A 46799-nucleotide genomic window follows, 5' to 3' on the forward strand; every position below is an offset into this window, starting at 1 on the left:
CTACACCGTCGCCGACCCGCAGGCGCCGCTCGCGAACGCGGGCACGGCGCAGACGGGCAAGGTCGCGGGCGCGGTCGTCACGCTCGACGGTTCGGGATCGAGTGACCCGAACGGGCCGCCGGCGTTGCCGCTCACGTACACCTGGTCGCAGACGGGTGGCCCGACGGTCGCGCTCTCCGACGTGCACGCGCAGAAGCCGACGTTCACGGTGCTGCCCGTCGACAACCCGTCGGGCAACAGCTACCAGTTCAGCCTGACCGTCGACAACGGCTACCTCACGAGCTCGGCGAACACGAGCGTGGGCGCGGTCGCGAGCACGCCGACCGTCGCCGCGCCGACCAAGGCGCGGCCCGGTGGCGGGACCTTCGTCGAGGGTGACGTCGCCACGCTGAGCGTGGCGATCACCAACCCCGACGGCACGGCCGAGGGCGACTACAGCTACCTCTGGACGCAGTCCAGCGGTGTGACGGCCGCGCTGTCGTCGACCACCGCGGCGCACCCGACGTTCGTCATCCCGACGCAGACCAACGGGACCACTGCCTGCACGAGCGGCACCACGGTCACGGGCTGCCCCGAGTACAAGGTGACGGTCACGAAGACCAACACCAACAAGTCGTCGGCGCTGTCGGCGACGCTCGCGAACTACACCGCGGCGTTGCCGACCACGCCGGTCGCGAACGCCGGGCCCGCGCAGACCCTCCCGAACAACGGTGGGCTCGCGACGCTCGACGGCTCCGGGTCGACGCAGGCGAACGGTCACGCGATCAGCTACGCGTGGACCCAGACCGGCGGTCCGAGCGTGACGCTCTCCGACGCGACCGCGCAGAAGCCGACGTTCACGGCGACGTCCGGTAGCAGCTCGGCGACGACGTACACGTTCTCGCTGGTCGTGAAGGACACGCAGAACACGGTGGCGACGGGCGGCAACACCAACACGTCGCTCGCCAAGACCACGACGGTCACGGTGGTGCCGGATCACGTGGTCGCGAGCGCGACCGCGAACCCGCTGACGGGTGTGGCCGGAACTGCGGTCACCCTCGACGGCTCGGGATCGACGGATCCGAACCAGGCTGCGCTCACCTACACGTGGACGCAGGTCAGCAACGGCGCACCGACGGTCACCCTGTCGGACGCGAACGCGCAGAAGCCGACGTTCTCGGCCCCGGCCGCAGCGGCACCGGCGGGCTACACCGCGCAGTTCAACCTGTCGGTCACGAACGGCGGGCCGAACCCGGCCGACAGTGACACGACCACGACGCCGGTGAGCATCGCGATCGCGGCGAGCACACCGACGGTCGCGGCGCCGACCAAGGTCCGCGACGGCGGCGGCGCCACGTTCTTCACCGGTGACAAGGTCACCCTGAGCGTGGCGATCACCAACCCCGACGGCACGGCCGAGGGTGACTACAGCTACCTGTGGGTGCAGTCCACCGGCGTGACGGCCGCGCTGTCGTCGACCACGGCGGCGCACCCGACGTACATCATCCCCACGCAGACCAACGGGACCACGGCCTGCGTCAGCGGCACCGGGGCCACGGGCTGCCCCGAGTACAAGGTGACGGTCACGAAGACCAACACCGGCAAGGCGTCGGCGCAGTCGGCCACGCTCGCGAACTACGCGAGCACCCTGGCGACGCGTCCGGTTGCCAACGCGGGTAGCGCACAGGGTGTGAAGGTCGCCGCTCCGGTGACCCTCGACGGCTCGGCCTCGACGCAGGCCCAGGGCCACCCGATCAGCTACGCGTGGAGCCAGACCGGCGGACCTGCGGTGTCGCTGTCGTCGACGACGGCACAGCAGCCGACGTTCACGGCGCAGAGCTCACCGACGAGCTACACGTTCTCGCTGACCGTCACGGACACGCAGAACGGCGTCGCCGGCTCCGGCACCAGCGGCAAGACGTCGACCGCGAGCACGGTGATCATCACGGTCAGCGACTACGCGTCGCCGGCGGTCAATGCGGGCTCGCCGCAGAGCGTGCACGTGCTCGACCCGGTGCAGCTCAGCGGGTCCGCTTCGCAGGGCGACGGTCACACGCTCGTGAACACCTGGTCGCAGGTCAACGGCGCCCCGGTGACGTTGTCCAGCACCCACGCGTTGAACCCGACGTTCACTGCGCCCGCGTCGCCGTCGAGCTTGCAGTTCCAGCTCTCGTCGACCGACACGCAGAACCCGAACTCGGCGGCCGCGACGACGACGTCGACGGTCACGATCACGGTGGCGGCGTTCGATCCCCCGAACGCGAACGCGGGGCCCGACCAGGCCGGCGTCCGCTCGTCGGGTCACGTGACGCTGAACGGGTCCGGCTCGTCCGACCCGGACGGCTTCCCGCTCACGTACTCGTGGCTGCAGACGTCCGGTCCGACGGTCACGCTGTCGAACGCCCATGCTGCGAAGCCGACGTTCGTCGCACCGGTCAACCCGTCGACGCTCAGCTTCCAGCTGACGGTCGACAACGGGTTCTTCTCCGGCACGGCGAGCGACTCGGTGAGCATCAGCGTCGCCGGAACGCCCGGGCTCGACTTCGCGGCGACCACGACGCTCAAGCGCAAGAACGGGGTGCAGGGCCAGTTGGCGTCGGACGCCATCCAGGTGAACGTCACCAACCCCGGTCAGTTCACCGAGACCCTCACCACGGGCATGGTCTCCGCGACCGTCACCGTGAACGGCGTGGACAAGTCGAGCGACGTGGTGATCAAGTCCCGCCCGTCGGTCGTCCTTCCGCCCGGCCAGAGTGCGCTGTACACGCTCACCTGGACCCACGGCGACACGTTGAACATCGGGGACGCGGTCGTGATCTCCGGATGCGTGGCGTACCCGGGTGACGGAGCCCCCGGCAACAACTGCTCGGTGGTCCAGCAGCCCGCGGTGCCGATCGACGTCGCCGTCTCGAAGGTGACGCTGCCGAAGATCCGGCAGGCCGGAACGTCGACGGCGATCACCGTGGCGGTCAAGAACAACGGCAGCGAGGAAGTGTCGCCGCTCCGACCCGGCCAGGTCGTGGTGACGGTCACCGTGGGCAGTGGCGCCCCGGTCACGCTCTCGACGCCGGGTGGCGAGAAGCTCGTCGATGCCGGCAAGACCACGAACTACAAGTTCACGTGGAACCACGGCTCGATTCCCGTCGGCACGAACGTGTCGGTGACGGCGACGGTGAACATCACCGGGAACACGTCGGCATCGAGCACGAACGGCGCGAGCGGCGTCTCCGTCCTGTAGCCGCTCCTCACACTTGGATTCGGGCCCGGTCGCAAGACCGGGCCCGAATCGCGTGTGGAGTCAGCCGACCGCGACCGTCAAGACGGTGCGCCGAAGTCCTGCGTCCAGTACGCGACGTGTGAGCGGCTGTACGCGCAGCCCACGCCGATCTGGCTGTAGTGCGGGCTCAGGATGTTCTCGCGGTGGCCGGTGCTGTTCATCCAGCCGGTCATCACCGCGTCGGGTGTCGTGAAGCCCACCGCGACGTTCTCGCCCCACCAGCCGGCGGGGTAGCCGGACTGTTGGATGACGGTCGTCCAACCGTCGTGGCTCATGAGGTTGCTCGTCGCCTGGATCGCGCTGCGCCGGCTGGCGGCCCACATCAGCTGGCTCGAGACCGAGAGCGATCCGAGGCCGTGCGCGTTGCGCTGCGCGTTCACGCTCGCCACGATCGCGCCGAGGTACGACGACGGGCACGGGCTGCTCGGGCACGAGCTCGGCTGCGACTGCGACGCCGCGCTCTGCGCGGTCATCTGGCGCAGCGAGCCGTCGGAGCCGGCGATGATGTAGCCGTTGGTCGTCGGGATGATGCCGACGACACCGATGCACGATCCCGCGGTCGAGCCGTAGAAGTGGGCGTCACCGAAGGCGAAGATGCCGCCGTCGGATGCGACGAGCCAGTAGCCGTGACCGTCGTGCGTCGCCGCCATCGCGCGCACGGGCTGCGCGAGGTGGATGCCGCCGGTCGAGCCGGCGAAGCGCGCCTGTCCGAACGTGAAGATGCCGCCGTCCGCGGCGACGAGCCAGTAGCCCGCGACCGAGGGCTGGGTGGCCATGCCGACGATCGGCTGGTTCAGATGGATGTTGCCGGTCGACCCGTAGAAGTGCGCGTCGCCGAAGGCGAAGATGCCGCCGTCCCGGGCGACGAGCCAGTAGCCGTGACCCGTCTTCGTCGCGGCGATGCCGACGATCGGCTGATTCAGGCGGATCGCGCCGGTCGAGCCGTAGAAGCGCGCGCCGCCGAAGCTGAAGACACCGCCGTCGGCACCGAGCAGCCAATAGCCGTTGCCGGCCGGGAGCGCGGCGATGCCGACGATCGGAGAGTGCAGCGCGAAGCCGGACAGCCCGCCGTAGTTGTGCGCGCTGCCCGTGGTCGACACCTGGCCACCGGCCGTCACGGTCCAGCCTGCGGTGCCGCTCGCGTTCGAGGTTGCCGCGACCACTGGTCCGCTGCCCCCACTCCCCGAGACCTCCGCTCCCAAGGGCATATTGGCGCCACCAAAGGTCGCGACCATGCCCCCGACGAGCAGACATGCAATGGCGACGCGCTTCATGGGGACCTCCTCCAGCCTTCCAACTGCCTCACTTAGTTCGGCCGGTTGCGGGGTCACCTTGACGACGGAGCGTGGCAATTCGAGCAACAGTTGACGTCGAAGTAGGTAAGTATTAACTTACGGTAAGTGACAACGAACCAAGTTCTCGACGCCCTCGGCGACCCGACCCGGCGGGCGGTCTGCGAGCGGCTGGCCGCCGGACCGCTGCCCGTCGGAGAGCTCGCGGCGGCGCTGCCGGTCAGCCGGCCCGCGGTGTCCCAGCACCTCAAGGTGCTGAAGGACGCGGGGCTCGTCGTCGACCGGGCCGTCGGGAACCGACGGCTCTACGCGTTGAATCCGAGCGGGGTCGCCGTGCTGCAGCAGTGGCTGGATCGCATCTGGAGCGACGCGCTCGCGGCGTTCAAACAGGCCGTCGAACAACCCGAAGAACCCACACAGGAGGGGTCATGATCACGTCTGAGGAGACGTCCGTCTCGAAGTCGATCGTCGTCCAGGCGCCCATCGAGCGCGCCTTTCGCGTCTTCACCGAGGACTTCGACTCGTGGTGGCCGCGCACGCACCACATCGCCACGGCCGAGATGGCGAAGGCGTTGCTCGAGCCGCGCGTCGGGGGCCGCTGGTACGAGCAGGGCGTCGATGGGTCGGAGTGCGACTGGGGACGCGTGCTCGCATGGGACCCGCCGCGTCACGTCGCGTTCTCCTGGCACCTCAACGGCGCGTTCCAGTACGAGGCCGATCCCTCGCACGCGAGTCGGGTCGACGTTCGCTTCACCGACGAGGGCGACGGCGCGACGCGCGTCGAGCTCATCCACTCCGAGCTCGATCGGCACGGCGACGGCTGGACCGATCTGCGCGACGGCGTCTCCGGTCAGGGCGGATGGCCCGAGCTGATGAGCCGCTACGGGCAGCGGGTCGCCGCGGCTTAATCGAGGACTTCGTACTCGGAGAGGTCGGGAGCGAGCGTGCGCTGCCAGTACTCGAGCAGCGTGAACGGCCAGTTCTGCGCGACGTGGCCGTGCTCGTTCTTGTACCAACTGTTGACGGTCGAGCATCCCCAGGCCATCAGCGCGTTCTCGGCGTCGACGCGTTCGTTGAACTCGTCGAACACGGGCCGGCGCACGTCGAGGGCGCGGTGATGGCCGCGCAGGAGCTCACCGATGCAGCCGAGGACGTAGCGGACGCCGCATTCCGAGAAGTAGATGATCGACCCGTTGATCACGATATTCGTGTTCGGGCCGTAGAGGCAGAACAGGTTGGGGAACTCGGGGACCGTGATGCCGAGGTAGGCGCGCGCGTCGCCGTGCCACTGCTCGTGCAGGTCGACGCCTTCGCGCCCGAACACCTTCATCGGTGTGAGGAACTTCGACGCCTCGAAGCCGGTGCCGTAGATGACGACATCGACGATGTGTTCCTCGCCGTCGGCGGTCACGACACCGTTCGGCGTGATCTCGCGGATCGACTCGGTCACGAGGCGCACGTTGTCGCGCGTCAGCGCGCCGGCCCACACGCCGTTGTCGCGCAGCAGTCGCTTCGCGCCCGGAGGATACGTAGGGATGACGTGCGGAAGGAGATCGGGACGTGCCGCGAACTGCGTCTCGAGGTACTGCGTCAGCATCATCCGGAGGAAGTCGTTCATCACGCTGACCGACGCGTCCTTCGGCTCCCACGCGGGGTCGACGCGCACGCCCTGGAGCACGCCGTCGCCCATCTTCCAGAAGATCCAGAAGCGGTTCCACTCGCTGTACGACGGCACGTGTGAGTAGAGCCACTGCAATCCCGACTCGACGGCGGCGTGATAGTCGCCGGTCTCGCCGAGCCATGGCGGCGTGCGCTGGAACACGAGCAGCTCGCCGACGACGGGCGCGATCTCGGGGATGAACTGCACCGCGCTCGCGCCGGTGCCGACGACCGCCACGCGTTTGCCGCGCAGGTCGACGCTCGCGTCCCAGCGCGCGGAGTGGAACGCGGGGCCCGCGAACGAGTCGCGCCCCGTGATCGGAGGCAGTGACGGTCGATTCAGCTGCCCGACCGCGCTGATGACCGCGTTCGCGGTGATCGTGTCCTCGCGACCATCGTGATCGCGGGTCTGCACCGTCCACGCGCGCTCCGCGTCGGACCATGTCGCCGAGGTCACCTCGGTGCCGAACCGAATGTGCGCGCCTAAACCGAACTCTTTCGCGCAGCGTCGGAAGTAATCGAGCAACACGTCCTGGGTCGAGAAGTGGAAAGGCCAGTCGTGTCGTTGCGCGAAGGAGTAGCTGTAGTTGTGGTTCGGGTTGTCGACGCGGCAGCCGGGATACGTGTTCTCGAGCCACGTGCCGCCGACGTCGTCGTCCTTCTCGACGACGACGAACGGCACGCCCGCCTGTTGCAGCCGGTGCGCGGCGAGCAGTCCCGACATGCCCGCGCCGATGACGACGACGGAGAAGTCGGTGTCGGGCGCGAGCTGCGACTTGTGCCACGCCGGCGCGCGCCGGTCCTCGCCGCGGAACGCGAGCTCCTCCTCGAGCAGCGGCAGGTACGGCGCCATGTCGCTCACGCCGACCGCGAACTCCATGATGCGCAGCAGGTCCGCGTCGCTCGGCGGTGGCACGACGCGACCGCCGCCGTCGCGGAAGCGCGCGAGCACGTCGAGCGCGATCGCGCGCACCTCGGCCTGTTGCTCGTCGGTGAGCCCGCCCTGCGGGAGCGCGGTTGCGAGCAGCGGGTCGGGTCGCAGGTGATCGCGCAACAACGACAGATCGCCGGTGAGGTACGCGAGCGCGGGCAGCAACGGCGGGATCTCGGCGTCGGCGAGGAAGGCGCGGATCTCGTCGTCGGTCTCGGTGATCGGCGCGATCTCACCGACGAACGGGCTCGACGTGAAGGCCGTGTCACTCACCGCGCCATCTTGCTCGATTGGCGCACTCGCCGCGCCCGACGCGCTCAGCCGCCGACACCGGCGGGCCGCTCCGCGACCGCCGGTTCTGGCCGGAACCCCCACGTAGCCTGACCATGACGACGGGGGTGGTCATGGCACCGATGGTCGAACGATTCGACGCCAGGAGCGGAGAGCCCGACGCCGACGCGGTCCACGCCGCGTTCGAACGCGACGGCGTCGTGATCGTGGAGCACCTGCTCCCGATGGACGTCGTGCAGCGGGTCAATGACGACGTGGAGGCGGCCGTCGCGGCGGCCGATCCCGACGAAGAGATGCTCAACCCGGTCATGAAAGTGTTCCACGGGCCGTTCACGAAACAGGTCGCGGGGATGCCGGGTCTGTCGCCGACGTTCGCGGTCGACGTGATGTGCCATCCGTTGCTGCTCGCGCTGTGCGATCGCGTCCTCTTGCCGTCGTGCGCGCGCTATCAGCTCAACCTCGGGCACCTGTTGCAGCGCGGTCCCGGTTCCGACGAGCAGTGGTTGCACCGCGACGAGCTGGTGTGGGCCGACGTGCCGTGGCCGCACCCCGAGCTCCAGCTCGCGACCGTGATCGCGTTCGTCGACTTCACGCGCGAGAACGGCGCGACGCGTGTCGTGCCGGGAAGCCATCGATGGGAGGACCGCACGCGGCCCGCGATGGAGCAGGTGCTCGCGCCGCCGCCGCTCGAGGCCGCCGCCTACGCGGAGATGCCCGCGGGCTCGGCGGTCATCTACTCCGGCGGCACGATCCACGGCGGCGGCGCGAACACGACCGACGTCGCGCGCCGCGGCGCGCACCTGAGCTACTGCCTCGGATGGCTGCGCACCGAGGAGAACAACTACCTGTCGACGCCGCCCGAGCTCGCGGCGCGCCTGCCGCGGCGCGCGCAGGAAGTGCTCGGCTATTCGGTGCACGACAGCATCGAGCGTGGCGGCGGCTATCTCGGCATGGTGCGGATGCAGGATCCGGTCGAGCTCCTCGCGCGCGGAGAGCTGACCTGAGGGCGAAGGGGTGAAGCGATGGTGGGGCGACGGATCACGGTCGGGCTGGTGATTGTGGGGCTCGTCGGCGCGTGCGCGGCCCAAGCGGACGCGTCGACGAGCAGCCAGTCGGTGGCGGGCGAAGCGACGGGGTCGCATTTCCTGACGTTCACGCCGGAGAACACGCACGAGGAGGTCGGCAACTACCACTCGCTCGGCCAGCTCGGCAACGGGTCGTACGACATCACGACGACCGAGGCGACCGTGTGCTCACACGGCGACGCGTCGCAGTCGCTCACCGGCACCGCGACGCTGCAACGCGACGATGGCGCGCAGCTGCGAGGCACCGTCGTCGGAACCCAGTCGTGCTTCGCCGACGCAGATGGCACCTCGGCGGTGACGTTCACGCTCATCCTCACGAGCGGAACGCGTGACCTCGTCGGCGCGCGCGTGCAGTTCACGGGCCGGTTCGGCAACGTCGTCGCCATTCCGGACGGCGACCGCGGCGACGAGACGCTGACGATCGCGGGGTCGCTGTCGACCACGAAGCGCCTCGGCTGGTGGACGCTCGGTCAGTCGGGGAGCGTCTACGCGTTCGGTGGCGCGCCCTACCTCGGCCGCGCGACCACACCGACCGCGCCCGCGACCGCGCTCGCCGCGACACGCGACGGCGGTGGCTACTGGGTCGTCAACTCGCTCGGTCAGGTGTACGCATTCGGCGACGCGCGTTGGTCCGGCAATGCGGACCGTTCGGGTTGGTCCGCGTCCGAGCGCGCGGTGAGCATCGTGTCGACCGCCTCGGGAGCCGGGTACTGGTTGTTCACGAACGCCGGTCGCGTCGTGCCGTTCGGTGACGCGCCCAACCTCGGCGAGTTCTTCCCGCTCCCGCTGAACCGGCCGATCGTCGCCGCGATCGCGACGCCGTCACATCACGGCTACTTGCTCGTCGCCTCCGACGGCGGTGTGTTCGCGTACGGCGACGCGCAGTTCCGCGGCTCGACCGGCGCGTTGAAGCTCAATCGCCCGATCGTCGCGGCGGCCGCGCCGTGCCCGTGGGCGATCGACGGGTGTCAGAGCCCCGGCGGCGCGGGCTACTGGCTGATCGCGTCGGACGGCGGCGTGTTCGCGTTCGGTGGCGCGCCGTTCCGGGGCTCGCTCGGCGGCCGCGCGCTCACGGCGCCGATCGTCGGCGCTTCGACGTACGGGAGCTTCAGTGAGGGCTACGTGCTGACGAGCAGCACCGGCGACGCCTTCGACTTCTCGTCGAACCCGTTCTTCGGTTGGTCCGACACGAACGCGCTCACCTCGCCACCGATCGCCGGGATCACGGCGACCGGCTGATCATCCCTGCGCGGCCAGGTGCTCGGCCGCGCGCCACGCCAGCGCGAGGATCGTCAGCACCGGGTTGGCGCCGCCGTTCGTGACGTGCACGCTGCCGTCGGCGACGACGATGCGTTCGGTGCCCCAGACCCTTCCCCACGGATCGGTCGCGCCGTCACGGGGCGACGCGGCCATGCGCGCAGTGCCGGCCTGGTGCTGACCGCCGGACAGCACCCGCCGTGTGGGTGCCGCGGTCCACGTGTCGCGCGCGCCGGCCGCGACGAGCCACTCTTGCGCACGCTCGGCGACGAACGCGGCCACGCGCAGATCGGCCTCGTGTTGCTCGCCTTCGAATCGCGCGACGGCGACGCCGTACTGGTCGGTCACGTGATCCGCGAGTCGGACGCGTGCGGCGCGCGTCGGGATCTCCTGCACCGGTCCCATCACGTGGCCGGTGCGCAGGTAGCCCTCGGTCATCGCGGCGCGGACCGAGTCGTCGTCGCGCGCGATGTTCGGAGGCAGGGCCCATACGAGATGCAGCGCGGGCAGCTTCACGAACTCGTTCGCGAGCAGTCCGCCACCGACGATGCCGTCGTTGCCGTGCGAGAAGTCGCGCGTCGCGATCGCCGGCCCCGGACCGAGCCCGTCGATCACGACGTCGTCGAACCGTCCGTACGCGCCCGCGTAGGTGTGGCCCTGCAGGCAGTGGCCGACCCAGTCGTTGCCGAGCCCGCTCACGAGCAGCAGACGCGCGCTCTCGACCGCGCCACCCGCGAGCACGACGCGCCCACCGCGTACAACTCGCTCGCCGTTTGCCGCGCGCAACGTCACGTTGCCGTCGTCGTCGACGCGCACGGCCTGCGTCTCGCCGATCAACGTCGCACCCGCCGCGATCGCGCGCGCGAGCACCGTGGTCGCCGTGCCGTTCTTCGCGTCGACCGGACACGCGAAGCCGACGCAGAAGCCGCAGCGCACGCACGCGGCGCGGCCGCCGAACGGGATCGAGTTCGCGAGCAACGGAACCGGCGCGGTCGACCAGCCCAGCTCGCGCGCGGCGGCGTCGAGCCGGCGCGCCTCGGGCGAAGGTGAGAACGGGGGCATCGGGTAGCCGCGAGTACGTGGGGCTTCGAGCCGGTGACCGGTCGCGCCGGCCACGCCGAGCTCCCATTCGACCCGGTCGTAATAGGGCGCGAGGTCGTCGTAGGTGATGGGCCAGTCGGCGAGCGCGGATCCTTCGGGTACGCCGTAGCGCGTCGCCATGCGGAAGTCGTCGGGCAGGAAGCGCCACGCCTGCGCGCCGAACACGCGCGTTCCACCGCCCGCGGTGATCGCGTTGTGGTGGTAGCCGTCGTCGGTCGGCCCGAGCGCGACCTCGACGCCCGCGTCGTCGACAGTCGCGCGCGGATGGCCGGTCGGACTCACGCCGTCGCCGCGCGCGGGGAAGCGGTGGTTGCGCAGATGGTCGCGAGGTACGTCGTCGCGATCGAGCCAGCGACCGCGCTCGACGACGAGCACCGATGCACCCGCCTCCGCGAGCACACACGCGCTCACGCCCCCGCCGGCGCCACTGCCGACGACGATCACGTCGTATCGCGCGCGCAGGTCGCGCAGATGAATGTTCGGTGGCGCGGCGATGTGCGGCGGCGGATCAGGCACGCCGAGCGGGAACGGCTCGTAGCCGATCTCGCTCCATGCGCCCGACTCGGGATCCGCGTAGAACGCGACGAGATCGCGAGCGTTCACCGCGTGGGTGAATCAGGCGAAGTGGGGAAGCGCCGCAGGGAGAGCCGCTAGTAGCTGTTGCGCTTGGCGGCCTTCTTGGCCTGCTTGTCGGCCCGCTTCTCCTTCAGGGACTTGCCGGCCTTCTTGCCGTCGTTCTTCTGCGGAACCTTGTTCGGCATGACGCGTACTCCCTCGTCCGGCGAGTCGGCCCGGGCAACGTACCGCACGACCGATTCCGGCGCCGTGCGAATATGACCTCGTGACTGCGGAATCCCCTCGCCGCATCGAGCTCGACGGTCCCGCGAACTTCCGGGACCTCGGCGGCTATCCGACGGCGGCCGGCCGGCTGCGCCGCGGCCGGGTGTTCCGCAGCGACTCGCTCTCGCGGCTGAGTGCCGAGGATGTCCGCCACCTGGTCGAGGTGCTCGGGCTCGTGACCGTCGTCGACCTGCGCGCGGGTCACGAGGTCGAGACCTATGGGCACGGCCCGCTCGGGGCGCACGGCGTGGTCGTCCATCATCTGCCGATCGCCGACGAGACGCGCGCCGAGCACGTCGAGCGTCCGCCCGACGCGCCCGATCCCGCGACGATGACGCTCGACGAGATCTACGTGTTGATGCTCGATCGCTACGCCGACCGGTTCGTGCGCGTGCTGCGCGCGCTCGCCGACGAGGGCGCGCACCCGATCGTCTTCCACTGCGCGGCCGGTAAGGACCGCACCGGAATCGTCGCCGCGCTGCTGCTGTCGGTGCTCGGTGTCGACGACGAGGTGATCGCCGCCGACTACGCGCTCACGGCGGAGCACATCGGCGAGCTGCTCGAACGCCACCGCGCGCAGGCCGAGGCGGCTCGTGCTCCCGTCGAGGTGAGCGATCCCTTCTACGCCGCAGAGATCGACGTGATGCGACGCACACTACGCGAGCTGCGGGAACGCCACGGAGGCGCGGAGCACTACCTCGAGACACACGGCCTGGAAGCGGACGCGCTCGTGACGCTGCGGCGCGCATTGGTCGAGCCGGCCGCGCGCTGAGGGCGCGCCGGAGCGGGTAGACAGTCGCCGTCCGACCCACTGAGCTCGAGGGGACAGTCGATGGTGCAACAGATCTCGCTCGCGACGGCCGACGGTGACATGCCCACCGCGCTCGCGACTCCCGACGGCGACGCGCGCGGCGGCGTCGTCGTGGTGCAGGAGGCCTTCGGTGTCACCACGCACATCGAGAGCATCTGCGATCGTCTCGCCGCCGCGGGCTACACCGCGATCGCGCCCGCGTTCTTCCACCGCTCGGGCTCGCCGGTGCTCGACTACGGCGACTTCGAGCAGGTGCGCCCGGCGATGATGTCGCTCACCGCCGGCGGCATCGAGACCGACCTCGACGCCGCGTTCGCGGAGCTGAGCTCGCGAGGCTTCTCCGATTCGGCGACGGGCATCGTCGGCTTCTGCATGGGCGGGTCGGTGACGCTGTTCGCGGCGACGCAGTGGACGCTGGGCGCGGCCGTCACCTTCTACGGCGGCGGGCTCGCGGAGGGCCGCTTCGGCTTCCCGTCGGGGCTCGACATCGCGCCCGGACTCCAGACGCCGTGGCTCGGCCTCTACGGCGATCTCGACCAGGGCATTCCGATCGACGAGGTCGAGGCGCTCCGGCGGGTCGTCGCCGAGGCGCCCGTCGACGCCGAGGTCGTGCGCTATCCGGACGCGGGTCACGGCTTCAACTGCAACGATCGGCCCGACGCCTATCACGAGCCGTCGGCGAAGGACGCGTGGCAGCGCACGCTCGACTGGTTCGGCGCGCATCTCGCGTAGCGAGCGCGCGTGAGCCGCCGTGGGTGAAGATGTCGGGGTGCTGAGCGGAGAACGAGTCCTCGTCACGGGCGCGACCGGCCAGGTCGCGCTGCCGATCACCCGAGCGCTGGCGCGCGACAACCAGGTCACCGCGCTCGCGCGGTTCCGCGATGCGAACGCGCGCGCCGAGCTCGAGGGCGTCGGCGTGCGCTGCCTCGCGGTCGACATCGCGCGTGACGACCTCGCCGCCGTTCCCGACGAGTTCGACGTCGTGCTGAACCTCGCGGTCGTGAAGTCGGGCCGGTTCGACCTCGACATCACCGCGAACGCAGAAGCCGCCGGTCTGTTGATGGCGCGCTGCCGGGGCGCGCGGGCCTTCCTTCATTGCTCGTCGACGGGCGTGTACGCGCCCGCCGGGCATCACAAGCTGCGCGAGGTCGATCCGCTCGGTGACAACCACCGGGCGATCATGCCGACCTACAGCATCGCCAAGATCGCGGCGGAGGCCGTCGTGCGCACCGCCGCGCGGCAGTGGGACCTGCCGACGACCATCGCGCGCCTGAACGTGCCCTACGGCGACAACGGCGGCTGGCCCGCGTTCCACCTCGCGCAGATCCTGAACGGCGACCCGGTCGCGCTGCATCCCGAGCGACCGAACCAGTTCAATCCGATCCACGAAGACGATCTCGTCGCGATGATCCCGGCGCTGCTCTCGCGCGCGTCGGTACCCGCGACGATCGTGAACTGGGCGGGCGACGAGACGGTGTCGATCGAGGAGTGGTGTCAGTACATGGCCGGGCTCGTCGGCAAGGACGCGAGCTTCGTCGTGACCGACCGCACGATCGCGAGCGTCACCACCGACAACACGCGCATGCACGAGCTCGTCGGCCCGACCACCGTTCCCTGGCGCGACGGCTTCGCCCGCATGGTGAACGCAAGCACGTAGCACGCCGCGCGTGCAGTCACAGGACGACTCGCTCCCACGCGGCCGAAGGCGCGGGCAGAGCGAGCGCAGAAGGACAGCTGTCGAGTCATTGCGCGCCGCAGGCCGGTGGCGTCAGTCCTTGTCGACGGGGTCGATCCGGCCACCGGAGCGCCAGTACTCGCCGTGGTCGCGCGAGAGGAAGCCGTCGTCGACGAGGTAGCGGCGCAGCGCGGCGGTGTCGGGGTGTACCTGCGCGAGCGAGAGGTTCACCAACGTCTCCGAATAGCGACGCCCCGGTTCGAACCGCTGCGCGAGCCACTCGAGCACGATTCGACGCTTGCCCCACGAGCTCGGGATCGAAGTGAGCCGGCCGTCGCGCACGAACGCGCGCAGCACCTTCGCCTCGTCGGGCGGCGAGTCGCCGTGCTCCTCGACGCGCGGCCGGTTCGCGGCGTCGGCACGCGCCGCGAGCGCGAAGGCGCGTTCGAGCAGCACGTGATCGTCGCCGGCGCCGCTCACGACCAGCCCCGCGGTCTCGAGCCGGTTCAGCGCCCGCACCACTTCGCGCAGCCCGAGCCCACCGGCGTCGGCGATCTCCGGCGTCGTCGACGCGCCGAGCACCATCGCGGCGACGACCTTGCGGCGGTCGTCGTCGGCGAGCAGACCGATGAGCTCGCTGCCCTCCAGGAGCGGCGGCTCGGGCTCAGCGGGACGGCGACCGGGCATGCGGTCGAACTTATTCGCTCGCTCCCTCGCCGGCTCCCTTCCGCCGGCGCCGACTCACGCGCTCGCTGGCGAGCCTCGACGATTGTTCCGGTCTCGCCTCCGGCCGCGTGACCGGCAACGTACGGCTCGACCGTCCGCGTAACCTCGGCCCATGCTCGACGAGGCGACCGACATCAAGACGATCCTGGTGGTGACGGCCCATCCCGACGACGTCGATTTCGGCGCCGCGGGGTCGGTGGCGGCGTGGACCGACAAGGGGATCGATGTCCGCTATTGCATCGTGACCGACGGCGACGCCGGCGGCTTCGACCCCGCGGTGCCTCGCTCCGAGATCCCGCGCATCCGGCGCGAGGAACAGACGAACGCGGCCAAGACCGTCGGCGTCACCGAGCTGTACTTCCTCGGCTATCCCGACGGCCGGCTCCAGCCCACGATCGAGCTGCGGCGCGACATCTCGCGTGTCATCCGCCAGGTGCGCCCGGACCGCATGCTGTGTCCCTCGCCGGAGCGGAACCTCACGCGCCTCTACGCGAGCCACCCCGATCATCTCGCCGCCGGTGAAGCTTCGATCTGCGCGGTGTATCCGGACGCACGCAATCCGTGGGCGCATCCCGAGCTGCTGCAGAAGGAAGGGCTCGAGGCGTACACGGTGCCCGAGCTCTGGATCATGGCGTCGAACGATGCCGACTACTTCGTCGACACGACCGCGCAGATCGAACGCAAGATCGCGGCGCTGCTGTGTCACGAGAGCCAGATGACCGACCCGGATCACATTCCCAAGCTCGTCACCGACTGGGGCGCGGCGGTCGCATCGCGTGCGGGGCTGCCGGTCGATCGCTACGCCGAAGGTTTCCATCGCATCGACACCGCGTAGCGCTCCGGTCACCGACCGTTCATCCCGCGCGCCCGAGAGCGCGCGTTTCCTGAGAATCACCGGCGTTGTCGGAGCGTTCATCCGGCCTTGACCAAACTCTCAGGCAACCATGCGAGCGTCCCGAGCGTCTGTATCGATGAGCGACGCAAGGTGGATGGCGTGGGGGAGCGCATGCAGCAATCGAGAGAAGCCGCGTTCGAGGCGTGGGCGAGTGCGCGCGTCGCGTCGCTCCTGCGCTTCGGTTTCGCGCTGACACACGACGAAGGCGCAGCCGAGGATCTCGTCGAGTCCGCGCTCGTGCGCGCGGCGCTGGCGCACTGCGATCTCACGAACGGCGACGCCGAGCGCTACGCGCGTCGCATGATGGTCGCCGAGCAGCAACGGGCATGGCGGCGGCCCCGACGTCGGGCGGGGGTGACCGCGGAGTGCACCGACCCCCCGGCCGCAGCGCCCGCGCCCGACGTCGTCGACCTGTGGGCAGCCGAAGCCGCCGAGCGACGCGAAGCTGCCGACCAACGAGAAACCGTCGAGCAACGCGACGACGAGGAGCTCGCGGCGCGCGATCGCGTGTGGCGCGAGCTCGTCGACCTGCCGCCGCGCCAGCGCGCGGTGCTCGTGCTGCGCTGCTACGAGCGGCGCTCCGCACCCGAGGTCGCGGCGCTGCTCGCGTGCTCGGTCGAACGAGTCGAACGCGAAGCGCGGGACGCGCGCGCGGTGCTCGGATGGCGATGACGGCGGCACACCTCGACGGACCCGACCAGCACGACGGCGGCTTCGAGCAGCGCGTGCGGGCCGCGATCGCCGCGAACGTGGATCTGATGGACGGTCCGCCCCGGGTCGTCGAGCGGGCGATGTCGGCGACCCGGCACGCCCGGCGGCGACGCCGGCAACGGTGGCGCGTCGCGGTGGTCGTCACGTGTGCCGGCGTGGCGATTGCCGCGGCCGTCGCCATGGCATAGCGCCTGCGGGCGTGACTCGGGCCTGGCTGCGCCGAACTGTCGCGCGGCGATACGGTCCGCAGCATGACGGAGACGCTGACGCCGCCGACCGCGACGGCCGACCACCCGCTCGCGATGCTCTCGGCGGCCGAGATGAAGCGAGGCGGCGACATCGTGCTCGGCAGCGGCCGCCTGCCCGAGTCGGCACGCTTCATCCACCTCGTGCTGCACGAGCCCCCGAAGTCGGAGGTGCTCGCGTGGAAGCCGGGTGATCCGATCGACCGGCGGGTGCGCGCGCTCGTCGTGCCCGGTCCCGAGCTCGACCTCGTCGAGGCCGTCGTTTCGGTCACGACCGGCGAGATCCTCGAGTGGCGGGTCGTCGAAGGGATGCGTCCCGGCCTGATGTTCGGCGAGACCCTCACCTGCATCCTCGCGGTGAAGGAGCACCCGGAATGGCAGGCCGCGATGAGACGCCGTGGCATCACCGACTTCGACCACGTGCAGCTCGACCCGTGGCCGGCCGGAAACTTCGGACTGCAGCTCGAAGCGGGTCGCCGTATCAGCCGCGTGCTCTCGTACCTGCGCGAGTCGAAGACCGACAACGGCTACGCGCGTCCCATCGAGGGCGTGCTCGTGTTCTTCGACCTCAGCAAGGGCGAGGTCATCACGGTCGAGGACCACGGCCTCACGCCGCTGCCGCCCGAGCGCTCGAGCTACCTGCCCGAGGACGTCGGCGCGATGCGCACCGACCTGCGCCCGATCGAGATCACCCAGCCCGAAGGCACGAGCTTCACCGTCGAGGGCAACCTCGTGCAGTGGCAGCGCTGGTCGCTGCGCGTCGGCTTCGATCCGTACGAAGGGCTGACGCTGCACACGATCGGCTACGACGACGGCGGCACCGTGCGTCCGATCCTGTATCGCGCGTCGGTGAGCGAGATGGTCGTGCCGTACGGCCACCCGAGCCCGATGCACAACTGGAAGAACGCGTTCGACGCGGGCGAGTGGGGGCTCGGTCGCATGACGCAGTCGCTCACGCTCGGATGCGACTGCCTCGGCGTCATCCACTACTTCGACGCGCGGTTGAGCAGCGAGCAGGGTCACCCGTACACGATCGAGAACGCGATCTGCATGCACGAGGAGGACTACGGGATCCTCTGGAAGCACGTCGACCTGCACGGCGGCACGTCGGAGGTGCGCCGCTCGCGGCGGCTCGTGATCAGTTCGATCGCGACGGTCGGCAACTATGAATACGGCTTCTTCTGGTACTTCTACCTCGACGGATCGATCCAGCTCGAGGTGAAGCTCACGGGCGTGATCTCGCCGATGGCCGTCGGCGACGACCACGACGCCGGCCTCGCAGGACTCGTCGGTCCCGGCGTCGCCGGCCCGAACCACCAGCACCTGTTCAACGTGCGGCTCGACTTCGACGTCGACGGCGTCGACAACACGGTCTACGAGTGCGACGCGGTCACGGTCGACGCGGGCCCCGACAATCCGCTCGGGAACGCGTGGCGCGCGGTCTCGACGGCGCTCGCCTCGGAGCAGGCCGCGATCCGCGACACCGACGCCGCACGCAGCCGCGTCTGGAAGATCGTGAACCCGCAGCGCACGAACCGGCTCGGTCAGCCCGTCGGCTACAAGCTCATCCCGGGCTCCACGCCCACGCTGCTCGCGCGCGCCGACTCGAGCATCGCCGCGCGCGCCGGCTTCGCGCGCCACAACCTCTGGGTCACGCCCTACTCGCCCGACGAGCGGCGGGCCGCGGGTGAGTACCCGAACCAGCACGCGGGTGGCGACGGGCTGCCGCGTTGGACCGAAGCAGACCGCGCGCTCGTCGACACCGACGTCGTCGTGTGGCACACGTTCGGCGTGACCCACGTGGTGCGGCCGGAGGACTGGCCCGTCATGCCCGTCGAGTACGCCGGCTTCCTCATGGCGCCGGTCGGATTCTTCGATCGCAACCCCGCGCTCGACGTTCCCGCGGGCAATGGCCACTGCCACAGCGAAGGAGCGGTTGATGCCCTCATGGAGTCGTGACGAGCTCGAGCGGGAGTTCGTGAGGTACCAGGAGCGCGGCGCCGCGGGCGACTGGAGCGCGTGGGCCGACCAGTTCACCGAGGACGCGCAGTACGTCGAGCACCACTACGGCACGTTCGACGGGCGCGAGGCGATCCGCGAGTGGATCGTCGCGACGATGACATCGTGGCCGGGGAGCGAGATGCCGGTGTTCCCGGTCGAGTGGCACATCGTCGACGACGAACGCGGCTGGATCGTCTGCAAGATCTGGAACCGCATGCAGGATCCCGGCGACGGCTCGATTCACCAGGCCTACAACTTCACGCTGTTGAAGTACGCGGGCGACGGCAAGTGGTCCTACGAAGAGGACGTGTACAACCCCGCGCACTTCGCCGACATGATCAAGGGCTACCTCGCCGCGAAGAAGTCGTAGCGCGCGATCACGAGCTGCCGAGCGTCGACGTCTGCGGCACGTGATCGTGAGTCCAGCTCCCGACGGCGTGGCACTGCGTCGTGCTCGGGCACGACACCGCCGCGAGTGAGTTCGAGAAGTGCCCGCTCCGGGGCACGTTTTGGTGTGCCCACGTGGTGCCGTCCCACGTCAGCACCAGCCCGAGGCTGAACTTCGTGGTGCCGTCCTTCTCGAGCGGCAGCCACTTCCCGCGGTCCCAGTTGTAGTACCAGCCGCTCGTCATGCAGTACGTCGGCGACGCGCACGACACGCTCTGCAGACCCGCGAGCGTGCTCGGCGTGGGCGCGCCGGCGTCGGTCCAGTGCGCGCCGTCGAACGTCTGCACGCGGAGCTCGTCGTTGTTGATGGTCGTCGCGCCGATCGCCACGCACGTGGTCGCGCTCGGACACGAGAGGTCGGTGACCCACGGCTGGAGCCCGGAGCCGGCGACCGTCGTGAGCGACCCGTCGTCCCAGCGCTCGAAGAGCGGGGTCTCGATGTCGTGCTGCGACTGGTAGCGGTTGCCGACGACGAAGCACGTCGTGGTGGTCGGGCACGCGACGCCGAACAGGAGGTACGGCTTCGTGCCCGGCGGGTTCGGCACGATCGACCAGTGCGCGCCGTCCCAGTGCTCGACGAGCGCGGTCGTGTCGGGACGGAAGTTCGACTGCGACCACCCGACCGCGAGGCAGGAGTCCGGGCCCGAGCACGCGACCGACAGGAGGTTGGTCGACGCGTCCTTCCGGTTGCGCGTCGGCGCCATCTGCCAGTGGCGTCCGTTCCAGCGCATCCCGATCGTCTCGTAGACGTTGTCGACGAGGAACGTGCCGAGGGCCATGCACGACGACGGCGTCGCGCACGCGATTTCGCGCAGCTCGTTCGGCCCGTTGCCGCGGTTCGGGCTCGTCTCGAGCGTCCACGACGACGGTGCTGCGGACGCGCTCGCGGCCGACCCGATGACGAACGCCGTCGCGAGCAGAAGGCACGCGACGCGCCGAACGCTTCCGGCCATGATCCGATCCCCCGCCGAGTGCCCGCAATGTAGGCGCCGCGAGGGGTGATCGCTCAGGAGCTGATGCGGTTCCCGCCCGCGCGCTTGGCCCGGTACATCGCGGCGTCGGCCGCGCGGATGAGGTCGGTCGGATCGGCGTCCTCGCCGGCGTCGACGACGCCGATGCTCGCGGTCACGCAGACGGTCGCGGGCTCGAGGACGACGGGCCGGCAGAGCGCCGCGAGGAGCCGGTGGGGGAGATCCCGGCGGGTTTCGCGATCGACGACGTCGGGGCACACGACGACGAACTCGTCGCCACCGAGCCGCGCCACCGTGTCGTCGGGCCGCACGGTCTGGAGGAGCCGGCGCGCCACCGCGACGATCAGGGAGTCGCCGACCGCATGGCCGAGCGTGTCGTTCACGCCCTTCAGGCGGTCGAGGTCGACGAACATCACCACCAGCCGGCCGCCGGAGCGGCGCAGCCGCGCGCACGCCTGGCCGAGACGGTCGAGGAGCAGCACGCGGTTCGGCAGGCCGGTGAGCGGATCGTGGAGGGCGCGGTGTTGCGCCGCGCGCAGCGCCTCCTCGGCCATCACCCGGTTCGTGACGTTGTGCAGGAACGCCGCCACGAGCGCGCCGCCGGCGCCGTCCTGCGGCACGCCGAGGTTCTGGAGGGTGATCTCGTAGTCCTGGTAGGAGCCGTCGGCCGCGCGCAGCGGGACCCGGATGGAGGCGCGGTGTGCGGTGCTCGCCCGCGTGTCGGCGAACGCGTCGACCGCGGCCAGCACGTGGTCGGGGTGCACCAGCTCGAACAGCGGGCGGGCGTCCAAGGCGTCCGGGGCCGCGAGCTCGCCGGCGCGCCCGCCCGAGAACACGACGACGCCCTCGTGGTCGAGGACCGTGACCGGCTCGGGCAGGTACGAGAGCAGGCTCTCGGCCACGGTGGTCGGAAGCGCCTCGCGGCCCGGAATGGCGTCGCGCTGCACGGCGGAATCGTCCATGAAAGGTCCTCTGTCGGTCGGCGGCTGGCCCCGGAGCGCCCGCGCGCCGGGTGAATCGTCGATCGAACGCCCCAGCCATCCCGATCCGCTCGCCACTATGAGTGGGTGGATGCGCGCCCGTCGTGGTCGATTCTGAGGCAACCACCCCATGGAGTGCAAGTGCAGAGCCGCCGAAAGGCCGTCGCGAGGGCGTTTGGTACGATGACGGGCTTTCCCCGCGAGCCCGCGCCTGGAGTGAGATGCCGTTCAAAGTCGGCGATCGCGTCGTGTACCCCCACCACGGGGCGGCGGTGATCGAGAAGAAGGAGGTCCGCGAGGCCTTCGGCGAGAAGACCGAGTACCTCGTGCTGCGCATGGCGCACGGCGACCTCATGCTCTCGGTGCCCACGGCGAAGGCCGAGGAGGTGGGCATGCGCCCGCCGATCAGCGCCGAGGACGTCGACGACCTGTTCCAGCTGCTCGCCAAGAAGGACGTGCGCGAGCCCACCAACTGGAGCCGGCGGTTCAAGAACCACCAGGAGAAGCTGAAGTCGGGCGACGTCTACCAGGTCGCCGAGGTCGTGCGGAACCTCGCGTTGCGCGACGTCTCGAAGGGCCTCTCGGCCGGCGAGAAGTCGATGCTGAACAAGGCCCGCAGCGTGCTCGTCTCCGAGCTCAGCTTCGCCCTCGACGTCTCCGAGGACGACGCGCTCACCCGCCTCGAGGGTGCGCTGGCCTAGGCCCCGCTATTCGGGGATCACGACGGGCACGCCGGCAACGAGCTGCACGCTCGCGAAGTGGAGCGTCCGGCTGTTCGGGTAGCCGACGTCGGGTTGCGTGAAGGCCGCGAACGCGAGCTGCACCTTCCCGTTCGTGGTCGTGAACGCCGTGCCGCCGCCGGGACCCGCGAGCCGGTTCTGCGACGCGAGCACGGGAGTGCTCTGGAGGCGGCGGCACGGTCCCGCGGGACCGTCGCACACCGCGACGCCCTCGGCGTACGCGGCCGTCGACCAGGAGTTCCCGGAGTAGAAGAGATAGTCGTGCGAGCCGATGCGCAGCATCGACGGCGCCTCGACGATCCCGTGCTCCCACTTCGCGCCGGGGGACAGCAGCTGTGACGGGGTGCCGGTCAGCGTGAGGCCGTCGGGCGTGAGCGGCTGTGACCAGATGATCGTCGGCGCGAGCGGGACCGCCTCGCTCTTCCAGAGCAACGTCACCGCGCCGGCCGCGTCGACGAACGGGCTCGGATCGATCGAGCCGCCGGACTGGCAGACGAGCGGTGCCTTCGAGAAGTCGACGAACGGGCCTGCCGGTTGCGCCGCGACCGCGACCGAGACGCACTCGAGGCCGGATCCGCGGTCGCGCACGGTGTAGTACGCGACGTAGTGGCCGCCGAGCGCGACGACCGACGGCGCCCACGTCGCGCCGGGGCTCGCCCACGCCGGCACCGCCGCGAGCGCGTCGCCCTGGAGCGACCAGTGCGAGAGGTCGCTCGACTCGAGGACCTGGAGGTTCCCGCCGCCGGCGTTGGTCGAGTACGCGTAGTAGCGGGACCCGACGCGCAGGACGGAGGGATCGGGGAAGTCGTACGGGTAGCGCGCGCCGGTCACCGCCGCGAGCGCGGCCGAGCACGGCGCGTCGGCGCTCGTGAGCGCGTCGACCGCGTCGTGCGTCGAACCTCGCCGCAGCGCGTCGGTCGCGTGCTGCACGCCCGCGATGCACGCGTCCCGTTGCTCCGAGTACCGCGCGAGCTGGTCGAGGATCAGCACGGTGCCGTTCCGCTGTTGATGCGTCGACGAGAGCTCGTGCTCGAGCTTCGTCAGCTCCTGCTGCGCGGCGGCGCGCTCCGTTCGGCGCTGCGCGTCGAGCGTCGTCGTGCGCGAGCGGTCGGCGGTGTCGGAAGCGGTCTGCGCCTGAAGGTCGACGAGGGTGCGCCGCGCCGCGGCTTCCGTGGCGCGCGAACGCGCGAGCGCGGTGCTCTCGCGGTGGAGCGCAGGCTGCAGCGCGACCGCGTCGGTGACGACCGCGGCGCCGGTCACGACGACCGCGGCGACGAGCGCGACCGTCCACCACGCGGGCCGGCGCCGGCGCCGACCCACCGGCACCAGCTCGTCGGAACGCGTCGCGGTGACGGTCATGCCGCGGCCTCGCTGCAGAGCTGCGCCGCGGTCGGGAGCGTCGTCGCGAGGTGCGCGGTGTCGCCGACCGCAGCCTCGTTCAACAGCTGCGACGTGGCGAGCAGGCACGCGTCGAGGCGCTGGGCCCGCGCGGTGTTCTCCTTCAGCTCCTCGCGGTGGCGTGCGAGGTCGGCGAGCGCCGCGGTGAGACTCGCGTACTCGACGCGGTCGGTCGCGCGGAGGCGGTCGCGCGCGCTGGTGTCGGCGGCGAGCGCGGTGCGGGCGCGCGCGAGCTCGACCGATGCCTGCGCGCGTTGCGAGCCTGCGTCGCGAACCTGCGCGTCGAGGTGCACGACGTGCTGGCGCGAGACGGCCAGCGAGTGGCGCGTCGCGTCGAGATCGAGGCGCGCGTGAACCGTGAACACCGTCGCGCACAGCAGCGCGACCACGATTGCGACGATCGTCGCGACCCCACTTCGCGTCGACACCGGGGGGAACCACCTCTGACTCGCTGCTCAGCCCGCCGCCGAGCACGTCCAGTCTATTGACGCTCGGCAGGCAGTAAGCGTTCGCGGAAGAACTCGAGGACACGATCGAGCGCGTCGCGCGTCGGGTGGCCGGGCTCGTCGACGAGATGCTCGGTCAGCACCGAGTGCGCTCGCCTGGGAACACCGTGTGGATTGCCGGGGGACGAGTCGATCTCGACCGCGATGAAGCGGTCGCCGAGCTCGTCGCGCAGGCGTTGGAAGCGCTCGCCAGGAACTGCCATGTCGCCGGTGAAGCGCAGTCCGAGCACGCACTGGCCCTCGGCCGCGCGCGCCTTGATCACCGCGAGGTCGGCGTCGGAGATCGCGAGGTCGCGCTTGCGCGCGCCGCCGACCGGAAAGGGGAGCGACGGCTGGCTCAACACGGGCGCGACGACTTCGTCGTCGACCATCATCGCCAGCGCGAACCCGCCGGTGAAGCACATCCCGACCGCGCCGACGCCCGGACCCCCGCAGCGCTCGTGCTCCGCCTTGGCGAGCGCGCGGAGCCACACCGTGATCGCGGAGGTCGTGCTCAGCGCCCAGTTCGAGAACTCGCGCGACACGCAACCCTGCAGCATCGAGCGGAACGCGTAGCCACCGGAGACGTCGCGACCGGGCTTTCCGAACAGCGACGGCAGCACCGCGGTGAAGCCCTCGTCGGCGACGCGGGTACCGAACGCCGCGACGTTCGGAGTCACGCCCGGTACCTCGTGGATCACGATCACCGCGGGGCCTTCGCCGCGCCGGTACACGGGCCGGGTGATCTGCTCGTGCTCGAACGACTCGAGCGTGTATCCGGGGAGCTGGGGCGGGGCCATCGGCGGATGCTAGAGAGCCGCCCCGGTGCGGCGGTGGACGGCGACCCGGTGGAAATGGTCGACCGCTCGACGGGCCGGCCGTGCGAGGCTCTCCCGATGGCCATCGAGGTCCGTGCACCCACGCTCGACGAATGGCCGGCGCTCTGCGCGGTCGACGCACGGGGATTCGGCGTGTCGTACACCGCCGACGACATCGCCGACCGGCTCAAGCTCCACGATGTCGGGCGGTTCCGGTGCGCGTTCGACGACGACCGGATCGTCGCGCTCGCGGCGTCCTACAAGATGGACGTCGCGCTGCCCGGCGGCGCGGTCGTGCCGATGGGCGGCGTGACGTGGGTCTCGACCTCGGTGACGCACCGGCGGCAAGGGCTGATGTCGCGCGTCGTGCGCGCGGTGCACGACGACATCGCGGCGCGCGGTGAGCCGATCGCGACGTTGTACGCGGCCGAGGGTGGCATCTACGAGCACCTCGACTACGGCATCGCGACGAAGACGTGGTTCACGACGATCGATCCCCGTCGCGCGAGCGTGCGCGCCGAGTTCTGCGTGCACCCGAACCCCGTCCGCTTCCTCGAGGGTGAGGAGATCGTGCCGACGATCTCCGCGTTCTGGGATCGCTTCCGCGCCCAGCGCGCCGGCGAGATCGGTCGCGACCTCGAGACGCAGCAGTATCTGTTCGACGACCGCGCGAAGCCGCAGGGCGAGCAGAGCGGCGCGTACTACCTCGCGCACGACGACGGCTACGCCGCATACCGCGCCCACGAGCACTGGAACGACGGTCAACCGAGCGGTGACGTGTACCTCATCGAGTTGGTGGCGCTCACTCCCGAAGCGCACGCCGCGCTCTGGCAGACGTTGCTCTCGATGGACCTCGTCGGCGAGATCCGCGCGCGGTGCATGCCGATCGACGATCCGCTGCCGTACCTGATCGACGACCCGCGCGCGCTCCGCACCCGCGCGCTGAACGACGGGACCTGGGTCAACGTGCTCGACATCCCGACCGCGTTCAGCGCGCGGACGTACCGCACCACCGATTGCGTCGTCGTCGAGGTCGACGGCACGCGTTGGGCAGTCGAGGGCGCGCCGGATGGCGGGTCGTGTCGCGAGGTCGATGCGACGCCCGACCTCGTCACCACTCACGGCGCCTTCAGCGCACTGCTGTACGGCGGCGTATACCCGTCGGCGCTCGTCGCGGGGCGCCGCATGACCGCGCGCCACGCCGACGCGCTCGCGCGTGCCGATCTCTTCTTCACCACTTCGCTCGCTCCGCACACCCAGGAGATTTACTGACACTCGTGTCAGGCCCTGAGTGGTGTGTGCGCGCATGTTCCGCGACGATTACGGGGACATAACCGATCTGTGACGCGGCCGCTCCCGGTCGCGCTCGATGCGCACCTCAGATCGGGAGGTCGGTATGCACCTCACGCGCCAGCGGACGGCCGTGGCCGCGATTGCGGTCGTCGCCGTCGTCGCCCTGACCGCTTGCGGAAGCTCGTCGTCGAACAGCTCGAACGACACCAGCGGGGGATCGGGAGGCGACATCCCGACGTCGATCTCGCCCTCGACGTTCAAGGTCGACTTCGCCGCGATGGACCAGCTGAAGTCGCTCGCCGCGAAGGGCAAGGGTCTGGTCGGTGTGCTGCTGCCGGACACGACGTCATCGGCGCGGTACGAGACGTTCGACCGGCCGTACCTCACGAAGGCGTTGCAGGCCGCGGGCCTGTCGTCGTCGGACTTCAAGGTCGACAACGCGCAGGGCAGCACGAGCACGATGCAGACCCAGGCCGAGGCCGACATCACCAAGGGCGCGACCGTGTTGCTCATCGACGCGATCGACTCGGGCAGCGCCGCCGCGATCGAGCGGGAGGCGAAGTCGAAGGGTGTCGCCGTCATCGACTACGACCGCTTGGTGCAGGGCGGCACCGAAGGCCGCTTCTACGTGAGCTTCGACAACGTGAAGGTCGGTCAACTCATCGGTCAGGGTGAGGAGAGCTGCATCGCGGCATGGAAGGTCACGAAGCCGAACATCCTCGTGATGGACGGCGACCCGACCGACAACAACGCGTCGCTGTTCGCGCAGGGCTACAACGGCGTGCTGAAGTCGCACTTCGACGACGGCTCGTACGTGAAGGTCGGCGAGCCCGCGGGCACCTGGACGCCGTCGGTCGCGGCGACGACGTTCCAGCAGCAGCTCACCGCGCACCCGAACATCAACGCCGTGATCACGCCCAACGACGACAACGCGAACGCGGTGATCGCGATCCTGAAGTCGCAGCACACGCCGGCGCGCACCTTCCCGACCACCGGGCAGGACGCGTCCTTGTCGGGTCTGCAGAACGTGCTCGCGGGCTACCAGTGCGGGACGGTGTACAAGCCGATCTACGTCGAGGCGCAGGCCGCGGTCGCGCTCGCGCTGTACCTGCGGGCCGGTGAGAAGGCGCCGAGCGGGCTCGTGAACGCGACCTCGAAGGACCCGAAGGGCGGCGACGTCGACTCCGTCTTCCTCACGCCGATCTGGGTCACGACGACGAACATGGCGTCGACGGTCGTGGCCGACAAGGGCGTGAACGTCACGCAGCTGTGCACGTCGGCGCTGGCGAGCGCGTGCACGACCGCCGGGATCAACAAGTAAGCGATCGCGCACATGACGGCGACAGCACCGGACGTGGCACGCGCCGATACCGACCCGCCACTGCTCCGACTCGAGCGGGTGAGCAAGAGCTTCGGCGCGGTGCACGCGCTCGTCGATGTCGACTTCGACATTCCGGCCGGTCAGGTCACCGCGCTCGCGGGTGACAACGGCGCGGGGAAGTCGGTCCTCATCAAGTGCATCGCGGGCATCCACTCCCCGGACTCCGGACACATTCTCTGGGAAGGCCGGCCGGTGCACATCCGCAGCCCGCGCGAGTCGGCCGCGCTCGGCATCGAGACCGTGCACCAGGACCTCGCGCTGTGCGACAACCTCGACATCGCGCAGAACCTGTTCCTGGGCCGCGAGCGCGTGCACAATCTCGTGCTCGCCGAGGACGAGATGGAGCAGGCCGCGGCGGAGACGCTCGCGAGCCTCGCGGTGACGACGGTGCGATCGGTGCGTCAGCTCGTCGCGTCGCTCTCCGGAGGTCAGCGTCAGGCCGTCGCGATCGCCAAGGCCGTGCTGTGGAACTCGAAGCTCGTCGTGATGGACGAGCCCACCGCCGCGCTCGGGGTCGCGCAGACCGAGATGGTGCTCCGGCTCGTCCGCAGCCTCGCGGAGCGCGGGCTCGCGGTGCTCATCGTGTCGCACAACATGAACGACGTGTTCGAGGTCGCGGACCGGATCGCGGTGCTGCGGCTCGGCCGGATGGTGGCGCAGCGGCCGACGAGCGAGCTCGACACGCAGATCGTCGTCGATCTCATGACGACGGGAAAGTCGACGCGCACCGTCGCGCGCGACGGTAGGCCCGACGGGAGCGCGACGACATGACCCGGGTCGAGGAGCCGACGCCGCCGGTGGATGCCGACGCGCAGGAGGGCGCGCTCGCCGACGCCGCGCGCGCCGAGGCCGATCCCGGCGACGCCGGCGCCCACGCCGACACGCTGGGCGCGTACCTGCGCGTCTGGTGGACGCGTGTGCGCTCGGGCGACAGTGGCGTGCTGCCCGTCATCGCGGGCCTGATCCTGATCTCGCTGATCTTCCAGTCGCTCAACTCGAAGTTCCTGTCGTCCGGGAACCTCGTGAACCTGCTGGTGCAGGGCGCGGCCTACATGCTCCTCGCGATGGGCGAGGTGTTCGTACTGCTCCTCGGCGAGATCGACCTGTCGATCGGGTACGTGGGCGGCATCGGCGCGATCGTCACCGCCGAGCTCGTGAAGCAGTCGACGGGGTGGCCGTGGTGGGCCGCGATCCTCATCGCGCTGATCACGTGCGCGGCGATCGGCGCGTTGCAGGGCACGATCATCACCCGGCTCGGGCTGCCGTCGTTCGTCGTGACCCTCGGCGGCCTGCTCGGTTGGCAGGGCGTCATGCTGCTCATCCTCGGCACCGGTGGCACGGTGCCGATCGACAACCACATCGTCGTCGACATCACGAGTGGCAACCTCACCCCGCTCGCGAGCTGGATCGTGATGGTCGTGATCGTCGCGATCGTCGGCGCGCGCATGTGGCGCAACGAATCGCGTCGCCGCGCCTCGGGGCTGGTCGCCCCGCCCGCGGTCGCGACGCTGCTGAAGATCGCGCTCATCGCCGCCGCGGGCATCGCCGTGGTGCTCGTGTGCAACACGAACCGCGGCCGGCTGATCGCGATCCGAGGCGTGCCGTGGGTCGTGCTCGTCGTGCTCGGTGTCCTCGCGGCGTGGACGTTCCTGCTGAATCGCACGCGGTTCGGCCGCTACCTCTACGCGATCGGCGGCAACGCGGAAGCCGCGCGCCGCGCCGGCATTCCGCTCGCACGCATGCGCACGGCAGGCTTCGCGCTCGGATCGCTGACCGCCGGCATCGGCGGAATCGTGTACGCGTCGCGCATCAACTCGGTGTCGACGTCGCTCGACGGCGGCACCCTCGTGCTGTACGCGGTCGCGGCGGCGGTGATCGGCGGCACGAGTCTCTTCGGAGGGCGGGGCAAGGCCATCCACGCGGTGCTCGGCGGCCTCGTCATCGCCGCGATCGACAACGGAATGGGTCTGCAGGGCTACAGCGCGGCCGCGGACAAGGTCGTGACCGCGCTGGTGCTGCTCGTCGCGGTCGCGATCGACTCGATCGCGCGTCGCAACGCCGCGCGCTGATCTTCCTGGTCGCGCTCGCCGCTCCTGACGCCTCAGTCCGCGATCGAGGCCGCGCCGCTCGCTCCGCTCGCGCGCTCAGGCGGGAGCGGGTCCGCCGGCGCGTGGCGGCGGTAGGTTGCGAAGCTGCGCACCCGCGCGGCGAACAGCGCGGCGCTGACGACGCACGCGATGCCGCCGGACACGATCGCGAACGGCACGCCCACGAGCCCGCCGACGATGCCGGCCTCGACGTCGCCGACCACCGGACCGCCCGCGTACACCGCGATCTCGACGCCGCTGACCCGCCCGCGCATGTCGTCGGGCGTCACGTCGGCCGCGACCGCGGAGCGGTAGACGCCGGAGATCATGTCGGAAGCCCCGGCGACGGCGAGCATGAGCATCACGATCGCGGGCACGCGCACGAGCCCGGCGACCGCGATCGCGAGACCCCACGCCGCGACCGCGAACAACACCGCCCGTCCCTGGCGCTCGACGCGGCCCGTCCAGCCGCTCGTGATCGAGGCGACGAATGCGCCGGCCGCGACGGACGACAGCAGCAGGCCGTACATGACCGGCCCTCCGCCGAGTCGTTGCGTGAGCGCCGGGAACAGCGCGCGCGGCATGCCGAAGACCATGGCCAGCAGGTCGATGCCGAACACGCTCATGATCACGGAGTGCCCGCGCAGGAAGCGGAGCCCTTCGACGACCGACGAGCGCGACGCGCGGGCGCCGGCCGAGACCGGCGGCGACGACGCGATGCGCGCGAAGAACCAGAGGGCGGCGAAGTAGGTCGCGACGTCGACGCTGTACGCCGCCTTCACCCCGGCGGCGCCGATGATCAGACCGGAGACCGCGGGCCCGGCCATCATCCCGAACGAGCCGTACGTCGATTGCAGCGCGAACGCCGCCGGTCGCAGGCTCTCCTCGAGCAGCAGCGGCAGCAACGAGCGCAGTACCGGGAAGCTCACCGCGAACGCGGCGCTCGACGCCGCGCCGAGCACGTACAGGAGCCAGAGCTGCGGATGGCTCAGCCACGCGTTCACGGCGAGCAGCGCGGAACAGGCGAGCGAGACGAAGGTGACGATGAGGAGGAGCAGACGCTTGTCGACCGCGTCGGCGAGCGCGCCGCCGGCGAGCGAGCACAGCAACAGCGGGCCGAGCTGCGCCACGCCGAGCAGACCGACGTCGAGCGACGAGCCCGTCTGGTGGAACACCTGGAACGGGAGCGCGGCGGCGGTGATCGTGCTGCCCGCGAACGACACGGCCTGACCGAGCCAGAGGCGACGGAAGTCGCGCGACACGCGCAGGGGAGTGGTGTCGACGAGCAGGCTCATGGGAACGTCACGCTATTGCCCGCTGCCGTCCGTCCCCGAGGAGTTCCGTCCGTGGCCGACGATTGGTACTGGTGCCTGAAGCACGAGCGCGTCGAGCCTGCCGACTCGCCGTGTCCGCCCGATCGCCGGCTCGGTCCCTATCCGTCACGTGACGCGGCCGAGCACTGGAAGGACAGCTTCGACGCGCGCAACGAAGCCTGGGACAAGTCCGATCGCGAATGGGAAGGCGAAGAGTCTTAGAACCTCGAGAGCTCACGCTGGAGCTGCGCGAGGCCCATGCCGCCGAGGTTCAGCGCGTAGGAGTGGAACGCCTTGAGGTCGAAGTCCGCGCCCTTGCGTGCCTTCGCCTCGTCGCGCGCCGCGAGCCACACGCGCTCGCCGACCTTGTACGAGATCGCCTGCCCCGGCAGTCCGAGGTAGCGGTCGACCTCGGAACGCATGAAGTCGGCCGGAAAGCAGGAACGCTCGATCACGAACGGCAGCGCGATCTCCGCGTTCCAGCGCTCACCCGGGTGGTAGCGCTCGCGCGCCGGGATCGGCAGCTCGAGGTGCATGCCGATGTCGACGATCACGCGCACCGCGCGCATCGCCTGCGCGGACAGCATGCCGAGCTCGTACGCGGGATCGTCGAGGTAGCCGAGCTCGCCCATGAGCCGCTCGGCGTACAGCGCCCAGCCCTCGCCGTGGCCCGAGACGAATCCGGTGCGCTGGAAGCGGCTGAGCTCCTCGGCGAGGTAGCGCACCTGCGCGATCTGGAGATGGTGACCGGGAACCGCCTCGTGGTAGCAGATCGACGCCTCGCGCCAGAGTGGGAAGCGGGTCTTGCCGAGGGTGGGGTACCACGTGCGGCCGGGCCGCGAGAAGTCTTCGCTCGGACCCGTGTAGTACATCGCCGCGGTGCCGCCGGGCGGCGCGATCATCGCCTCGCACCGCAACAGCGGCTCCGCGAGGTCGAAGTGCGTGCCGTTGAGCTCCGCGATCGAGCGGTCGATCAGGTCCTGCAGCCAGTGCTGGAAGTTGTCGACGCCTTCGATCGCGCGGTGCTCGTCGGTTTCGAGGTGCTCGATGACCTCGTCGCGTGACACGCCCGGAAGGATGCGTTCGCCGACCCGCCCCATCTGATCTTCGATGCGGTAGAGCTCGTCCCAGCCCCAGTCGTACGTCTCCGCGAGGTCGAGGTCGATGCCGCAGAACGCGCGGGCCTGGAGGCGGTAGCGATCGGCGCCGACAGCGTCGCGCTCGTCCGCCTGGGGCGCGTACGTGTCGCGCAGCCAACCCGCGAGCTCTGCGTACGACGCGGTGGCTTCCTCGGCGGCTCGGTTCAGGGACGCGCCCAGCGCGCCGTTCGCCGACTGCGCGTAGCGCTGCGCGATCGCGCGGAAGTACGGCTGGTCGCTTCCGAGTCCGCCCCAACTCTCGGCCTGTTGCGCGCACGCGAGCGCCTGCCGACGCGCCGCGAGCAGGCCGCGTCGCGCGCCTTCCTCGAGCGACGCGCGAAATGTCTCGACCGACCACGCCACCCGCTTCATCCGAGCGACCACGACTTCCCAGTCGTCGGCGGTGTCGTAGCTCATGAGGTCGAAGCACTGCCGGATCGATTGCATCGGGCTGCCGAGGACGCGCAGCTCGCGCAGCTCGTCGCCTTCGTCGTGCTGCAGGGTGCCGAGCTCGAGCCGCTCGCGCATCACCTCCGACGCGATGCGATCGCGGTCACCCTCGACGGACGCGGCGGCGAGCGCGGCGAGCGTCTCGCGCGCGAGCGCATCGCGCGCGTCCGATCCTGCGGGCGAGTAGTCGGTGAGCTCGTGGTCGTGACCGGCGATGCCCTCAGCGGTCGCGCTCACCGGATCGAGCGCGGCGTAGCGCTCGACGTACTCGTCCGCGATGTCGTAGATCCTGGTCAACTCGTCATCCTCTCGTGCGTTCCGCTTGGAGGTTTCGAACCGACGCGCCGGTAACGTAGGTCGCATGGCGCCGCAATTCATCTACACCATGCACAAGCTGTCGCGTTTCTACCCGCCCGACCGTGAGGTGCTGCGCGGCATCAACATCTCGATGTACCCCGGCGCCAAGATCGGCGTGCTGGGCTCCAACGGCGCCGGCAAGTCGACGCTGCTGCGGATCATGGCGGGGCAGGACGACGGCTACTCGGGCGAGGCGCGGCTCACGCCCGGTTTCACCGTCGGCTACCTGCCGCAGGAACCGGAGCTCGACCCCGCGAAGGACGTGCTCGGCAACGTCACCGACGGCGTCGCGGAGCTGCGCGACCTGCTCGCCCGCTTCGAGACGGTCTGCACGGCGATGGGGGAGCCCGACGCCGACTTCGACAAGCTCATCGCGGAGCAGGGTGAGCTGCAGGACAAGATCGACGCCGCCAACGGATGGGATCTCGACCGCACGCTCGAGATCGCGATGGACGCGCTGCGGCTCCCGCCCGGCGACGCCGACGTCACGACGCTGTCGGGTGGTGAGCGCCGCCGCGTCGCGCTGTGCCGCCTGCTGCTGAGCCGCCCCGACCTCCTGCTGCTGGACGAACCGACGAACCACCTCGACGCGGAGTCCGTCGCGTGGCTCGAGCACTTCCTCGGTGAGTACACCGGCACCGTCGTCGCGGTCACGCACGACCGCTACTTCCTCGACAACGTCGCGGGTTGGATCCTCGAGCTCGACCGCGGGCAGGGCATCCCGTGGGAGGGCAACTACACGTCGTGGCTCGAGCAGAAGGAGCAGCGACTCGCGCAGGAGGAGAAGTCCGACGAGGCGCGTCGCCGCACGCTCGCGCGCGAGCTCGAGTGGGTGCGCATGGCGCCGCGCGCTCGACAGGCGAAGGGCAAGGCGCGACTCACCGCGTACGAGTCGCTGCTCGCGGAAGCGAACGCGGCCGAGCGCGTGGGCGACAAGCTGCAGCTCTCGATCCCGCCGGGTCCGCGTCTCGGCGACCAGGTCGTCGAGGCCGAGCACCTCACGAAGGCATTCGGTGACCGGCTGTTGTTCGACGACTTCTCGTTCACGCTGCCGCGTGGTGGGATCGTCGGCGTCATCGGCGCGAACGGCGCGGGCAAGACGACGCTGCTGCGGCTGCTCGTCGGTCAGGACCAGCCCGACGCGGGCGCGTTGAAGGTCGGGCCGACCGTGGAGCTCGCGTACGTCGACCAGTCGCGCGACGCGCTCGACGCCGACAAGACCGTGTACGAGGAGATCACCGGCGGTGTCGACCACCTCGTCGTCGGTGGTCGCGACATCCACGGCCGCGCGTACGTCGCGAGCTTCAACTTCAAAGGCTCCGATCAGCAGAAGCGGGTCGGCGATCTCTCGGGTGGTGAGCGGAACCGCCTGCACCTCGCGAAGGCGTTGCTCATGGGTGGCAACCTGCTGCTGCTCGACGAGCCGACGAACGACCTCGACGTCGACACGTTGCGCGCGCTCGAGGACGCGCTGGTGTCGTTCGCCGGTTGCGCGGTCGTCGTGAGCCACGATCGCTGGTTCCTCGACCGCATCGCGACGCACGTGCTCGCGTTCGAAGGCGATTCGGAAGTGCGATTCTTCGAGGGGAACTTCAGCGACTACGAGGCCGACCGGCACGCACGCCTCGGCGCGGAAGCCGATCAGCCGCACCGCATCAAGTACCGCCCGCTCTCACGCACGTAGTTTCTGGTCGGGCTCGCAAGCTTCGCCCTCCGCGACGCCTCAGTGCACGATTGAGGCCGCGCTGCTCGCTCCGCTCGCGCGCTCTGGCGGGAACGTCGCCGAACTCAATTTGCCGGGATGACGGCGACGACCTTGTCGACGTTGAAGTTCCGGCCGCAGGGTCCGCGGCCCGACGCCGGGTGGCCCGCGACGTACACGGTGTCGCGCGGCCCGACGGTGCGCTTGCCGTCGGAGTCCTCGATCACGACCTTGTCGGTGCCGCGCTGCACCACCACGTCGACGAACGTCAGCTCGTAGTGGGTCTTGGGCTGATGCGCGGCGTTGCCGTCGAGCTCGAAGCAGCCGTCGCGCGCGACGAGCGTTCCCTGGAGCGTCTGCGGTCCGCTCGCCGTGTTGTTGGGCCCCGGATCGGACACCGTGGAGTTCGGGCCCGGGTTCACCGCCGTGCTCTTCGGCCCGCTCGCATGCGGCGTCGACGAGCCGTGGCACGCCGCGAGGAGCAGGACTGCAAGGACGAGACCGACCGCGCGCACCGCCGTAGTCTGCTCCAGTGCCAGCCGGTGACGGGAACGAGCGGAGCACGGACGCCCGGCCGGTGTTGGCCGTGACGCGCTCGTGTCGCATCCCGCTCGACGAGCTCGAATGGCGCTTCACCGGGAGTGGCGGCCCCGGCGGGCAGCACGCCAACACCGCGAACACGCGGGTCGAGGTGCACTTCGACATCGAGGGCTCTCCGTCGCTCGGACCTCGCCAGCGGGCGCGTCTCGTCGAGAAGCTCGGCCGCACCGTGCGCGTCGTCGCGTCGAACGAGCGGTCTCAGGCCCGCAACCGCGCCGCCGCGCTCGAGCGACTCCGACAACGGCTCGCGGACGCCTTGCACATCGACGCGCCCCGTCACGCGACGAAGCCGACGCGTGCGTCGCAACAACGCCGGTTGCAGTCGAAGCGGCGCCGCTCCGACGTGAAGCGGGCGCGGCAGAACCCGCGCGACTCGGAGTGAGCGCGTGATCGCCGCACGCATTGCGCTCGGAGTGCTCGGCATCGCGAGCGTCGTCATCGTGATCGACGCCGCGGTACGGACCTTCGTGCTGCCGCGCGGCGCGACCGTCACCGTCACGCGCATGATCGCCCGCGCGCTGCGCAGCGTCTTCGATCTCTTCACGCGTCCCGCGAAGAGCTACGAGCAGCGCGACCGCGTCATGGCGCTCTACGCGCCGCTCACGTTGCTCGCGTTCCCGATCGTGTGGCTCGGCAGCGTCTTCGTCGGCTTCATCGGCATCTTCTGGGCCGTCGAGCACACGACGTGGAGTGAGGCGGTTCGGCTGAGCGGCTCCGCGCTCTTCACGCTCGGCTTCGACACGCCCCGACGCGTCGGGCCGATGCTCATCAGCTTCGTCGAGGCCGCGATCGGGCTCGGCCTCCTCGCGCTCCTCATCTCGTACCTGCCGACGATCTACGGGTCGTTCTCGCGACGCGAGGTCGCGGTCGGTCAGCTCACGGTGCGCGCGGGCACGCCGCCGTCGCCGAGCGAGATGATCATCCGCGCGCACCGCACCGGCTTCGCCGAGCGGCTCGACCCCATCTGGCAGCAGTGGGAGCTGTGGTTCGTCGAGATCGAGGAGACGCACACCTCGGTCGGGATCCTCTCGTTCTTCCGTTCGCCGAACCCCCACCGCTCGTGGATCACCGCGGCGGGCGCGATCCTCGACACGGCCGCGCTCCGTCTCGCGCTCCTCGACATCCCGTGGACGCCCGACGCCGCGACGTGCATCCGCGCCGGCTACCTCGCGTTGCGCGCCATCGCCGACAACTTCCAGATCCCGTACGACGCCGCGCCCAACGCCGACGATCCGATCAGCGTCACGAAGTCGGAGTTCTTCGAGGTGTACGACCACATCGCCGAGGCGGGCGTGCCCGTGAAGCAGGATCGCGAGCAGGCGTGGCGCGACTTCGCGGGCTGGCGCGTGAACTATGACACCGTGTTGCTCACCCTTGCAGGGTTGGTGATGGCTCCGTATGCGCCGTGGTCGTCGGACCGGTCGCCGACGCGGGTGCACCGTCCGCCGATCGTGCGGCGACGGAGCGGGCGGAGTCGCTGACCGCCCAGCTCGCGAAGCGCTCGACGCCGTCGACCATCAACACGCTGCGGAGCGAGGGAAAGACGTCGAACGCGTGGTGCGCGCCGGCCAGCTCTGCGTACGCGACCGGCGCGGTGGACGCGGCGCGCAGGAGACCGACGAAGGCGCGCGCCTCCTCGACCGGCACGAGGTTGTCGAGCGAGCCGTGGATCACGAAGCACGGCGGCACGCCGTCGTGCACGTGGCTCATCGGCGACGCGAGGTCGAACACGTCGAAGTTCGCGTCGCGCAGCAGCTTCACGATGCGCTTCTCGAGGATCCAGCGCAGCGCGTCGCGCTTGCCGCGGATGCCGTTGCGGTCGGTGAAGTCGTACACCGCGTAGACGGGCACGAACGCACGCACCGACGTGTCGACGTCCTCGAAGCCGGGTTGGAAGCGCGCGTCGTTCGCGGTGAGTCCGAGCATCGCGGTGAGGTGACCGCCGGCCGAGCCACCGGTGACGACGACGCGCGCCGGATCACCGCCGTACTCGGCGATGTGCTGCTTCACCCACGCGAGCGCCTGCTTGCAGTCGATCAGATGGTCGGGCCACGTCGCGCGGGGCGACAACCGGTAGTTGATCGCGACGCACACCCACCCGCGCGACGCGAGCTGGTACATGAGCGGCAGGCCCTGCTGCTTCTTCTCGCCGATCATCCAGCCGCCGCCGTGGATCTGCAGGAGCACCGGCGCGCCGGCGCCCGCGTTGTCGCGCTCGCCGTCCTCGGGGTCGACCTTCGGCCGGTAGACGTCGAGGCGATGGCGACGGTCGCCGTCGTCGACGTACGCGAGGTTCTTGATCTTCTCCACACCGGCGCGGCGCGGGTTGCGCGCGATCGCGCGCCGGAACGGACTGCGAACGGGGGTGACGGCTTCGAGCGGCGGGAGGTCGCGCAGCGCGTCGTCGATGAACGCGCGGGTTCGCAACGCGAGGGTCACGATGTGCACGAGCCCGATCCACGACAGCGCGGTGAGCGCGAGCGCGAGGTCGCCGGTCCACGCGTGGAGCGCGCCCGTGGCGACGAAGAGGCCGATGGCAACGGCCTGCCAGACGAGGTGGATCTCGGCGAGCTCGGTCGTCAGCCAGGCGGAGAAGAAGCTGACACCGACCAGCGAGGTGGGGCGCCGCCGCGGCGCCAGGGCATTGAGGGTGAACACCAGGCCGACGACGGCCACGCACAGAAACCAGCCCGAGGCGCTCACCTCTACATTTTGGCCGCGAGGGAGCCCGCGTTCCTGCCTGAACGGCCGGGTCGCTCTGCGGGCCGGCCGTCCCAGGGGGCTGCGGCCTCAGGAGCGGCGAGCGAAGCGAGTGCGACCGGAAAGCTCAGGTGGGAGGATGGCGTTCGTGCGACGACTCTCCGGCCTCGACGCCGCCTTCCTCTCGATCGAGACGCCCACCGCTCACATGCACGTGATGAGCACGGCGATCCTCGATCCGTCGACCGCGCCCACTCCCTTCGACGTCGAACGCGTGCGGGACCTCCTGCGCGAGCGCATGCACCTGCTGCCACCGTTCCGCCGGCGGCTCGTGACCGTGCCGTTCGACCTGCACAACCCGTTGTGGGTCGAGGACCCGGACTTCGACCTCGACTACCACGTGCGCCACACCGCGTTGCCGGCGCCGGGCGGACCGCGTGAGCTCGCGCGACTGACCGCGGAGATCGCGGGCCGTCCGCTCGACCGGTCGCGACCGCTGTGGGAGATCTGGTACGTCGAAGGGCTCGAGCAGGACCGCGTCGCGGTGATCGCGAAGGTGCACCACAGCGCGATCGACGGCATGTCCGGCGTCGAGCTGATCGCGAACCTCTACGACCTCGAAGCCGAACCTGCGTCGCGCTCGGAAGGACCGCGGCCCGAGGACTGGCACGCCGACCACGTGCCCGGCGATCCGGAGCTGATCGCGCACGCGGTCGTGTCGCTCGCGCGTCAGCCGTTGCTCATGGCGCGCGCGATGCGGCGGCTCGTGCGCTCGGCGACGCGCGTCGTGCAGCGCGCGCGTGAGCAGACGACGAACATGACCGTGCCGTTGACCGCGCCGCGTCTCACGATGAACGGCACGATCACACCGCACCGCAAGATCGCGTTCTCGTCGGTCGCGCTCGCCGACGTCAAGACCGTGAAGAACGCGTTCAACGTCAAGGTGAACGACGTCATCCTGGCGGTCGCGACCGGCGCACTGCGCACGTACCTCACGGCGCGTGGCGAGCTTCCGGACCGTCCGCTCGTCGCGACGATCCCGACGTCGACGCGCACCGAGGAGCAGAAGGCCGACATGGGCAATCGGGTCTCGGCGATGTTCGCCGGACTCCCAGTCGAGCTCGACGATCCCGTCGAGCGCCTCCTCTCGGTGCACCAGTCGACGATCGGTGCGAAGCAGATGCACGAGGACATCGGCGGCGACACGCTGCAGGAGTGGGCCGACCTCGCGTCGCCCGCGCTGTTCTCGCGTGCGATGCGCGTGTACTCGGGCCTGCGGCTCGCGGACCGGCACCGTCCGATCCACAACCTCGTGATCTCGAACGTGCCCGGCCCACCGTTCCCGCTCTACTTCGCGGGCGCCAAGCTCCTCGCGATGTACCCGATGGGTCCGATCTTCGACGGCGCGGGCCTGAACCTCACGGTGATCAGCTACCTCGACCACGTCGACTTCGGGTTCCTCGTGTGTCGCGAGCTGGTTCCCGACGTCGACGACCTCGCGGGCGCGGTGCCCGACGCGCTCGCCGAGCTCGTGAAGGCCGCGGAGGCGCTCGACAAACCCGGTTTCAGCCGCGTCGCGCCGCGCCAAGCGCCGAAGCGGGGCTAGACCAGCGTCCGCGCCCACACGTGCTCCCACGCGGCCGAAGGCGTGAGCGGAGCGAGCGTCGAGGCTCGCCAGCGAGCGTGCGAGTCGGCGACCCGAACGGAAGCCGGCGAAGGAGCGAGCGAATCAGAACAGATCCGACTCGTGGATGCCGGGCGGCTCGCCCTTGTGGATGAACCACTCGTAGCCGAACGCGCGGCGGAACAACGCGAGTGGCATCTGGAGGAAGAACGAGTTGTCGTCGATCTGTGACGCGTGCGCCTGCATCGCGGCGCGCTTGCGGTCGACGAAGTCGGTCACGTCGACGCGCGTCGTGATGACCGCTTCGGGCATGCCGAGGTCCATCGCTTCGGGGTCGGGTCGCTCGACGCCTTCGGGCATCGTGTCGCCCTGTTCCTTCATGAGCCCGACGATGTAGTCGTGGTTCATCGTGGCCTCGAACACCGCGGGCGTGCCCGCGAGCTCGGCGGCGCGGTGGCCGACCCGGTGCACCTGAATGTGGTCGGGGTGCCCGTAGTTGCCCTTCTCGTCGTAGATCGTGAGCACGTCGGCGTGCTCCTCGTCGAGGATCGCGGCCAGGCGCGCCGCGGCCTCGTCGACGTCGGCGGTCCAGAACGAGCCGTCATCGTCGCGTCGCGGATCGTCGGCCATGCCCGAGTCGCGATAGCCGAGGAACTCGATGCGCTCGACGCCGAGGATCTCGCCCGCGGCCGCGGTCTCGACGATGCGCCGGTCCGCGAGCGTCTCGCCGTCGCGCAACAAGCCGTCGGCGACCAGGCCGAGCTCGCCGCGTGTGGCGATCACGAGGACGACGCGGTGACCCGCCGCCGCGGCCCGGGCCATCGTGCCGCCGGTCGCGATCGATTCGTCGTCGGGATGGGCGTGGAAGGTGACGAGCGTGCGCCGCTGCATCGTCGGAGTCTGCCACTGTGCCTCGGCGTTGCCCGCCGGAGGTATCGAGTCGCTAGTCTCGCCCCTCGCAACCTGACACGCGCGTTAGGTTTCGGATCCCTGGGGGGACCTCATGCGGCTTCGAATGCTCGCGATCCTCACCTGTCTGGCCGTCGTCGCGGCCGCGTGCGGCAACTCCAAGCAGGACACCGCGACCAACACGACGACGGCCCAGGGAGGCCCGACCGCGACGACCGCGTCGGCCGCCGAGCTGAAGCAGAACGTCCCCGTCACCGCCAAGGGCGTGACGAACGACTCGATCAGCGTCGACGTGATCGCGTCGAAGAACAACCCCCTCCACGGGCACTACGCCGAGATCGCCGACGGCATGCAGGCCTACTTCAACATGGTGAACTCGGAGGGCGGGATCTACGGCCGCCAGCTGAAGATCGGCAAGCAGCGCGACGACACCATCGGTCTCCAGAACCTGCAGCAGGCCCAGCAGGCGCTCGCGACCGACAACGCGTTCGCGACCTTCATCGCGACCCTGCAGTTCGGGGGTGCGCAGGCGCTCCAGAACGCGGGCCAGCCCACCTTCGGCTGGAACATCAACTCGGAATACGGCGACAAGAACGCCCTGTTCGGCAACGAGTCGGCCCTCTGCAACGGCGCGAGCTGCACGGGCATCACCGGCTCGTGGCTCGCGAAGAAGGCCGGCGCCACCAAGATCGGCGTGCTCGCCTACGGCGTGAACCAGTCGTCGATCGACTGCGGCAAGGGCACCCTCAACTCGTTCGCCAAGTACGACGCCGCCAAGGTCGTCTTCCACGATTTCTCGATCCAGTTCGCGCAGCCCGACCTCTCCGCGCAGGTCGCGCAGATGAAGAACAAGGGCGTGCAGATGGTCTTCACCTGCATGGACGCCGACGAGACGCTCGTGCTCGCCAAGGAGATGAAGCGCCAGGGTCTCAACGCGATCCAGGAGCTCCCGAACGGCTACGACCGCAACTTCATCAAGGCGAACGCGCAGTACTACGAGGGCTCGTACGTGATCCCGCAGTTCCTCGCGCTCGAGTGGAAGCCGCAGATCCCGGAGATCAAGACGTTCGAGAAGTGGATCAAAGCGGAGAACAAGCCGACCTACGAGATCACGGTCATCGGCTGGATCGCGGCGTATCAGTTCGTGCTCGGCCTCAAGCTCGCGGGTCCGCACTTCACGCAGCAGAAGGTGATCGACGGGCTCAACACGCAGACTGATGTAACGGTCGGCGGGTTGATCTCGCCGATCAACTGGAAGGACACCGGCCACGTCGACCCGGTGAAGCACCCCGAGGTGCGGAGTCACACCGAGTGCTCGAATTTCCTCAAGATCCACGACGGGACGTTCGTGCCGGTGTTCGCGACCGCGGCCAAGCCGTGGGTCTGCATCCCCAACTCGAGCACGCACGTGCCCGACAACCCGCCGACCCGCACCTACGTCAACGGCTGACGTCGTCCCGCATCAGCTGAGAGGACCGAGGAGGAGAGCCACGGCGTGGTCGATCTGATCAGCGCGGTCCTCCGGGGGATGACCTTCGGGAGCATCTACGGGCTGCTCGCGGTCGGGCTCGTCCTGACCTACAAGACGTCGGGGGTCTTCAACCTCGCGTACGGGGCGCAGGCGTTCACGGCCGCGGCCGTCTACTACGACACACGCGTCCGGCACCACTGGCCGATCCCGCTCGCGTTGTTGCTCGCGGTCTTCATCGTGGCGCCGCTCACCGGCTTCGTGCTCGACCGGCTGTTGTTCCGGTTCCTGCGAAACACGTCGTCGGCCGCACGGCTGGTGACGGTGCTCGGCCTGCTCGTCGCGGTGCCACAAGCCGTCGACCTGTGGTTCGGGTCGGCCAACAGCACCGCGACCGGCGTCGTGCCCGACGGACTGATCGTCTACCACCCGTTCGGCGGTGTGTTCCTCTATCGGGACGACGTCGCGACGATCCTGATCACGCTCACGATCGTGAGCGGGCTCGTTGTGCTGTTCCGCTACACGTCGCTCGGGTTGCGGATGCGCGCGGTCGTCGAGAGCTCGCGCATGACCGAACTCGCGGGCGTGAACGCGGAGCTCGTGAGCATGAGCTCGTGGATGCTCGCGAGCTTCATCGCCGGACTGTCCGGCGTGCTGATTGCGCCGGTGCTCTCGCAAGTGACGAACGTCTTCTACACGCCGCTCGTCGTCGCCGCGATCTCGGCCGCGGTGCTCGCATCGCTCACGAGCATCCCGCTCGCGTTCGCGGGTGGGCTCGGGCTCGGGGTCCTCCAGCAGATCCTGTCGATCTACCTGCCGACGAACAGTGTCCTCGCGACGAACCTGCGGCCGTCACTGCCGTTCGTGGTGCTCTTCCTCATCCTGATCTTCTCGCCGCGGCTGCGGAACCGGCGCGACCTCGCCGACCCGCTCGCCGGGGTCGCGCCACCACCACCGCAGCCGATCGCGCGCGAGCGCAGCAAGGAGCTCACCTACGGCATGCGCGGCTGGTGGACCGTCGTGCTCGGGCTGCTCGGGTACTACGTGTTCTTCCACGCCAACCCGAGCGTCGTGACCGAGTCCCAGGACGCCGTGATCTTCGCGATCATCTTCGCCTCGATCATCGTGATCACCGGCTTCGCGGGCGAGATCTCGCTGTGCCAGGCGACGTTCGCGGGCATCGGCGGCTTCGTCACCTTCCAGCTCGTCATGCAGCAGAACATGTCGGTGATGCTCGCGATCGTCATCGGCGCCGTCGTCGCCGCCGCGGTCGGCGCGCTGCTCGCGATCCCCGTGCTGCGGCTCGGTGGCATCTACCTCTCGCTCGCAACGCTCGCGTTCGCGTTGTTCTTCGAGAACGTGATGGTGAAGTTCGGCTGGGTGGGCGGCCCGGCGTCGCCCGAGCCGATCCCGCGGCCGCAGATCGGCGGCATCGACTTTCACAGCGACAAGAGCTTCCTGGTGCTGTGCATCCTCATCATGCTCGTCGTTGCTCTCGCGTTGAAGTTGGTGCGGAGCGGCACGACCGGCCGGACGCTCGCGGCGCTGCGGGGCAGCGAGACCGCGGCGGTGTCGATCGGCATCAACGCGACCCGCGCCCGCATCGTCGCGTTCGCGCTCTCGGCGGCGATCGCGGGGCTCGGTGGCGGCCTGCTCGCGACCGCGCACCAGCAGGTCGCGTTCCAGGCCAACTACGCGACCGATCTCGGCCTCGTGTGGATCGTGCTCGTCGTCAGCCTCGGGACCCGCACGTTCGAGGGTGCGCTGCAGGCGGCCGCGGGCTTCATCTTCTTCCCGATCCTGATCCTGCAGAACGCGGGGCCGTGGATCATCAACAACGTCCAGCCGTGGTGGCACCTGACCGCGTTGCCGCTCGGGCTCGAGCCGATCCTGTTCGGCCTCGGCGCGCTCACGTACGCGAAGCATCCGGAGGGCCTGCTCGAGTACAACACGCGCAAGTCGCTCGTGAAGACGCAGGCGCGGATCGATCGCTTCAAGGACTGGCGGGCGCGACGCAAGCTCGCGGCGGCGGGCGCGCCGTCGTGAGCCTGCTCGAGGCCGTCGGCATCGCGAAGCGCTTCGCGGGGATCACCGCGCTCGACCAGGTGAGCCTCGACGTCGAGCCCGGCGAGGTCGTCGGCCTCATCGGTCCCAACGGCGCGGGCAAGACGACGTTCTTCAACTGCCTGCTCGGGATGCTGAAGCCCGACGGCGGCACCGTGCACTTCGACGGCCACGACCTGACGCGCGTGCCCACCCACCGGCGCGCGCGGCTCGGCATCGGCCGCACGTTCCAACGCATCGAGCTGTTCACGGAGATGACGCCGCGCGAGCACCTGCTCATCGCGGAACGCATTCGCCGCGGCGACGGCGCGCTCTGGAAGGACCTGATCGGTCGCGGCCGCCCGAAGCCCGACGAGCTCGCGCGCGTCGAGCAGACGATCGAGCTGCTCGGGCTCGGCGACGTCGCCGACCGTCCGATCGAAGCGCTCAGCCTCGGGCGGGGTCGCATCGTCGAGGTCGGCCGCGCGCTCATGACGGAGCCGACGCTGTTGCTGCTCGACGAGCCGTCGTCGGGACTCGATCATCACGAGACCCTCGACCTCGTCGAGAAGCTGCGCGAGGTGTCCGCGCAGCGGGGGACCGCGATCCTGCTCGTCGAGCACGACGTCGAGATGGTGCAGAGCCTCGCGACCCGCGTGTTCGTGCTCGACTTCGGCACGCTCATCGCGAGCGGTCCGACCGCCGAGGTGTTCGCGCAGGCGTCGGTCCGGCGGGCCTACCTGGGAGACGTCGTATGAGCTCCGCCAACGGCACCTCGACCGGCACGCCGCTGCTCGAGCTCCGCAACGTCGACGCCGGCTACGGACCGTTCAAGGCACTGTTCGACGTGAGCTTCGCGATCGCGCCGGGCCGGGTGCTCACGCTGCTCGGCTCCAACGGCTCGGGCAAGACGACGATCGCGCGGGTGTGTTCCGGTCTCGTGCCACCGACGCGCGGAGAGGTGTTCTTCGACGGCAAGGACATGACGAAGCGGCACGCGTACGAGTACGCGCGTGCGGGTGTCACGCACGCACCCGAAGGCCGTTCGGTGTTCGCGTCGCTCAGCGTCGAGGAGAACCTCCAGCTCGCGCTCGTGCGCAGCCGTGGCAAGTCGGGCGCGAGCGAGGCGATCTCCGAGGCGTACACGATGTTCCCGCGACTCGGCGACCGCGCGAAGCAGCTCGCGGGGACGCTGTCGGGTGGCGAGCAGCGCATGCTGTCGTTGGCACGCGTGCTCGTCGACAAGCCCCGCCTGCTGATCGCCGACGAGCTCTCGCTCGGGCTCGCGCCGATCATCGTCGACGAGGTCTACGCGATGCTCGGCAAGATCCGCGACGCGGGCACGACCCTCTTGATCGTCGAGCAGCACGTGAGCCACGCGCTCGGCATTGCCGACGACGTCATCGTGCTCATCAAGGGCGAGGTCTCGTTCCACGGACCGGTCGCCGAGCTCGGCGACCTCTCCGAACGCCTGCTCGCGACCGGCAGCGCGACCGTCTCCTAACTGGCACGGAGAGTTCTCACCGGAACGGGCGGGTCGCTTTCCGGACCGCCCGACGTGGTGGCTGAGGCGTCAGCAGCGGCGAGCGAAGCGAGTGCGACCATCAAGTACAGATGGCGGTGTACGTGACCGAGGCAAGCGTCTCGATCATCGCGTCGCGGTCGACGTGCACCTGGCGCGTCATCGCGTAGTAGAGGAGTCGCTCGATCATCGCGACGAGCGCGAGCGCGGCGACCTGCGGGTCGAGGGAATCGGAGCCGACCGCGCGGATACGGCGCGCGAGCGCGCCCGCGACATCGGAGATGAGGTCGTCGCCCATGCGGCCGAAGTTGCTCTCGCCGATCTCGGCTTCGGTCCACGCGACGATCACCGCCGCGTACTTGTCGTAGAGGTCGGCGAGGCCGGCGACCCACTCGCGCAGCGCCGGGAGCCCGTCTTCGAGCGGGGGGAGCGCCTCCGCCCGCTCGTGCATCGACGTCGCGACTTCCGCCGTGAGCGCCGCGAACAGGTCTTCCTTGTTCGCGAAGTAGAGGTAGAAGGTGCCGTGCGAGGTCCGCGCGAGCTTCACGACGTCGTCGACGCGCGCCGCGTGGTAGCCGCGGGTCTCGAACACCTGGATGCCGGCGTCGAGGAGCTTCCGGAGGGTGCGCTGACCCCGCGCCCGGAGCTCGCGACCCTGGGCCGGGCGGCCCGCGCGGGGCGACGGATCGTCGTCGGAGACCGCGCGCCGGCGCGCGCCCGATGCCGCTGCGCGAGCCATGTGGCCACGCTACGCAAACCCGACACGCGTGTCACGTTCGCGAGACGCGCGCGTGGCGGACGGGCGTCGATAGCCGGACCTGCGGTCGCGAAGGCACCCGGTTACAGTCTGACGCCGCCGTCAGCTTCGAGTACCGGGGAGAGCAGCGTGAGTGGTTCCGTGGCCGTGGGCCAGGAGAAGCAGCAGGAGTTCCCGCCCCTCACCCGCACGATGTTCGTCCGCTACGCGGGCGCGTCGGGCGACTTCAACCCGATGCACCACGACGACACGATCGCGGCCCAGGTCGGCAACCCGTCGGTCTTCGGCCACGGCATGCTCACCGCCGGCATCCTCGCCCGCGTGGTCAAGGACTGGTTCGGGCCGACCGCGATGCGCAAGTTCTCGGTCCGCTTCTCGAAGCAGGTGTGGCCCGGCGACGTCCTCACGTCGACCGCGACGATCACCGCGCTCAACCCCGACGGTGACGGCGGCACGGTCGACCTCGACCTGCTGGTCAAGAACCAGGACGACGTCTCCGTGCTGAGCGGCACCGCGACCGTCGCGCTCGACAAGTGAGCCTCCTCGACGGGCGCGTCGCCATCGTCACCGGTTCCGGTCGCGGCATCGGCCGCGAGTTCGCGCTGTGCCTCGCGTCGGAGGGTGCGAGCGTCGTCGTCAACGACGTCGGCGTCTCCCTCGACGGGCAGGGTGGCGACGAGGACCCGGCCGCCAACGTCGTGCGCGAGATCGAGGCCGCCGGCGGCAAGGCCGTCGCCAACTACGACTCGGTCTCCGACTTCGAAGGCGCCAAGCGCCTGATCGACACCGCGGTCAGCTCGTTCGGCCAGCTCGACATCCTCGTCAACAACGCCGGCATC

44 protein-coding genes are annotated in these 46799 nt (G+C 70.0%); 29 read left to right on the forward strand and 15 right to left on the reverse strand.

Annotated features, from left to right (window positions below):
• The coding region (locus VH914_09425; GenBank protein HEX4491410.1) for a hypothetical protein at positions 1-3217 on the forward strand (3217 nt) is incomplete at its 5' end.
• A gap of 77 nt (positions 3218-3294) precedes the next feature.
• On the opposite strand, the gene VH914_09430 is transcribed toward VH914_09425, so the two are convergent.
• Complete coding sequence (locus VH914_09430) at positions 3295-4530, reverse strand: CAP domain-containing protein (GenBank protein ID HEX4491411.1); 1236 nt, start codon at positions 4528-4530, stop codon at positions 3295-3297.
• Between the two features lie 126 nt (positions 4531-4656).
• On the opposite strand from VH914_09430, the gene VH914_09435 reads away from it, so the two are divergent.
• Both VH914_09435 and VH914_09440 read left to right on the forward strand, forming a co-directional pair.
• On the forward strand, positions 4657-4980 hold the full coding sequence (locus VH914_09435) for a metalloregulator ArsR/SmtB family transcription factor (GenBank protein HEX4491412.1): 324 nt from the start codon (positions 4657-4659) through the stop codon (positions 4978-4980).
• Positions 4977-5456, forward strand: a complete 480-nt coding sequence (locus VH914_09440; protein HEX4491413.1) for an SRPBCC family protein — start codon at positions 4977-4979, stop codon at positions 5454-5456. The genes VH914_09435 and VH914_09440 overlap by 4 nt, the downstream gene beginning before the upstream one ends.
• On the opposite strand, the gene VH914_09445 is transcribed toward VH914_09440, so the two are convergent.
• A complete protein-coding gene (locus VH914_09445) occupies positions 5453-7411 on the reverse strand; it encodes an NAD(P)/FAD-dependent oxidoreductase (GenBank protein ID HEX4491414.1) in 1959 nt (652 codons plus the stop codon). The two genes, VH914_09440 and VH914_09445, sit on opposite strands and share 4 nt — an antisense overlap.
• Positions 7412-7524: 113 nt before the next feature.
• Here VH914_09445 and VH914_09450 point away from each other — a divergent pair, with 113 nt between their 5' ends.
• Together VH914_09450 and VH914_09455 are read left to right on the forward strand one after the other, a co-directional pair.
• Complete coding sequence (locus tag VH914_09450) at positions 7525-8433, forward strand: phytanoyl-CoA dioxygenase family protein (GenBank protein ID HEX4491415.1); 909 nt, start codon at positions 7525-7527, stop codon at positions 8431-8433.
• A gap of 18 nt (positions 8434-8451) precedes the next feature.
• Positions 8452-9753 carry a hypothetical protein gene (locus VH914_09455; protein ID HEX4491416.1) on the forward strand — a complete coding sequence of 434 codons (1302 nt, stop codon included), beginning with the start codon at positions 8452-8454 and terminating at the stop codon, positions 9751-9753.
• Here VH914_09455 and VH914_09460 read toward each other — a convergent pair whose 3' ends face one another.
• Entirely contained in the window at positions 9754-11475 is a 1722-nt protein-coding gene (locus VH914_09460; protein ID HEX4491417.1) for a GMC family oxidoreductase, read from the reverse strand.
• Positions 11476-11713: 238 nt separating this feature from the next.
• Here VH914_09460 and VH914_09465 point away from each other — a divergent pair, with 238 nt between their 5' ends.
• From VH914_09465 to VH914_09475, 3 genes are all read left to right on the forward strand, one after another.
• Positions 11714-12484 carry a tyrosine-protein phosphatase gene (locus VH914_09465; GenBank protein HEX4491418.1) on the forward strand — a complete coding sequence of 257 codons (771 nt, stop codon included), beginning with the start codon at positions 11714-11716 and terminating at the stop codon, positions 12482-12484.
• A 99-nt stretch (positions 12485-12583) separates the two neighbouring features.
• Complete coding sequence (locus VH914_09470; GenBank protein HEX4491419.1) at positions 12584-13255, forward strand: dienelactone hydrolase family protein; 672 nt, start codon at positions 12584-12586, stop codon at positions 13253-13255.
• A gap of 40 nt (positions 13256-13295) precedes the next feature.
• Positions 13296-14180 (forward strand): NAD(P)-dependent oxidoreductase, encoded by an 885-nt coding sequence (locus tag VH914_09475; protein HEX4491420.1) that lies wholly within the window; start codon positions 13296-13298, stop codon positions 14178-14180.
• Between the two features lie 111 nt (positions 14181-14291).
• On the opposite strand, the gene VH914_09480 is transcribed toward VH914_09475, so the two are convergent.
• On the reverse strand, positions 14292-14885 hold the full coding sequence (locus VH914_09480) for a DUF2087 domain-containing protein (GenBank protein ID HEX4491421.1): 594 nt from the start codon (positions 14883-14885) through the stop codon (positions 14292-14294).
• 151 nt (positions 14886-15036) lie between these two features.
• Here VH914_09480 and VH914_09485 point away from each other — a divergent pair, with 151 nt between their 5' ends.
• The 5 genes from VH914_09485 to VH914_09505 all read left to right on the forward strand — a co-directional run bounded on the left by VH914_09485 (position 15037) and on the right by VH914_09505 (position 19146).
• Positions 15037-15759, forward strand: coding sequence for a PIG-L deacetylase family protein (locus tag VH914_09485; protein HEX4491422.1), 723 nt, complete (start codon positions 15037-15039; stop codon positions 15757-15759).
• 159 nt (positions 15760-15918) lie between these two features.
• Positions 15919-16491, forward strand: a complete 573-nt coding sequence (locus VH914_09490) for a sigma-70 family RNA polymerase sigma factor (GenBank protein HEX4491423.1) — start codon at positions 15919-15921, stop codon at positions 16489-16491.
• Entirely contained in the window at positions 16488-16718 is a 231-nt protein-coding gene (locus VH914_09495; protein ID HEX4491424.1) for a hypothetical protein, read from the forward strand. Before VH914_09490 ends, VH914_09495 begins: the two co-directional genes overlap by 4 nt.
• A 63-nt stretch (positions 16719-16781) precedes the next feature.
• Positions 16782-18734, forward strand: coding sequence for a primary-amine oxidase (locus VH914_09500; GenBank protein HEX4491425.1), 1953 nt, complete (start codon positions 16782-16784; stop codon positions 18732-18734).
• Positions 18715-19146 (forward strand): nuclear transport factor 2 family protein, encoded by a 432-nt coding sequence (locus tag VH914_09505; GenBank protein ID HEX4491426.1) that lies wholly within the window; start codon positions 18715-18717, stop codon positions 19144-19146. The genes VH914_09500 and VH914_09505 overlap by 20 nt, the downstream gene beginning before the upstream one ends.
• A gap of 7 nt (positions 19147-19153) precedes the next feature.
• On the opposite strand, the gene VH914_09510 is transcribed toward VH914_09505, so the two are convergent.
• A complete protein-coding gene (locus VH914_09510; protein ID HEX4491427.1) occupies positions 19154-20176 on the reverse strand; it encodes a hypothetical protein in 1023 nt (340 codons plus the stop codon).
• Positions 20177-20229: 53 nt separating this feature from the next.
• Positions 20230-21156: a sensor domain-containing diguanylate cyclase gene (locus tag VH914_09515; protein ID HEX4491428.1), complete on the reverse strand. Its 927-nt coding sequence runs from the start codon at positions 21154-21156 to the stop codon at positions 20230-20232.
• Positions 21157-21395: 239 nt separating this feature from the next.
• Between VH914_09515 and VH914_09520 the strand changes: the two genes are divergently transcribed.
• The gene (locus tag VH914_09520; GenBank protein HEX4491429.1) at positions 21396-21875 is read left to right on the forward strand and encodes a CarD family transcriptional regulator; all 480 of its coding nucleotides are present in this window, start codon (positions 21396-21398) and stop codon (positions 21873-21875) included.
• A 6-nt stretch (positions 21876-21881) separates the two neighbouring features.
• Here the strand turns inward: VH914_09520 and VH914_09525 are convergent, their stop codons facing one another.
• From VH914_09525 to VH914_09535, 3 genes are read right to left on the reverse strand one after another with little or no spacing between them, the layout of a single operon-like run.
• Complete coding sequence (locus tag VH914_09525; protein ID HEX4491430.1) at positions 21882-23273, reverse strand: family 43 glycosylhydrolase; 1392 nt, start codon at positions 23271-23273, stop codon at positions 21882-21884.
• On the reverse strand, positions 23270-23740 hold the full coding sequence (locus tag VH914_09530) for a hypothetical protein (GenBank protein HEX4491431.1): 471 nt from the start codon (positions 23738-23740) through the stop codon (positions 23270-23272). The genes VH914_09525 and VH914_09530 overlap by 4 nt, the downstream gene beginning before the upstream one ends.
• Positions 23741-23793: 53 nt before the next feature.
• Entirely contained in the window at positions 23794-24597 is an 804-nt protein-coding gene (locus tag VH914_09535; protein HEX4491432.1) for a dienelactone hydrolase family protein, read from the reverse strand.
• Between the two features lie 96 nt (positions 24598-24693).
• On the opposite strand from VH914_09535, the gene VH914_09540 reads away from it, so the two are divergent.
• From VH914_09540 to VH914_09555, 4 genes are all read left to right on the forward strand, one after another.
• On the forward strand, positions 24694-25887 hold the full coding sequence (locus VH914_09540; protein ID HEX4491433.1) for a GNAT family N-acetyltransferase: 1194 nt from the start codon (positions 24694-24696) through the stop codon (positions 25885-25887).
• 151 nt (positions 25888-26038) lie between these two features.
• Positions 26039-27229, forward strand: a complete 1191-nt coding sequence (locus VH914_09545) for a substrate-binding domain-containing protein (GenBank protein ID HEX4491434.1) — start codon at positions 26039-26041, stop codon at positions 27227-27229.
• A 12-nt stretch (positions 27230-27241) separates the two neighbouring features.
• Complete coding sequence (locus tag VH914_09550; protein ID HEX4491435.1) at positions 27242-28060, forward strand: ATP-binding cassette domain-containing protein; 819 nt, start codon at positions 27242-27244, stop codon at positions 28058-28060.
• Entirely contained in the window at positions 28057-29358 is a 1302-nt protein-coding gene (locus tag VH914_09555; protein ID HEX4491436.1) for an ABC transporter permease, read from the forward strand. The genes VH914_09550 and VH914_09555 overlap by 4 nt, the downstream gene beginning before the upstream one ends.
• A 32-nt stretch (positions 29359-29390) precedes the next feature.
• Here VH914_09555 and VH914_09560 read toward each other — a convergent pair whose 3' ends face one another.
• Positions 29391-30671 carry an MFS transporter gene (locus VH914_09560; GenBank protein ID HEX4491437.1) on the reverse strand — a complete coding sequence of 427 codons (1281 nt, stop codon included), beginning with the start codon at positions 30669-30671 and terminating at the stop codon, positions 29391-29393.
• A 51-nt stretch (positions 30672-30722) separates the two neighbouring features.
• On the opposite strand from VH914_09560, the gene VH914_09565 reads away from it, so the two are divergent.
• The gene (locus tag VH914_09565) at positions 30723-30911 is read left to right on the forward strand and encodes a hypothetical protein (GenBank protein HEX4491438.1); all 189 of its coding nucleotides are present in this window, start codon (positions 30723-30725) and stop codon (positions 30909-30911) included.
• On the opposite strand, the gene VH914_09570 is transcribed toward VH914_09565, so the two are convergent.
• Positions 30908-32575, reverse strand: a complete 1668-nt coding sequence (locus tag VH914_09570) for a DUF885 domain-containing protein (GenBank protein HEX4491439.1) — start codon at positions 32573-32575, stop codon at positions 30908-30910. The two genes, VH914_09565 and VH914_09570, sit on opposite strands and share 4 nt — an antisense overlap.
• A gap of 64 nt (positions 32576-32639) precedes the next feature.
• On the opposite strand from VH914_09570, the gene ettA reads away from it, so the two are divergent.
• A complete protein-coding gene (gene ettA / locus VH914_09575; protein ID HEX4491440.1) occupies positions 32640-34319 on the forward strand; it encodes an energy-dependent translational throttle protein EttA in 1680 nt (559 codons plus the stop codon).
• A gap of 104 nt (positions 34320-34423) precedes the next feature.
• On the opposite strand, the gene VH914_09580 is transcribed toward ettA, so the two are convergent.
• Positions 34424-34852, reverse strand: coding sequence for a hypothetical protein (locus VH914_09580; protein HEX4491441.1), 429 nt, complete (start codon positions 34850-34852; stop codon positions 34424-34426).
• 17 nt (positions 34853-34869) lie between these two features.
• Here VH914_09580 and arfB point away from each other — a divergent pair, with 17 nt between their 5' ends.
• Both arfB and VH914_09590 read left to right on the forward strand, forming a co-directional pair.
• Positions 34870-35319 (forward strand): alternative ribosome rescue aminoacyl-tRNA hydrolase ArfB, encoded by a 450-nt coding sequence (gene arfB, locus VH914_09585; GenBank protein HEX4491442.1) that lies wholly within the window; start codon positions 34870-34872, stop codon positions 35317-35319.
• A 4-nt stretch (positions 35320-35323) separates the two neighbouring features.
• The gene (locus VH914_09590) at positions 35324-36418 is read left to right on the forward strand and encodes a hypothetical protein (GenBank protein HEX4491443.1); all 1095 of its coding nucleotides are present in this window, start codon (positions 35324-35326) and stop codon (positions 36416-36418) included.
• Here the strand turns inward: VH914_09590 and VH914_09595 are convergent.
• Positions 36306-37640: an alpha/beta hydrolase gene (locus VH914_09595; protein HEX4491444.1), complete on the reverse strand. Its 1335-nt coding sequence runs from the start codon at positions 37638-37640 to the stop codon at positions 36306-36308. The two genes, VH914_09590 and VH914_09595, sit on opposite strands and share 113 nt — an antisense overlap.
• A gap of 145 nt (positions 37641-37785) precedes the next feature.
• On the opposite strand from VH914_09595, the gene VH914_09600 reads away from it, so the two are divergent.
• Entirely contained in the window at positions 37786-39243 is a 1458-nt protein-coding gene (locus VH914_09600; GenBank protein ID HEX4491445.1) for a wax ester/triacylglycerol synthase family O-acyltransferase, read from the forward strand.
• A gap of 123 nt (positions 39244-39366) precedes the next feature.
• Here VH914_09600 and VH914_09605 read toward each other — a convergent pair whose 3' ends face one another.
• Complete coding sequence (locus VH914_09605) at positions 39367-40152, reverse strand: PIG-L family deacetylase (GenBank protein HEX4491446.1); 786 nt, start codon at positions 40150-40152, stop codon at positions 39367-39369.
• 112 nt (positions 40153-40264) lie between these two features.
• Here VH914_09605 and VH914_09610 point away from each other — a divergent pair, with 112 nt between their 5' ends.
• From VH914_09610 to VH914_09625, 4 genes are read left to right on the forward strand one after another with little or no spacing between them, the layout of a single operon-like run.
• Positions 40265-41620 carry an ABC transporter substrate-binding protein gene (locus tag VH914_09610; GenBank protein HEX4491447.1) on the forward strand — a complete coding sequence of 452 codons (1356 nt, stop codon included), beginning with the start codon at positions 40265-40267 and terminating at the stop codon, positions 41618-41620.
• A 45-nt stretch (positions 41621-41665) separates the two neighbouring features.
• On the forward strand, positions 41666-43684 hold the full coding sequence (locus VH914_09615) for an ABC transporter permease (GenBank protein ID HEX4491448.1): 2019 nt from the start codon (positions 41666-41668) through the stop codon (positions 43682-43684).
• On the forward strand, positions 43681-44439 hold the full coding sequence (locus tag VH914_09620) for an ABC transporter ATP-binding protein (GenBank protein HEX4491449.1): 759 nt from the start codon (positions 43681-43683) through the stop codon (positions 44437-44439). Before VH914_09615 ends, VH914_09620 begins: the two co-directional genes overlap by 4 nt.
• A complete protein-coding gene (locus tag VH914_09625; protein ID HEX4491450.1) occupies positions 44436-45185 on the forward strand; it encodes an ABC transporter ATP-binding protein in 750 nt (249 codons plus the stop codon). Before VH914_09620 ends, VH914_09625 begins: the two co-directional genes overlap by 4 nt.
• Before the next feature lie 100 nt (positions 45186-45285).
• Here the strand turns inward: VH914_09625 and VH914_09630 are convergent, their stop codons facing one another.
• Positions 45286-45942: a helix-turn-helix domain-containing protein gene (locus VH914_09630; GenBank protein ID HEX4491451.1), complete on the reverse strand. Its 657-nt coding sequence runs from the start codon at positions 45940-45942 to the stop codon at positions 45286-45288.
• Between the two features lie 147 nt (positions 45943-46089).
• On the opposite strand from VH914_09630, the gene VH914_09635 reads away from it, so the two are divergent.
• Entirely contained in the window at positions 46090-46497 is a 408-nt protein-coding gene (locus VH914_09635; GenBank protein ID HEX4491452.1) for a MaoC/PaaZ C-terminal domain-containing protein, read from the forward strand.
• Positions 46494-46799, forward strand: a 306-nt coding sequence (locus tag VH914_09640) for an SDR family NAD(P)-dependent oxidoreductase (protein ID HEX4491453.1), incomplete at its 3' end; no start/stop codon positions are given. The genes VH914_09635 and VH914_09640, both read left to right, overlap by 4 nt.

It is taken from the genome of Acidimicrobiia bacterium, from assembly GCA_036271555.1.
Lineage (GTDB): Bacteria > Actinomycetota > Acidimicrobiia > IMCC26256 > PALSA-610 > DATBAK01.

Coding starts and splice junctions, on each gene's coding strand:
- VH914_09430 (HEX4491411.1), bottom strand. CDS start 4,530: ATGAAGCGCGTCGCCATTGCATGTCTGCTCGTCGGGGGCATGGTCGCG.
- VH914_09440 (HEX4491413.1), top strand. CDS start 4,977: ATGATCACGTCTGAGGAGACGTCCGTCTCGAAGTCGATCGTCGTCCAG.
- VH914_09450 (HEX4491415.1), top strand. CDS start 7,525: ATGACGACGGGGGTGGTCATGGCACCGATGGTCGAACGATTCGACGCC.
- VH914_09455 (HEX4491416.1), top strand. CDS start 8,452: ATGGTGGGGCGACGGATCACGGTCGGGCTGGTGATTGTGGGGCTCGTC.
- VH914_09470 (HEX4491419.1), top strand. CDS start 12,584: ATGCCCACCGCGCTCGCGACTCCCGACGGCGACGCGCGCGGCGGCGTC.
- VH914_09480 (HEX4491421.1), bottom strand. CDS start 14,885: ATGCCCGGTCGCCGTCCCGCTGAGCCCGAGCCGCCGCTCCTGGAGGGC.
- VH914_09485 (HEX4491422.1), top strand. CDS start 15,037: ATGCTCGACGAGGCGACCGACATCAAGACGATCCTGGTGGTGACGGCC.
- VH914_09495 (HEX4491424.1), top strand. CDS start 16,488: ATGACGGCGGCACACCTCGACGGACCCGACCAGCACGACGGCGGCTTC.
- VH914_09500 (HEX4491425.1), top strand. CDS start 16,782: ATGACGGAGACGCTGACGCCGCCGACCGCGACGGCCGACCACCCGCTC.
- VH914_09505 (HEX4491426.1), top strand. CDS start 18,715: ATGCCCTCATGGAGTCGTGACGAGCTCGAGCGGGAGTTCGTGAGGTAC.
- VH914_09510 (HEX4491427.1), bottom strand. CDS start 20,176: ATGGCCGGAAGCGTTCGGCGCGTCGCGTGCCTTCTGCTCGCGACGGCG.
- VH914_09515 (HEX4491428.1), bottom strand. CDS start 21,156: ATGGACGATTCCGCCGTGCAGCGCGACGCCATTCCGGGCCGCGAGGCG.
- VH914_09520 (HEX4491429.1), top strand. CDS start 21,396: ATGCCGTTCAAAGTCGGCGATCGCGTCGTGTACCCCCACCACGGGGCG.
- VH914_09525 (HEX4491430.1), bottom strand. CDS start 23,273: ATGACCGTCACCGCGACGCGTTCCGACGAGCTGGTGCCGGTGGGTCGG.
- VH914_09535 (HEX4491432.1), bottom strand. CDS start 24,597: ATGGCCCCGCCCCAGCTCCCCGGATACACGCTCGAGTCGTTCGAGCAC.
- VH914_09540 (HEX4491433.1), top strand. CDS start 24,694: ATGGCCATCGAGGTCCGTGCACCCACGCTCGACGAATGGCCGGCGCTC.
- VH914_09550 (HEX4491435.1), top strand. CDS start 27,242: ATGACGGCGACAGCACCGGACGTGGCACGCGCCGATACCGACCCGCCA.
- VH914_09555 (HEX4491436.1), top strand. CDS start 28,057: ATGACCCGGGTCGAGGAGCCGACGCCGCCGGTGGATGCCGACGCGCAG.
- VH914_09560 (HEX4491437.1), bottom strand. CDS start 30,671: ATGAGCCTGCTCGTCGACACCACTCCCCTGCGCGTGTCGCGCGACTTC.
- ettA (HEX4491440.1), top strand. CDS start 32,640: ATGGCGCCGCAATTCATCTACACCATGCACAAGCTGTCGCGTTTCTAC.
- VH914_09605 (HEX4491446.1), bottom strand. CDS start 40,152: ATGCAGCGGCGCACGCTCGTCACCTTCCACGCCCATCCCGACGACGAA.
- VH914_09610 (HEX4491447.1), top strand. CDS start 40,265: ATGCGGCTTCGAATGCTCGCGATCCTCACCTGTCTGGCCGTCGTCGCG.
- VH914_09625 (HEX4491450.1), top strand. CDS start 44,436: ATGAGCTCCGCCAACGGCACCTCGACCGGCACGCCGCTGCTCGAGCTC.
- VH914_09630 (HEX4491451.1), bottom strand. CDS start 45,942: ATGGCTCGCGCAGCGGCATCGGGCGCGCGCCGGCGCGCGGTCTCCGAC.